Source organism: Enterobacter nematophilus, from assembly GCF_026344075.1.
Taxonomy (GTDB): domain Bacteria; phylum Pseudomonadota; class Gammaproteobacteria; order Enterobacterales; family Enterobacteriaceae; genus Enterobacter; species Enterobacter nematophilus.
Map to the genome: position 1 here is coordinate 115,344 of NZ_JAPKNE010000007.1, position 57,671 is coordinate 173,014.

Annotated in this window: 48 protein-coding genes (2 of these 48 cut by a window edge); 11 read left to right on the forward strand and 37 right to left on the reverse strand. The window is 56.1% G+C overall.

All coding sequences use genetic code 11. From position 1 onward, the window contains the following. Nucleotides 1-234: the 5' portion of a CoA-acylating methylmalonate-semialdehyde dehydrogenase gene (locus OSH03_RS17410; protein WP_266179685.1), read on the reverse strand. 1,272 nt of this gene lie to the left of the window's left edge; only the first 234 of its 1,506 coding nucleotides appear in the window; the start codon lies at nucleotides 232-234; its stop codon lies beyond the left edge, outside the window. A 292-nt stretch (nucleotides 235-526) separates the two neighbouring features. On the opposite strand from OSH03_RS17410, the gene OSH03_RS17415 reads away from it, so the two are divergent. After that, the gene (locus OSH03_RS17415) at nucleotides 527-1,357 is read left to right on the forward strand and encodes a MurR/RpiR family transcriptional regulator (protein ID WP_266179686.1); all 831 of its coding nucleotides are present in this window, start codon (nucleotides 527-529) and stop codon (nucleotides 1,355-1,357) included. Nucleotides 1,358-1,613: 256 nt separating this feature from the next. Here the strand turns inward: OSH03_RS17415 and OSH03_RS17420 are convergent, their stop codons facing one another. The 5 genes from OSH03_RS17420 to guaB all read right to left on the reverse strand — a co-directional run bounded on the left by OSH03_RS17420 (nucleotide 1,614) and on the right by guaB (nucleotide 11,134). Further along, on the reverse strand, nucleotides 1,614-4,592 hold the full coding sequence (locus tag OSH03_RS17420; protein ID WP_266179687.1) for an AAA family ATPase: 2,979 nt from the start codon (nucleotides 4,590-4,592) through the stop codon (nucleotides 1,614-1,616). After that, a complete protein-coding gene (locus OSH03_RS17425; RefSeq protein WP_266179688.1) occupies nucleotides 4,589-5,182 on the reverse strand; it encodes an ABC-three component system middle component 1 in 594 nt (197 codons plus the stop codon). The genes OSH03_RS17420 and OSH03_RS17425 overlap by 4 nt, the downstream gene beginning before the upstream one ends. Beyond that, nucleotides 5,182-7,116 carry an ABC-three component system protein gene (locus tag OSH03_RS17430; RefSeq protein WP_266179689.1) on the reverse strand — a complete coding sequence of 645 codons (1,935 nt, stop codon included), beginning with the start codon at nucleotides 7,114-7,116 and terminating at the stop codon, nucleotides 5,182-5,184. The genes OSH03_RS17425 and OSH03_RS17430 overlap by 1 nt, the downstream gene beginning before the upstream one ends. Before the next feature lie 906 nt (nucleotides 7,117-8,022). Further along, a complete protein-coding gene (gene guaA, locus OSH03_RS17435) occupies nucleotides 8,023-9,600 on the reverse strand; it encodes a glutamine-hydrolyzing GMP synthase (protein WP_003860599.1) in 1,578 nt (525 codons plus the stop codon). Nucleotides 9,601-9,667: 67 nt separating this feature from the next. After that, nucleotides 9,668-11,134 (reverse strand): IMP dehydrogenase, encoded by a 1,467-nt coding sequence (gene guaB, locus OSH03_RS17440; protein ID WP_014884799.1) that lies wholly within the window; start codon nucleotides 11,132-11,134, stop codon nucleotides 9,668-9,670. A gap of 158 nt (nucleotides 11,135-11,292) precedes the next feature. Between guaB and xseA the strand changes: the two genes are divergently transcribed. Genes xseA through OSH03_RS17455 form a run of 3 tightly spaced genes read left to right on the forward strand, consistent with a single transcriptional unit; the run spans nucleotide 11,293 to nucleotide 14,095 of the window. Further along, entirely contained in the window at nucleotides 11,293-12,666 is a 1,374-nt protein-coding gene (gene xseA / locus OSH03_RS17445; RefSeq protein ID WP_061097407.1) for an exodeoxyribonuclease VII large subunit, read from the forward strand. 58 nt (nucleotides 12,667-12,724) lie between these two features. Next, the gene (locus OSH03_RS17450; RefSeq protein ID WP_061097406.1) at nucleotides 12,725-13,744 is read left to right on the forward strand and encodes a M4 family metallopeptidase; all 1,020 of its coding nucleotides are present in this window, start codon (nucleotides 12,725-12,727) and stop codon (nucleotides 13,742-13,744) included. Further along, entirely contained in the window at nucleotides 13,745-14,095 is a 351-nt protein-coding gene (locus tag OSH03_RS17455; RefSeq protein WP_151414106.1) for a protealysin inhibitor emfourin, read from the forward strand. On the opposite strand, the gene OSH03_RS17460 is transcribed toward OSH03_RS17455, so the two are convergent. From OSH03_RS17460 to OSH03_RS17540, 17 genes are all read right to left on the reverse strand, one after another. Continuing rightward, on the reverse strand, nucleotides 14,092-14,313 hold the full coding sequence (locus OSH03_RS17460; protein WP_266179690.1) for a zinc ribbon domain-containing protein: 222 nt from the start codon (nucleotides 14,311-14,313) through the stop codon (nucleotides 14,092-14,094). The genes OSH03_RS17455 and OSH03_RS17460 overlap by 4 nt on opposite strands. A gap of 47 nt (nucleotides 14,314-14,360) precedes the next feature. Then, nucleotides 14,361-15,395 carry a Gfo/Idh/MocA family oxidoreductase gene (locus OSH03_RS17465; RefSeq protein WP_266179691.1) on the reverse strand — a complete coding sequence of 345 codons (1,035 nt, stop codon included), beginning with the start codon at nucleotides 15,393-15,395 and terminating at the stop codon, nucleotides 14,361-14,363. Nucleotides 15,396-15,453: 58 nt separating this feature from the next. Continuing rightward, nucleotides 15,454-16,998 (reverse strand): peptide MFS transporter, encoded by a 1,545-nt coding sequence (locus OSH03_RS17470; RefSeq protein ID WP_266179692.1) that lies wholly within the window; start codon nucleotides 16,996-16,998, stop codon nucleotides 15,454-15,456. Nucleotides 16,999-17,297: 299 nt separating this feature from the next. Next, nucleotides 17,298-18,776, reverse strand: coding sequence for a ribosome biogenesis GTPase Der (gene der, locus OSH03_RS17475; RefSeq protein WP_266179693.1), 1,479 nt, complete (start codon nucleotides 18,774-18,776; stop codon nucleotides 17,298-17,300). 112 nt (nucleotides 18,777-18,888) lie between these two features. Then, nucleotides 18,889-20,067: an outer membrane protein assembly factor BamB gene (bamB, locus tag OSH03_RS17480; RefSeq protein WP_048957768.1), complete on the reverse strand. Its 1,179-nt coding sequence runs from the start codon at nucleotides 20,065-20,067 to the stop codon at nucleotides 18,889-18,891. Between the two features lie 10 nt (nucleotides 20,068-20,077). Continuing rightward, the gene (locus OSH03_RS17485; RefSeq protein ID WP_061097402.1) at nucleotides 20,078-20,698 is read right to left on the reverse strand and encodes a YfgM family protein; all 621 of its coding nucleotides are present in this window, start codon (nucleotides 20,696-20,698) and stop codon (nucleotides 20,078-20,080) included. Between the two features lie 13 nt (nucleotides 20,699-20,711). Continuing rightward, entirely contained in the window at nucleotides 20,712-21,986 is a 1,275-nt protein-coding gene (gene hisS, locus OSH03_RS17490) for a histidine--tRNA ligase (protein WP_061097401.1), read from the reverse strand. Nucleotides 21,987-22,066: 80 nt separating this feature from the next. After that, complete coding sequence (gene ispG, locus OSH03_RS17495; RefSeq protein ID WP_266179694.1) at nucleotides 22,067-23,185, reverse strand: flavodoxin-dependent (E)-4-hydroxy-3-methylbut-2-enyl-diphosphate synthase; 1,119 nt, start codon at nucleotides 23,183-23,185, stop codon at nucleotides 22,067-22,069. A 26-nt stretch (nucleotides 23,186-23,211) separates the two neighbouring features. Continuing rightward, nucleotides 23,212-24,219 carry a cytoskeleton protein RodZ gene (gene rodZ / locus OSH03_RS17500; RefSeq protein ID WP_061097399.1) on the reverse strand — a complete coding sequence of 336 codons (1,008 nt, stop codon included), beginning with the start codon at nucleotides 24,217-24,219 and terminating at the stop codon, nucleotides 23,212-23,214. 292 nt (nucleotides 24,220-24,511) lie between these two features. After that, complete coding sequence (rlmN, locus tag OSH03_RS17505) at nucleotides 24,512-25,678, reverse strand: dual-specificity RNA methyltransferase RlmN (RefSeq protein WP_266179696.1); 1,167 nt, start codon at nucleotides 25,676-25,678, stop codon at nucleotides 24,512-24,514. Between the two features lie 169 nt (nucleotides 25,679-25,847). Then, a complete protein-coding gene (gene ndk, locus OSH03_RS17510) occupies nucleotides 25,848-26,279 on the reverse strand; it encodes a nucleoside-diphosphate kinase (RefSeq protein WP_003860625.1) in 432 nt (143 codons plus the stop codon). Between the two features lie 122 nt (nucleotides 26,280-26,401). Beyond that, nucleotides 26,402-27,277, reverse strand: coding sequence for a 4Fe-4S binding protein (locus OSH03_RS17515; protein ID WP_266179697.1), 876 nt, complete (start codon nucleotides 27,275-27,277; stop codon nucleotides 26,402-26,404). Then, nucleotides 27,277-28,065 carry a dimethyl sulfoxide reductase anchor subunit family protein gene (locus OSH03_RS17520; RefSeq protein ID WP_266179698.1) on the reverse strand — a complete coding sequence of 263 codons (789 nt, stop codon included), beginning with the start codon at nucleotides 28,063-28,065 and terminating at the stop codon, nucleotides 27,277-27,279. Before OSH03_RS17520 ends, OSH03_RS17515 begins: the two co-directional genes overlap by 1 nt. Beyond that, nucleotides 28,058-28,687 carry a DMSO/selenate family reductase complex B subunit gene (locus OSH03_RS17525; RefSeq protein WP_266179699.1) on the reverse strand — a complete coding sequence of 210 codons (630 nt, stop codon included), beginning with the start codon at nucleotides 28,685-28,687 and terminating at the stop codon, nucleotides 28,058-28,060. Before OSH03_RS17525 ends, OSH03_RS17520 begins: the two co-directional genes overlap by 8 nt. After that, a complete protein-coding gene (locus OSH03_RS17530) occupies nucleotides 28,684-31,062 on the reverse strand; it encodes a DMSO/selenate family reductase complex A subunit (RefSeq protein WP_266179700.1) in 2,379 nt (792 codons plus the stop codon). Before OSH03_RS17530 ends, OSH03_RS17525 begins: the two co-directional genes overlap by 4 nt. An 88-nt stretch (nucleotides 31,063-31,150) precedes the next feature. Continuing rightward, entirely contained in the window at nucleotides 31,151-33,478 is a 2,328-nt protein-coding gene (gene pbpC / locus OSH03_RS17535; RefSeq protein WP_266179701.1) for a peptidoglycan glycosyltransferase PbpC, read from the reverse strand. Between the two features lies 1 nt (nucleotide 33,479). After that, nucleotides 33,480-38,432: an alpha-2-macroglobulin family protein gene (locus tag OSH03_RS17540; RefSeq protein ID WP_266179702.1), complete on the reverse strand. Its 4,953-nt coding sequence runs from the start codon at nucleotides 38,430-38,432 to the stop codon at nucleotides 33,480-33,482. 287 nt (nucleotides 38,433-38,719) lie between these two features. Between OSH03_RS17540 and OSH03_RS17545 the strand changes: the two genes are divergently transcribed. The 4 genes from OSH03_RS17545 to OSH03_RS17560 all read left to right on the forward strand — a co-directional run bounded on the left by OSH03_RS17545 (nucleotide 38,720) and on the right by OSH03_RS17560 (nucleotide 43,350). Then, the gene (locus OSH03_RS17545; RefSeq protein ID WP_266179703.1) at nucleotides 38,720-40,264 is read left to right on the forward strand and encodes a PTS transporter subunit EIIC; all 1,545 of its coding nucleotides are present in this window, start codon (nucleotides 38,720-38,722) and stop codon (nucleotides 40,262-40,264) included. A 12-nt stretch (nucleotides 40,265-40,276) separates the two neighbouring features. Next, a complete protein-coding gene (locus OSH03_RS17550; RefSeq protein ID WP_266179704.1) occupies nucleotides 40,277-41,644 on the forward strand; it encodes a 6-phospho-alpha-glucosidase in 1,368 nt (455 codons plus the stop codon). A gap of 90 nt (nucleotides 41,645-41,734) precedes the next feature. Continuing rightward, the gene (gene sseA / locus OSH03_RS17555; protein ID WP_253542961.1) at nucleotides 41,735-42,580 is read left to right on the forward strand and encodes a 3-mercaptopyruvate sulfurtransferase; all 846 of its coding nucleotides are present in this window, start codon (nucleotides 41,735-41,737) and stop codon (nucleotides 42,578-42,580) included. Then, nucleotides 42,580-43,350 (forward strand): MurR/RpiR family transcriptional regulator, encoded by a 771-nt coding sequence (locus tag OSH03_RS17560; RefSeq protein WP_151414110.1) that lies wholly within the window; start codon nucleotides 42,580-42,582, stop codon nucleotides 43,348-43,350. The genes sseA and OSH03_RS17560 overlap by 1 nt, the downstream gene beginning before the upstream one ends. 17 nt (nucleotides 43,351-43,367) lie before the next feature. On the opposite strand, the gene sseB is transcribed toward OSH03_RS17560, so the two are convergent. The 11 genes from sseB to trmJ all read right to left on the reverse strand — a co-directional run bounded on the left by sseB (nucleotide 43,368) and on the right by trmJ (nucleotide 52,108). Next, complete coding sequence (sseB, locus tag OSH03_RS17565; RefSeq protein WP_151414111.1) at nucleotides 43,368-44,144, reverse strand: enhanced serine sensitivity protein SseB; 777 nt, start codon at nucleotides 44,142-44,144, stop codon at nucleotides 43,368-43,370. A 110-nt stretch (nucleotides 44,145-44,254) separates the two neighbouring features. Beyond that, entirely contained in the window at nucleotides 44,255-45,541 is a 1,287-nt protein-coding gene (gene pepB, locus OSH03_RS17570; protein ID WP_061097387.1) for an aminopeptidase PepB, read from the reverse strand. A gap of 53 nt (nucleotides 45,542-45,594) precedes the next feature. Next, nucleotides 45,595-45,795, reverse strand: a complete 201-nt coding sequence (gene iscX / locus OSH03_RS17575) for a Fe-S cluster assembly protein IscX (protein WP_003860650.1) — start codon at nucleotides 45,793-45,795, stop codon at nucleotides 45,595-45,597. A gap of 1 nt (nucleotide 45,796) precedes the next feature. Next, the gene (fdx, locus tag OSH03_RS17580) at nucleotides 45,797-46,132 is read right to left on the reverse strand and encodes an ISC system 2Fe-2S type ferredoxin (protein WP_003860652.1); all 336 of its coding nucleotides are present in this window, start codon (nucleotides 46,130-46,132) and stop codon (nucleotides 45,797-45,799) included. A 1-nt stretch (nucleotide 46,133) separates the two neighbouring features. Beyond that, nucleotides 46,134-47,984 (reverse strand): Fe-S protein assembly chaperone HscA, encoded by a 1,851-nt coding sequence (gene hscA, locus OSH03_RS17585; RefSeq protein ID WP_266179705.1) that lies wholly within the window; start codon nucleotides 47,982-47,984, stop codon nucleotides 46,134-46,136. A 14-nt stretch (nucleotides 47,985-47,998) separates the two neighbouring features. Then, nucleotides 47,999-48,514: a co-chaperone HscB gene (gene hscB, locus OSH03_RS17590; RefSeq protein ID WP_061097385.1), complete on the reverse strand. Its 516-nt coding sequence runs from the start codon at nucleotides 48,512-48,514 to the stop codon at nucleotides 47,999-48,001. A gap of 76 nt (nucleotides 48,515-48,590) precedes the next feature. Next, entirely contained in the window at nucleotides 48,591-48,914 is a 324-nt protein-coding gene (gene iscA / locus OSH03_RS17595) for an iron-sulfur cluster assembly protein IscA (RefSeq protein WP_003860659.1), read from the reverse strand. Between the two features lie 13 nt (nucleotides 48,915-48,927). Then, entirely contained in the window at nucleotides 48,928-49,314 is a 387-nt protein-coding gene (gene iscU, locus OSH03_RS17600; protein ID WP_003860661.1) for a Fe-S cluster assembly scaffold IscU, read from the reverse strand. Nucleotides 49,315-49,338: 24 nt separating this feature from the next. After that, complete coding sequence (gene iscS / locus OSH03_RS17605; protein WP_003860663.1) at nucleotides 49,339-50,553, reverse strand: cysteine desulfurase; 1,215 nt, start codon at nucleotides 50,551-50,553, stop codon at nucleotides 49,339-49,341. Nucleotides 50,554-50,670: 117 nt separating this feature from the next. Beyond that, on the reverse strand, nucleotides 50,671-51,162 hold the full coding sequence (gene iscR, locus OSH03_RS17610; protein ID WP_008502158.1) for a Fe-S cluster assembly transcriptional regulator IscR: 492 nt from the start codon (nucleotides 51,160-51,162) through the stop codon (nucleotides 50,671-50,673). Between the two features lie 220 nt (nucleotides 51,163-51,382). Next, nucleotides 51,383-52,108: a tRNA (cytosine(32)/uridine(32)-2'-O)-methyltransferase TrmJ gene (gene trmJ, locus OSH03_RS17615; protein WP_028014076.1), complete on the reverse strand. Its 726-nt coding sequence runs from the start codon at nucleotides 52,106-52,108 to the stop codon at nucleotides 51,383-51,385. Nucleotides 52,109-52,240: 132 nt separating this feature from the next. On the opposite strand from trmJ, the gene suhB reads away from it, so the two are divergent. Further along, nucleotides 52,241-53,044 (forward strand): inositol-1-monophosphatase, encoded by an 804-nt coding sequence (suhB, locus tag OSH03_RS17620; RefSeq protein WP_028014077.1) that lies wholly within the window; start codon nucleotides 52,241-52,243, stop codon nucleotides 53,042-53,044. A gap of 5 nt (nucleotides 53,045-53,049) precedes the next feature. Here suhB and OSH03_RS17625 read toward each other — a convergent pair whose 3' ends face one another. Together OSH03_RS17625 and OSH03_RS17630 are read right to left on the reverse strand one after the other, a co-directional pair. After that, nucleotides 53,050-54,042 (reverse strand): nickel/cobalt transporter, encoded by a 993-nt coding sequence (locus OSH03_RS17625; protein ID WP_266179706.1) that lies wholly within the window; start codon nucleotides 54,040-54,042, stop codon nucleotides 53,050-53,052. Beyond that, nucleotides 54,033-54,671 (reverse strand): DUF1007 family protein, encoded by a 639-nt coding sequence (locus tag OSH03_RS17630; RefSeq protein WP_061097383.1) that lies wholly within the window; start codon nucleotides 54,669-54,671, stop codon nucleotides 54,033-54,035. The genes OSH03_RS17625 and OSH03_RS17630 overlap by 10 nt, the downstream gene beginning before the upstream one ends. A gap of 125 nt (nucleotides 54,672-54,796) precedes the next feature. On the opposite strand from OSH03_RS17630, the gene csiE reads away from it, so the two are divergent. Further along, on the forward strand, nucleotides 54,797-56,074 hold the full coding sequence (csiE, locus tag OSH03_RS17635) for a stationary phase inducible protein CsiE (protein WP_151414114.1): 1,278 nt from the start codon (nucleotides 54,797-54,799) through the stop codon (nucleotides 56,072-56,074). Here csiE and OSH03_RS17640 read toward each other — a convergent pair whose 3' ends face one another. After that, complete coding sequence (locus OSH03_RS17640) at nucleotides 56,075-57,214, reverse strand: 3-phenylpropionate MFS transporter (protein WP_048960048.1); 1,140 nt, start codon at nucleotides 57,212-57,214, stop codon at nucleotides 56,075-56,077. It lies immediately after the preceding gene. Nucleotides 57,215-57,387: 173 nt separating this feature from the next. Here OSH03_RS17640 and OSH03_RS17645 point away from each other — a divergent pair, with 173 nt between their 5' ends. Further along, a protein-coding gene (locus OSH03_RS17645) for a DoxX family protein (protein ID WP_061097381.1) crosses the window boundary here: on the forward strand, nucleotides 57,388-57,671 show its 5' portion. 139 nt of this gene lie beyond the right edge of the window; 284 of the gene's 423 nt are visible here — the first part of the coding sequence; it begins with the start codon at nucleotides 57,388-57,390; the stop codon falls past the right edge of the window.

Below are 57,671 nucleotides of genomic sequence, written 5' to 3' on the forward strand. Positions count from 1 at the left end.
CTCTTCAAGCAGCGCCTTGAAGCGGAACATCACGCGCGCGCGCTTCAGCGGAGCCTGGCGCGCCCACGCCGGAAACGCCTGCTGCGCGGCGGCAATCGCCTGTTCGGTTTCCCGCGCCGTACTCATCACCACCTGGCGGATCTGCTCGCCGGTGGCCGGGTTGAAGATCGCCTGAACGCGCTGGCCTGAACCGGTGACACATTCGCCGTGAATAAAATTCGCTACCGTCTCCATCCTTAACCTCTCGCTGTTGATACGTGACTGTTACGTGAACGCTGTGTACTGGACACTATATATGAAACAAATATTCCATTTTAAGTTGAAATAAAATAAATGATGATTATTGTGATCAAGGATGGATTTTTATGTTAACAGCCAGCAACACTGACGCCGCGTACGCTATTAAGGGATTTCGGGCGAGGAAATGACTGAAGCTTCTGTTTCATTTTTGCTGCCAGATGGATGGCCGACATTTAAAAGACGCGGTTTTGCGTTTAGAATCATAAGACTGTATTTGGGGGATAAGATGACGACAGCAACCAGCCTGAACGAACTGCAGCAGCAAATCCGCGATCGCTACGATAGCCTGAGCAAGAGGCTGCAGCAAGTCTCCCGCTACGTGCTGGATAACACCAACAGCGTGGCCTTTGATACGGTTGCCGTCATTGCCGAGCGCGCCGACGTGCCGCCGTCGACGCTGATCCGCTTTGCCAACGCGTTTGACTTCACCGGCTTCAACGAAATGAAACAGCTGTTTCGCATGAACCTGGTGGAGGAGACCGCCAGCTACAGCGACCGCGCCCGGCTGTTCCGCGAAATGGAGAGCGAGGCCGTGCCGGAAACGCCGCTCGATATCCTGCAGGAGTTTGCCCGCTCGAACGCGCAGGCGCTACAGCAGCTGGCCGCCCGCGCCGAGCCGGAAATGCTGGAGCGCGCGGTGCAGCTGCTGGCCGCCGCCGACACCATCTACATCGCCGGACTGCGCCGCTCATTTAGCGTCGCGGCCTACCTCACCTACGCCCTCAGCCACCTGGAGTGCCGCCCTATCCTGCTCGACGGCATGGGCGGGATGCTGCGGGAGCAGATCAGCCGCATTAAGGCGCGCGACATTGTGGTGTCGATCAGCTTCTCGCCGTACGCGGAAGAGACGGTGATGGTGAGCGAAACCGCCGCCAGCGTCGGGGCGCGACAGATTGTGATTACGGACAGCCAGATCAGCCCGCTGGCGACGTTCAGCGATCTCTGCTTTGTGGTGAAAGAGGCGCAGGTTGACGCGTTCCGGTCCCAGTCGGCGACGCTGTGCCTGGTGCAGTCGCTGGTGGTGGCGCTGGCGTATCGGTTGGGGGAAGGGAAATAAGAAATAAAAAACCCCCTGCACAGGCAGAGGGTTTGGTTGCTAATTCAGCGGGATATTATTATCTCTACCATCACAACCTATGAAAAAACATTAAAAAAACAGCAGATTAATCGAATTAACTATATCCATACCACAATCACTCTCAAGCCACCTAACTTTGATTTGTAGTGCCATTAAAGTTTAGAATTGCTTACAGCAAGCAATGCATAATGAGTAAATTAAAATGCGAGGTTTAAATACCACCAATGATAAAAATCTATTCTATCCCACCTATTTGTTTAGCTGTCATGCCATCATGTGATGGTTCTAACGTCCATAGTCTCGCATCGATCCCATCATTATTCAGTTTTCGCATTAGGAAACGCGCTTGCTGAGCGTCGTGTGTAGTCAGAACTACTTGAAAGCCTAACTCTGCAATAAAATCACGTAGAACATCGAATACCGAAGATGCATGAATTAAGTCATGATGTTGAGTAGGATCATCAAGCAGCAAAGCTCTCCAAGGGGACCATGTATGTATGGTTGCCATTGAGAGCATGAAGGACAACTGTAAATCTGTCATCTGTGCTTGGCTTGCTACATCAGCAGCACCAACAAAACCGTCGCCCAAGCCAACCTGGATCGAAGCGTGGTCCTTGGCACGATTTTGATAATATTTCAAGTTGGTACCAGAAAAACGAGGCTCCTGAACGATACGTCGCAATATCGCTTGCCAATGAGGTACAACATCTGCAATTTTGTCTCGGATTTTTTCAATACCACTAGTCAAATGTGAGTGAAATTCATCTAATGCGTATTTTCGTTGGCTGCTCAAGGCATACTCATCTTGAGCATTTTTCAATGCCTCCCTCATAAGTCGAGTGTGCTCACTTTCCGAGAGTTCCCCCCTAACTGCATCAATTTCCTTCTGTGCAGCCATTAAGGCATTGGCCTCGGCTATCCGATTCAGCTCCATCTCAATATTGCTCAATTGCAGGCGTACCTCATCGGCTTTTGCCTTATCTTGCAAAATTTTTTCTTTAATATTCTCCAGCTGTTCATTAGAGGGTGACTTAAACAACCCAGCAGATTGCCATTTGGACAATAATGTTTCTAAACGTCCTTTGTCCAGTTCAAATTGCTGCGAAGTCCGGGTTATAGATGCATCAATATCAAGGAGTAACCTAGATAAAGCAGATTTTTTAGCCTGAATCTCTTCAATTTCCGTAGCGCTCAAGCGCACTTCTTCTTCAAGTGATTTCAACATCTGTTCGAATTGCTCAATTGTCATATCCTTGACAACTGACGGTTCCATTTCATTTAATGTTAAGGAAATGCTTTTAATAGCTTCATTCGTTCTCTTAACAGCTTCTTCGCATTCCGCTAAATCCCTTTTAGCTGAATTATAATGAGTAGTCAGTTGGGTCATGTCCTCGACATTAACCAGAGGCTTTTGTACAGCCCGTTTGACTTTGAGTTCGGCACTTTCTCCATCAAATTTTTTCTGTAAAAAGTCAAGACGTTCTTCAATCACCGATAGATCATAACCAACAAGAAGTTTGTCTGACTTAGCCGTTTTAATTTCTAAGTCAATGACCGCTATTGCTTCGTTTATGCGTGTTTTAGCATCCAGAGCCGTTGTAAGTTCAGAATTTTTCTCATGCAGCTTCCTTCTCGACGTTTCCAGCATCTCAGTTACCGAGCGAAGCTCCAAAGTAGCGATTTCAAGACGAGGGTCAATTACCTTTAGAGCTTCGGAAATTCTACTACGCAGCTTTTGTTCACCATGTACTTCCAAACATACCGGGCAGGAGTTAGTTCCTGCTGGCAATTTCTCAGCAACTGTTGAAACAGCGGCACGAATGGCTCCCACTGCATCTTGATAAGCAGACATAACTGATTTTGCATGATGGTAAGATGAATTAACTCTCTCAACTTCTGTTGCTAAATCACGGAGCTCTTCTTCCAATAAAGTTATCTTCGTACTAGTTACATGAAGATTGCTTTCTTCCACTTGCTTACGCAATTCTGCAGAACGCCAGTTTTCGTACGACTTCCTTGCTGCAGTAAGATCTTCATAATGTTGTGAGATGGTTATAGCTAATGATTCCAGAATACCGTGAACTTCTGATGCCGTTAGGGCAGCCGAGTAGATTTCCTGAGCTTTTTCAAAGACAACCTTTTTTTGCTCAAAAGAGCGTAAAAGTTCGTCTCTCATATGACATTGCATATTTAGCAGACCCAATTTTTCTTCGTAGGACCGCTTTCGCTCTAGCTTAGGTTTGAGCTGCGATAATTTTTCATTTAATAGCCGATGATTCTCGCCAGCAGACTCGATACTTTCACTTAATTGCTTTTGGCTATCTTGATATTCAGATTGAGTCAATTTGCTAGTCTTCAACTTCTGTTGAAGGCTTTCTAACGACTCGGAAATCTCACCATAATTAACCGGAAGCAAAACCAAGTCAGCCAAGTTGCCCAAAGTTGTCTCAATCGAAACTAAACGCTGATTGTTAACAGTTTTAGCAATGGCCCACTGCTCACGAATCGCAGCAATAGTCTTTGCTTCCACACTTACGGGGGTATTTGTAATCACTCCCAAACGTTCATTTAATAATGATAAAGAAGGTAGAGGCTTACTTAAATCAGTTTGAGCGCTATCGCGTACTCTAAGCAACGCATTCCAATCATTCAGCAATTTCTGTTTCGACTCGATAATACCATTCAACTCATTGAGTCTTCTAGCAATGGCTGGTCTTAGTCTCGTAACCGTGGAGTTAATCTGAGAAGCTTGTCGCCCCAGCGGTAACATCGCTAGTTGCCCACCCGCCTCTTCACTTCGTTGATGGCAAAACCATTCACCATCTCTCTGGTCAAGCAAGTGTGTAAGTCGGAGCAGGAAGGGAATCTCTTCTGGGGTTGTGTCACAAAAAATTTGCTTCAGATTTCCCTCACTGATAACACAGACTTTCTCCTTTGTAACTGAGACCTCGCGCTGCCAGTCGCCAAAATTAATCTTTACCGAAGCTTCATTGCCACCGTTTCTAATAAGAGGAGCCCACCTTTCCTCCACTCGCTTTACTTTAGAAGTTAGAGCAAGTTCAATGGCCTCCAGCACCGCCGTCTTACCCGAACCGTTAGGTGCAATTAATATGGTTGCCCCAGCTCCAAAATTAATCTGAACATCAGAACCAAAACGACGGATGTTATTCAGGACTATAGATTTCAGTTTAATTGATTCACGTGTATCCATCATGAATCCATCCTAGGGTCAACATTATCAATGATACCTGGTATAAGGTCTTTACCTGGTTTCTCGCTGAGGAAGGTTCTTAGCCATTGTTCTTGCAGAGGATTAGTGAGCCATGCATGATTGTTTTGAGTTGCCATAAATGCCGCAGTGACAGGGTCTACAATTTCAGTGCCAATATCACTTGCACTTAGCGATGCCAAAAATGTCCTATCAAGTAACTGTGGCATTTCATTAAGAGAGCTTGTCACATACTTGCGACAAAATTGTTCATCTGCTTCTATACGGGATCTATTATGAGCACTGAATCCCTGCGCAAGTAAAATGAGATAAAGATCGGAGGTCTCTGGCTCTGGTAAAATATCGCGAACTTGGGCTGTCCAACGAACTACTATTTTCCAATCTTCAATTTTGTCGATGGCAGCCAGTAACATCGTACGGCCACTACTCAATGGCCTTATAGTCCGTCGAACCTTAAGAGCTGTAACATCATTCAGTGGTTGCTCAGCTAGATTAGTCAAAGAATTATCAATAAAGACATCAAACCTGCCTCTCGCCCGGTCTCTAATTTGCGCTTCCATCTCACGAGTCTTCATTATTTTTCCAGCTCAGTTTTCATAATATTTTCTTCTCTAGCTAAGCCACGCAGACGAAACTCAGGCTCTAAGAGTTTTGTAACCATTTCTATTTTCCCGCTTTTTACAGCCATCCGAAATCTCCTAGAGTTTGTGACAGCCAACATCGCTCGCCGCGAAGTACCAAAGCTATCCTGAGATAATCTATCAGAAGCGATAGAGCACCGATTTACCTCACTATGAGAAGAGCTGGATCCTGCTAGTAGAATAATATTCGCAAGCTCTTTTCCTAATAAGTCTTCGACCTCCGTATCATCGTCATCCTCAATCAAGAGCCGTGCAGTTCGATTTGATGATGCGGGGCCGCCCCAATATTTAAGCGCTATGACTCGAATATCATTCCCTGATAAAAGCGACACTACATCCGTATGTCGTTTTAAAGCAATAGCAGTAATCATCAACATCATGAGTCCATCTGCAAGTATCTGTGTAGTTCGAGGGCCAACACGCATCACACCGAACATTTCGAGTTTCTCACTAGCTGGACTCAGCATCCTTACAAACAGCTCATTCGCTAGTTTCAGATCAGCATCTAACATAGGATAAAGTACCTGCCAGAGTCTATCGACCTCGATTTGCAAGTCTCCGGCTGACATACCTTGAATAGAACTGCTAATCGCAGTTTTAGTAAGCGACCATGCAATTTTATTCATTGACAAATCAAAACTATCACATTCAATTTTGGTATTTTCAATACCACGTAGCTGACGCGAATCGATGCAATAAGTTAAATCTTTAGCTTCAATCCATTGAAGCCCAGAAAAATCATCAGAGGTAACACCGAGCGTATTTGCAAATGTGCTTTTAATCGCTGTACTCCAAGATTTAACATCGCATAAACCCGCATGCCCCGGCCCACGTAAATGAAGCGCAAGGCGCATCAAACGAGGCGTCAGATGGTCCCGTGACCAAATCTGTTGATCATACTTGACACCAATTTTTAATCGTTTCTCATAGCTACTGCTATCGTTCCAAAAAATCGGAACAGTGTTAGAAGGCTCCTCTACACCATATTGGTGGCTCGTTGCACATCCAGAAACCCCCCAAGTAAAAGTGGTCTCTTCCTTTGCATACTGAGTCCATACAGGAAACTCTGACCGAAGATATTGGCGAATCAGGGAAAATATCTGTCGAGGAGTCGCAGCCCCAGCATTTGATACATTTTGTTCCAGATCAAGTAAGAGAACTTTAAATGCTTCGGGTGCCGGGGAGAAGTATGTCTCTAATAGAGACTCAGCTGATTTCTGGATCTCACTCTCGAGAGACTTAATCTCAACTTTCAAATTACGCAAAGCTCTATGAATATGAGTCCAGTCGGTAAATCCGCACCAAGTTGTCAGCCAATCATATATATGTCCTGCTGCAAGATTAGTTTGCGCGTGCGACTCTAAACCATTAGGGGTAGTAGTACTAAGCCTGCATAGATCACAAAAATCCTCAAAATGCCTAATTTCGAATTCTTTCTTGATGTTAATCTTCCGATCAGGTACCTGAATTGTGAAACTTCTGACTATACCATCGGATATAGTTGCAGACGAAAACCATTTAGCAAGAGCTAAGATTGAATTATCGAACGCACTTAAATCAGGCAATTTGGGAGGGGCAATGGGCGAGGCCTTCGCATTTACTACTTTCGCTGTTGTAGTCTTAATCGCACGCTTCGCCTTCTCACTACTAAAATCAGTCACTTGTCGCTTGACTTGCGTATGGCGAAGCGAGCCATCACTTAGCTCCTGAACAATGTCATCCCAATCAGGCACAGCACCTTGCTCACATCCAAGCCACTTTGCTCCCTGCCGCCCTTCAAGATAAGCAACCACCATGGTTGCCATCATCTGAGCACAAACCAAAAAAGCGTACCTGTCTGCTTTTAATAGTCTAAGTTTTCTCTGCATACGATCACGCTGCAATTATTGATGAAGGATTGCCTAACGATTGTTATACAGTTAATGACGTAATTCGTGAGATCTCTAAAAATGCCCATCGACATCCATCTAAACTGTGCCCAACCTAACAATCATGACAAATGGTTGATTTTATTGATAATTATAACAAATAATTTATTGTATTAAAAATTTATTCTCTTCCATAGAAAATCCTTTTTATATAAAAAAGCACCATTCTGCTCTCTCAACAAGCAACAGATTGTCGAAACCGTTTGAAACTGTCGCGGGCTTAACTCAATATTAGTAATACCATGAATCATGCCATACATAGAAATGAAATTATTGCGTTCTATGTTGAGGAATTACGAATGGGATGCTTCCTTATCCGCAAATTCAAAAAAAGTTAGGGTCGATAGCAAATGTTTTTAATGTAAGCCAATGCAGTTTGTTCAGGCTGACGACATTGTTAGTGAGGAGTAAACTGACAATTGATTCAACCCACGCAGATAGGGGTGTGGTATATAGCTGACGCTCATGGCACACAGTCGATTTTTGCAGTCATGATGCCGCAGGGAAGTATCATGAATATGCGGCGTGGTGCGGTGACACCCACGACAGCAGAGTAGCTGCGAAGCCTCGGGTTGGAGACGAATGAGCAAAGAGTGTTATGGTAAATTTCAGTGCAGGAAGAGATACTTAATTCTTTTTCAGAAAAGAAAAAAGAAGTCAAGTTAGTATTCATGGCAACAACAATGTTTAAGGTTTAGGGTGTTTATTGGCGAATACAAATCTAAATGCTTTGAATGTCGTTTTCCATTAGTTCACGCTAGTCGATGAAACATAAAAAAGCCCGCAGTTACGCGGGCTTAGAAGTATTTTGCTGTTTTTACGCCCAAGTCGTTGCCAGACGCTCAATCATTCCCACTCAATCGTAGCCGGTGGCTTACCGCTGATGTCATATACGACCCGCGATATGCCATTGACTTCATTGATTATTCTATTAGACACGCGGCCTAAGAAGTCATACGGCAGGTGCGCCCAGTGCGCCGTCATGAAGTCGATGGTTTCCACCGCACGCAGGGAGACAACCCAGTCGTACTTACGGCCATCGCCCATCACGCCGACGGAGCGAACCGGCAGGAACACGGTGAACGCTTGGCTCACCTTGTTGTACAGGTCAGCTTTGTGCAGCTCTTCGATGAAGATAGCGTCCGCGCGGCGCAGCAGGTCGCAGTACTCTTTCTTCACTTCGCCCAGCACGCGCACGCCCAGACCCGGGCCCGGGAACGGGTGACGGTAGAGCATGTCGTACGGCAGACCCAGTTCCAGACCGATCTTACGCACTTCGTCTTTGAACAGCTCGCGCAGCGGTTCAACCAGGCCCATCTTCATCTCTTTCGGCAGGCCGCCCACGTTGTGGTGAGATTTGATGACGTGCGCTTTACCGGTTGCGGAGGCCGCAGACTCGATCACGTCAGGGTAGATGGTGCCCTGCGCCAGCCACTTAACGTCTTCCAGCTTCAGCGCTTCTTCGTCGAACACTTCCACGAACACGCGGCCGATGATTTTACGCTTGGCTTCCGGATCGTTCTCGCCTTTCAGCGCGTCCAGGAAGCGCTGCTCGCCTTCCACATGAACGATGTTCAGACCGAAGTGGTCGCCGAACATGTCCATGACCTGCTTCGCTTCGTTCAGACGCAGCAGGCCGTTGTCCACGAACACGCAGGTAAGGTTTTTGCCGATGGCGCGGTGCAGCAGCATCGCGGTCACGGAGGAGTCCACGCCGCCGGAGAGGCCGAGGATCACTTTGTCATCGCCAACCTGCTGGCGGATACGCTCAACGGCGTCGTCGATGATTTTTGCCGGGGTCCACAGGGCTTCACACTGGCAGATGTCACGCACGAAGCGCTCCAGCATGCGCATCCCCTGACGGGTGTGGGTCACTTCCGGGTGGAACTGCACGCCGTAGAAGCGTTTTTCTTCGTTCGCCATGATCGCGAACGGGCAGCTTTCGGTGCTGGCAACGGTCACGAAGTCAGACGGGATAGCGGTGACTTTGTCACCGTGGCTCATCCACACGTCCAGCAGCGGTTTGCCGTCTGCGGTCAGGGAGTCTTCGATACCGCGCACCAGCGCGCTGTCGGTCACCACTTCTACCTGCGCGTAGCCGAACTCGCGCTCGTTAGAGCCTTCTACGTGGCCGCCCAGCTGCATTGCCATGGTCTGCATGCCGTAGCAGACGCCGAATACCGGCACTCCCGCTTCGAACACGTACTGCGGCGCGCGCGGGCTGTTCTCTTCGGTGGTGCTTTCCGGGCCGCCGGACAGGATGATGCCGCTTGGATTGAATTCGCGAATCTGTGCTTCCGTGACATCCCACGCCCACAGCTCACAGTAAACGCCCAGTTCACGTACGCGACGCGCCACCAGCTGAGTGTACTGAGAACCAAAATCCAGGATGAGAATGCGATGTTTATGAATATTTTCCGTCATTGACGCTAATTCCGAGGCAAGTGAAACAAAAACAGAGCGCCCGGCAGAAGCCGGGCGCGGAAACTTATCAGGAGCCCAGACGGTAGTTCGGGGACTCTTTGGTGATCGTCACGTCGTGAACGTGGCTCTCCTGGATACCCGCACCGCTGATGCGTACGAATTCCGCTTTAGTACGCAGCAGGTCAATGGTACCACAGCCGGTCAGACCCATACAGGAGCGCAGGCCGCCCATCTGCTGGTGAATAATCTCTTTCAGACGGCCTTTATAGGCAACGCGGCCTTCGATACCTTCCGGTACCAGTTTGTCAGCGGCGTTATCGGTCTGGAAGTAACGGTCAGAGGAACCTTTGGACATCGCGCCCAGGGAACCCATACCGCGGTAAGATTTGTAAGAACGACCCTGGTAGAGTTCAATTTCGCCCGGGGATTCTTCGGTACCGGCCAGCATGGAGCCTACCATTACGGCAGCGGCGCCCGCGGCGATGGCTTTAGCGATGTCGCCAGAGAAGCGGATACCGCCGTCAGCGATAACCGGAATACCGGTGCCTTCCAGCGCTTCAACCGCGTCAGAAACCGCGGTGATCTGCGGAACGCCCACGCCGGTCACGATACGGGTGGTACAGATAGAGCCAGGGCCGATACCCACTTTCACCGCGCTGCAGCCGGCGTCAGCCAGCGCGCGAGCGCCTGCGCCTGTTGCCACGTTGCCGCCGATGATCTGCAGGTCAGGGTATTTTGCACGGGTGTCGCGAATACGCTGCAGCACGCCTTCGGAGTGGCCGTGTGAGGAGTCAATCAGCAGCACGTCAACGCCCGCAGCAACCAGCGCGTCAACGCGCTCTTCGTTACCTGCACCTGCGCCAACCGCAGCGCCAACGCGCAGACGGCCATGCTCGTCTTTACAGGCGTTCGGTTTACGTTCTGCTTTCTGGAAATCTTTAACGGTGATCATGCCGCGCAGGTGGAAGTTCGCATCCACAACCAGCGCTTTCTCAACGCGTTTTTCGTGCATTTTCGCCAGCACCACGTCGCGGGTTTCGCCTTCGCGGACGGTCACCAGACGCTCTTTTGGCGTCATGTAGACGCTAACAGGCTGGTTCAGGTCAGTCACGAAGCGCACGTCACGACCGGTGATGATGCCGACCAGTTCATTGTCTTCGGTCACTACCGGATAGCCGGCAAAGCCGTTACGTTCGGTCAGGGCTTTCACTTCGTGCAGGGTGGTGGTTGGCAGAACGGTCTGTGGGTCGGACACGATGCCGGACTCATGCTTCTTCACGCGGCGAACTTCTTCCGCCTGACGCTCGATAGACATGTTTTTGTGGATAAAGCCAATGCCGCCTTCCTGTGCCAGGGCGATAGCCAGGCGCGCTTCAGTCACGGTGTCCATTGCCGCGGAGAGCATAGGAATGTTCAGACGAATGGTTTTCGTCAACTGCGTGCTGAGGTCGGCAGTATTCGGCAGAACGGTGGAATGAGCGGGAACGAGGAGGACGTCGTCAAACGTCAGTGCTTCTTTAGCGATACGTAGCATGGGCAATATCTCTGACCTGGGTGGTTAAATATTGCCGTGGCATTATACAGAGCGTAACCGATTGCATCTACACTTTTTTGAAAAAATGCTTGCGAATGCCTCTCAGCAGGTTACTATCGACTGAATAACTTGCTGATTTAGAATTTGATCCCGCTCACATGTTATCCTCTCAATCTCCCTCAATTTATACTGTCAGCCGCCTTAATCAGACGGTGCGTTTGCTGCTTGAGCAGGAAATGGGGCAGGTCTGGATCAGCGGTGAAATCTCTAACTTCACGCAGCCGTCCTCCGGACACTGGTACTTTACCTTAAAAGACGATACCGCTCAGGTGCGCTGCGCGATGTTCCGCAACAGCAACCGTCGCGTGACGTTCCGTCCGCAGCACGGCCAGCAGGTTCTGGTTCGCGCCAATATCACCCTGTATGAGCCGCGCGGCGACTATCAGATCATCGTTGAGAGCATGCAGCCCGCGGGCGAAGGTCTGCTGCAGCAGAAGTATGAGCAGCTAAAAGCAAAGCTCTCTGCCGAGGGATTGTTCGACCAGCAGTTCAAAAAACCGCTGCCCTCACCTGCCCACTGCGTTGGGGTCATCACCTCGAAAACCGGTGCCGCCCTGCACGATATTTTACACGTCCTGAAGCGTCGCGACCCTTCCCTGCCCGTCATCATCTACCCGACCGCCGTTCAGGGTGATGATGCGCCAGGGCAGATTGTTCGCGCCATTGAACTGGCAAACGCCCGTCAGGAGTGCGACGTATTAATCGTCGGGCGCGGCGGCGGATCGCTGGAAGACCTGTGGAGTTTTAACGACGAGCGCGTGGCGCGGGCAATCTTTGCAAGCGTCATCCCCGTGGTGAGCGCCGTCGGGCATGAAACGGACGTAACGATAGCCGATTTTGTTGCGGATCTGCGTGCGCCTACGCCGTCCGCGGCGGCGGAAGTGGTGAGCCGTAACCAGCTGGAGCTGCTGCGTCAGCTTCAGAACGGCCAGCAGCGGCTCGAGATGGCGATGGACTACTTCCTTGCCAACCGTACCCGCCGCTTTACCCAGCTTCATCACCGTCTTCAGCAGCAGCACCCGCAGCTGCGTCTGGCGCGTCAGCAGACCGTGCTGGAGCGCCTGCGTCAGCGCATGAACTTTGCGCTGGATAATCAGCTTAAGCGCGCGGTGTCGCGCCAGCAGCGCGTGACCCAGCGCCTGAACCAGCAGAACCCGCAGCCGAAAATCTATCGTGCGCAAACGCGCATTCAGCAGCTGGAGTATCGCCTGGCGGAGACTCTCCGGGCGCGTCTGAGCACCACCCGCGAACGTTTTGGCAACGCGGTGACCCATCTGGAAGCCGTGAGCCCCCTATCCACGCTGGCGCGCGGCTATAGCGTGACGACGGCAGCGGACGGCAAAGTGCTGAAGCAAGCAAAACAGGTGAATACCGGTGATGTTCTTACCACCCGCCTGTCTGACGGCTGGGTAGAAAGCGAAGTGAAATCAATTAAACCGGTGAAAAAGACGCGTCAGCGCAAAACCGGATAATTCTTCGCCGGTTACTTACTATACTGCTGCTATTCCCTTTTTTAATAAGGAGAGCAGCATGTCCCATCTTCGTAGCGTTATTCCCCCTTATATTCTTCGTCGTATTATCGAAAGCGGTTCCGAGCCGCAGCAGCGCTATGCCCGTCAGACCTTAACCCACGTCCAGACGCTGATGGCGCATATGCCGGGCAAACCCGCAGCGCCGCACGTGAATAAAGCCGGTCAGCTTGAGCGCGATATCTACGATGCGAAACAGACCCAGGAGCTGCCGGGTACCCAGGTGCGTTATGAGGGGCAACCCTCCAACGGCGATGTGGCGGTGGATGAAGCCTATAGCTATTTAGGCATCACCCATGATTTCTTCTGGAAAGAATATCAGCGTGATTCTCTCGATAATAAGGGACTTATTTTGACCGGCACCGTTCACTACGGCCGGGAATATCAGAACGCCTTCTGGAACGGTCAGCAGATGGTGTTTGGCGACGGTGACGGGGAGATCTTTAACCGCTTCACGATTGCCATCGACGTGGTGGCGCACGAGCTGAGCCACGGCGTAACCGAGACCGAAGCCGGGCTTATCTATTTTGAGCAGTCGGGCGCGCTGAATGAGTCCCTGTCAGACGTGTTTGGCTCTCTGGTGAAACAGTACCATCTGAAGCAAACCGCCGATAAAGCAGACTGGCTGATTGGTGAAGGGCTGCTGGCCGCGGGTATTAACGGCAAAGGGCTACGCTCCATGTCTGAACCCGGCACCGCCTACGACGATCCTCTGCTTGGGAAAGACCCGCAGCCCGCGCACATGAAAGATTTCATCAAAACGCGCGAGGATAACGGCGGCGTACACCTTAACTCCGGCATTCCCAACCGGGCGTTTTATCTGGCCGCGACGGCGATCGGCGGTTACGCCTGGGAAAAAGCCGGTTATGCCTGGTACGACACGGTTTGCGATCGCAATCTGGCGCAGGATGCGGATTTTGATGCCTTCGCAAAACTGACGATAGCCCACGGAGAGAAACGCTCCGGCAGCGACGTTGGGGCGGCGATAAAACACGCCTGGGAACAGGTGGGAGTGCTGTAAATGCAGGTTCCGGAACTGACGGATGACGCCGTGGTTGAGCTGGCCCGGGAAGGCGGCGTCGCTTTTATCCCTAAGCTGAGCGGCCAGCGTACCATCGCGCTTTCCTCGCTTAATGAGGCCCAGCGCCAGCGCCTGGTGAGCATCCTGGAGCAGGCCTTTCCACGCGGTCAGCCGCCGGGTCAGTCGTCGTCACCCGGCAGCGGGGACCAGCGCTATTTCCGCATCCAGATTATCTGGACCGGGCAAAATCAGGCGCACTACGCCGATATCATCGTGCTGGTACCTGAGCAGGAAGCGCCCGAGTCGCTGGTCGAGCTGTGGAAGAAAGGCGAAGACTGCGTGTGCGATTAACCTTCGGCCAGGACAAACTCCACGCGCTTTTTAGAAATCAAGCCGTGGCCGTTCTGGCAGAAATAGTCCACCGCCCCGCAGGCTTTTAGTACCTGGAGTGGCTGATGGCACTCCGGGCAGCGGGCTTCGAGCGCGATATCTTTATTACAGCTGTCGCAGTGCGCGACCCCGTTCAGGGGTTCAAGCTGTGCCTGGCAATCCGGGCAGGTAATGGTCATGGTGTCTCCTTCAGGGCGTTCAGGTCTGCGAAAATTTTACCACGTCTTCAGTGCGGGCCACGCAACCGTTGCTGCAAGGTCAGCAGCAGCGCCACCTCTTCAATTCTGCGGCGCGTTGTGCGGCTCACCTCCTGGGGATCGCGCTCAAACAGACTGTTTGCGCCAAGAATGTGTCCTGTAAGACAGCGTTCGTAGATCGTGCCGGGGATATGCCAGCGCTGAATATCCTTACCTTTAATTAGCTCCAGCACATCTTCCGCGCCGCGTCGGTCGTAGTTGATAATGCGCCCGTCGCGTAACCAGAGCCGCAGGCCCTTTTGCCCGCCCGCGGGCCCCGCGTATTTGTTGAGCCAGATGTCCACCGGCACGCCGCTGATGCTTCCCTGCAGGTGCGCCTCGCCTTCTGCGGTGGTCAGGTCACCTTTTGCAATATTGCGGCCCAGGCGGTCTTTGGCCGCCACCACCTGCAGCGTCATCTCGTCCTGACCGCCCAGATAGCGCACCGTTTCGCGCAGCATCGCCAGCACGTGCGTACCGATATCCAGAATCACGCCGTCCGGGTGGCGAAGCGTTCTGGTATCCGGTTCTCCGGTTGCGAAATTGAGCGCAATCGGTTCCCCTGCGGCGTTATACCCGCTCGGCTCCTGCAAAAAGCCTTCGATTCTGGCGATATCAGAAACATGGCCGACCAGCGACCGCTTCACCGTTTCGATGCGCGCCATCCAGTGGTCGAGCGCCAGCACGCGGGACGCCACACCGGGCGTTGCCAGCAGCGCGTTGAGTTTTTCGATTTGAGGAAGCGTGGCGACAATCGGTTTTTCAATCACAATCCGCGGGATCGGTGAGGCAATCGCCTGCTCAAGCACCTCAAGGTGGTGCAGCGATGCGGTGGTAATAAAAAGGGTATCCAGCGGGGTGGCTAAAAGCGCCTCAAGCGAGGCGCAGCGCGTAACGCCTTCAGGGTGCTTTGCGGGGAGAGCATCAAAGCCGAAACAACGAACGGCGCCATCGAAAAGGTTACGTAGTGCGGGCAGATACGCTGTTTCCACTACCGCACCAAGACCAACAAATCCTAACTGCATAGTTTCACCTCAGAAAATACCGTGCCGGGGCGAAACGCCTGCCCCGGCACACCGAGGTTTATGAGGCGCTAGCTGCCGGTTTAGTCTGCACATTTTCCAGCATGCGGCGCACCGGAACAATGAGGACGATCAGCACTGCGGCACAAATCAGCAGCGCGATGGAGCAGCGCGCGAAGAGATCCGGCAGCATATCCAGCTGGTCGGCCTTCACGTGACCGCCAATCAGGCCCGCCGCCAGGTTACCCAGCGCGCTGGCGCAGAACCACAGCCCCATCATCTGGCCGCGCATTCTCTCCGGCGCCAGCAGGGTCATGGTCGCCAGACCGATCGGGCTCAGGCACAGCTCGCCGAGCGTCAGCATTAAGATACTGCCCACCAGCCAGAACGGCGACACGCCCGCCCCGCCGTTGCTCAGCACGTTCTGTGCTGCCAGCATCATCAGGCCAAAGCCCCCTGCCGCACACAGAATGCCGATAACAAACTTGGTGATGCTGCTCGGGCGAATGTTCATGCTCGCCAGCTTCGGCCATGCCCAGCTGAACACCGGGGCCAGAAGGATAATGAACAGGGCGTTGATCGACTGGAACCACACCGCCGGAATTTCAAAATCACCCATCATGCGGTTAGTGTAGTCGTTGGCAAACAGGTTGAACGAGGTTGGCTTCTGCTCAAACGCGGACCAGAAGAACGCGGCGGAGACCAGCAGAATAAAGCAGACCAGCAGCCTGGCGCGCTCTTTCCGGTTCAGGCCCGCGAAAATGAACAGGTAGATAAAGTAGAGGGCAACGGACGCCGCAATTACGTAGACCAGCAAGCTGGCTACCGCGACCGGGTTAATAACAATCACGCCCTGCGCGATCAGCGTCACGAGCGTTGCCACGCCTGCCGCCAGCGCCAGCAGCCAGACGCCCACGCCGTTACGCTTCACCACCGGGCTGTTCCAGGTGGAGTCCAGGCCGACTTCGCTGTCGTAGCGCTTCATCGCCGGAACCGCAAACACGCGGAAGATAATCAGCGCTACCAGCATCCCGATGCCGCCAATACCAAAGCCCCAGTGCCAGCCGTGGGTTTTAATCAGCCAGCCGGAGATCAGCGGGGCGATGAACGAGCCCATATTGATGCCCATGTAGAACAGCGAGAAGCCGCCGTCACGACGCGCGTCGCCTTTTTTATACAGGGTGCCGACCATCACCGAGATACAGGTTTTGAACAGGCCAGAGCCGAGCACGATGAACATCAGGCCGATAAAGAACAGGTTATTGCCCATGATGGCCGACAGCGCAATCGACAGGTGGCCGAGCGCGATCAGAATCGAGCCGTACCAGACGGCTCTCTGCTGGCCGAGCCAGTTATCCGCCAGCCAGCCGCCCGGCAGCGCGGCCAGGTACATGGTGCCGGCAAAGATACCGACAATCGCCGAGGCGTTTTCGCGCGCCAGCCCCATGCCGCCGTCATAGACGGTGGCGGCCATAAACAGGATCAGCAGCGGGCGAATGCCGTAGAACGAGAAACGCTCCCACATCTCGGTAAAGAACAGCGAACCGAGCGGATACGGATGGCCGAAGAACGTTCGGCTCTCTTTTTGATTAACAGAGGATTGCATAATTCTCCCGAAAGGTATGTGTCGTGCTTGTAAACACCAGCAGGTACGCCGGCCAGTTACGTATCTGACCGATTTTTTACATGCGGCGAAAAGTTAGTTAACCATTTGATAACCAGTCGCTAGTTTTGTCTAGTACCAGCCCCTGGACTTTAAGATGAAAATTCGACGATTGTCTACTTTCTTAGATTTAAACGTGGTTGAAAATGAATAGTGATTGACATCACACAGAGAAAACCGTCGGTATGGTTGGGCAAAAAAAAGCCCGCGATAAACGCGGGCCTTAGTGAGATCGGCAATGATTATTTGCTTTTCTTAATGTGCTTAATCAAACGCTTACGCTTACGCATCTGGTTCGGCGTCAGGGTGTTGCGCTTGTTGGCGAACGGGTTTTCCCCTTCCTTGAACTGGATACGAATAGGCGTGCCCATCACGTCCAGCGATTTACGGAAGTAGTTCATCAGGTAGCGCTTGTAGGAATCCGGCAGGTCTTTCACCTGGTTGCCGTGAATCACCACGATTGGCGGGTTATAGCCACCGGCGTGGGCATATTTCAGCTTCACGCGACGACCGCGCACCAGCGGCGGCTGGTGGTCTTCCGCAGCCATATTCATGATGCGGGTCAGCATGGCGGTGCTCTGACGACGGGTGGAGCTGTCATACGCTTCACGCACGGATTCGAACAGGTTACCGACGCCGCTGCCGTGCAGCGCAGAGATAAAGTGCACGCGGGCAAAGTCGATAAAGCCCAGACGGAAGTCCAGGGTCTCTTTCACCTGCTCACGCACTTCATTGCTCAGCCCGTCCCACTTGTTGACCACGATAACCAGTGAGCGCCCACTATTGAGGATAAAGCCGAGCAGAGAGAGATCCTGATCGGAGATACCTTCGCGCGCGTCGATGACCAGCAGCACCACGTTAGCGTCTTCAATCGCCTGCAGGGTTTTGATTACGGAGAATTTTTCCACCACGTCGGTGATTTTTCCGCGCTTACGTACCCCGGCGGTGTCGATGAGGACATACTCACGCTCATCGCGCTGCATCGGTATGTAGATGCTGTCACGCGTAGTGCCCGGCATGTCGTAAACCACCACGCGCTCTTCACCCAGAATACGGTTAGTAAGTGTAGACTTACCTACGTTTGGACGACCGACGATAGCCAGCTTGATCGGCAGATCCTGCGGGTTGAAGTCATCCTCAGGCTCTTCTTCTTCTTCGCCCTCTTCACCGTCTTCGAACTGCGCCCAGTATGCGGCGTCTTCGTCCACCTCTTCCGGCGGGTTCACTTCGTCAACCCACGGCAGCAGAACGGTTTCCAGCAGGCTGGTCACACCGCGGCCATGCGATGCCGCAATCGGGTGGATATCCCCCATGCCCAGAGACCAGAAGTCCGCGATAGCCTGATCGGCATCGATGCCGTCAGTTTTGTTCGCCACCAGGAAAGTTGGCTTTTCACGTGAACGCAGGTGCTTAGCGATTGCGGAGTCCGCCGGCATAAGGCCAGCGCGCGCATCCACCATGAACAGCACGACGTCCGCTTCTTCAATCGCCAGCAAGGACTGTTCCGCCATGCGGGTTTCAACGCCGTCTTCTGTGCCATCGATACCGCCGGTATCGATACAGATGAACTCGCGTCCTTCCACCTCTGCACGACCGTACTTACGGTCACGCGTCAGCCCCGGGAAATCCGCAACCAGCGCATCACGGGTGCGTGTTAAACGGTTAAAAAGAGTGGATTTTCCAACGTTAGGGCGCCCGACAAGCGCGACCACAGGTACCATGTTTGAAGCCTCATAAAATTCAAATAAACGTCGCTTTCGCAGCGTTTTTAAAAATGTCAAAACGGCTCCTGAGTGAACAGGAGCCGTTTAGTATACTACAACCGCCGGGTAATTAACGCGTGATCGCGTACAGCGTGCCGTCTTTTGCCTGAATCAGCAGTTTGCCGTCAGCCACAACCGGGTCGGTCAGGAAGCCTGAACCGTCCACTTTCTGCTGTGCCACAAAGCGGCCATTCTCTGGATCAACCCAGTGCATATAGCCTTCGCTGTCGCCAACCACCAGGCTACCGTTATACAGCACTGGCGCGGTCAGCAGACGGTGCAGCAGATCGCTTTGCGTCCACAGCGTCACGCCACCTTCGGTACTCAGCGCCAGCAGGCGGTCGTTCTGGTCAACCATATAGATGCGGTTACCGTCCACGATGAAATCATTCACAGAGCCCAGCTCACGTTTCCACATGATCTGGCCGCTGCGCAGGTCCAGCGCGGTCAGGTTGCCGTTATAGGCCAGGGCGTAAACCACACCGTCAACGATAACCGGGGTAGTGTCTACGTCGCTCAGGCGGTCAATTTCCGTTGAGCCAGTGGCCTGAGAGATACGCTGCTGCCAGATCATCTGGCCCTGCTGCATCAGCACGGCGCTCACGCGACCGTTGTCACCGCCCACAATGGCAGCGCCAAATGCGGTCGCAGGTGCAGATTCACCGCGCAGAGAGAGCGCAGGCATATCCAGGTTAACGGTCCATTTCACCAGACCGTCCGCTTCGTTCAGAGCCTGCAGCTGGCCGTTGCTGGTATGAATCAGCACCAGGCCATCGCTCACCACCGGGCGAGACAGCGACTCGCCGGCTACGGTTGTTTGCCAGGCAATAGAGCCGTCGCTGCTGTTCAGCGCATAAACCTGCGCTTTTTCGCTGCCCACGTAGACATGCCCACCGGAAACGGTCAGGCCGCCAGACAGCAGTGCAGGTTTACGGGAGAACCAGCCGTCTTTTTCCGCCAGGTTAACGGACCAGACTTCTTTCCCGTCATCGGCGTTTACCGCTTTCACGGTGCCTTTGCGGTCAGCGGCATAGACAACGCTGTCTGCATACGCAGGATGAAGGTTGGAATAGAAATCGCCAATCCCACTTCCCACGGAAACATCCCACGCGGTGGATGGGGTAAACTGGTTTTCAACCGTCGGCAGTGGGGACATTTTCACAACGTCTTCTTCGCCACTGAACAGTGAACAACCACTCAATAACGTAACAGAAAGCAGTCCTGGCAGAAGTAATTTACGCAATTGCATCGGGTCCCTCTCAGACGGACAAATTATTTATTTTCATCTGCATCATTTCGCTCAGCGCAGGTGACGCTTTGCTCTCTACGCCAGCTTGCCACGCTTTACGCGCGCCCGCTTTGTCACCCTTGCTCAGCAGTGCTTCACCGCGCAGATCGGCAACGATGGCAGCAAAACCTTCGCCTTTGATGGTATCGAGCGTTTTCAGCGCGTCGTCAGCTTTTTTCTGCTGAACCTGAATACGTGCCAGGCGCAGATTGATCACGGCTTTCAGGTTTTCATCGCTGGCGGCAGCAAGGCCCTGAGACAGCTGAGCAGCGGCTTTATCCAGCTCGTTTTTATCAACGTACTGCTGAGCCACTTCCAGTGCAGCCAGCGCACCGTAGGTGTTTTTGTTGTCAGCGGCAAATTTCTCTGCCGCCACCAGCGTTTGTGGCTGATCGGCGCGGAGCGCGCTAACGGTATTTTCATAAGACAGCGACGCGCCGCGCGCGGAATCCGCCTGATGATTGTTCCAGTAACGCCAGCCAACCAGCGCACCCACACCTAAAATTACCCCAACAACCAGCGCTTTGCCGTTTTCAGCAAAGAAGCGTTTAATCGCGTCGACCTGATCGTGTTCGTTCTCGTACATTTCCACGCCGTCTTTCTCCTTAGCCCAATAGAGTGCGCAAGTGCGCCGCAACGCCGTCCTGCGTTACCGTTGTCTGCTCACCAGAGCGCAGGTCTTTTACTACCACTTCGCCGTTAGCCACTTCGGACTCGCCCAGCACCAGTGCAATACTTGCGCCCCACTTATCGGCACGAGCAAACTGTTTTTTGAAGTTGCCGCCGCCATGGTTGGTCATCAGCTTAACGCCCGGCAGCGCATCGCGCACGCGTTCGGCAAGCTGCATCGCCGCAGACTGCGTTTCCGCGCCTGAAGCCACCAGGTATATATCGACAACGGAATCTGCTTTAAATTCCGGATTAACTGCCTGAACCAGCAAAACAAGTCGCTCAAGACCCATCGCGAAGCCAACCGCAGGCGCCGCACGGCCACCCAGTTGCTCAACCAGACCGTCATAACGGCCGCCGGCACACACGGTACCCTGCGAACCGAGGCTGGTGGTTACCCACTCAAACACGGTACGGTTGTAGTAGTCCAGACCGCGCACCAGACGCTGGTTCACGGTGTAGGCAATGCCCGCCGCTTCGAGCAGCTTGCACAGGCCGGTAAAGTGTTCGCGAGACTCGTCGTCCAGGTAGTCACCCAGCGCAGGGGCATCGTTCAGCAGCGCCTGGACATCAGGGTTTTTGGAATCCAGCACCCGCAGTGGGTTACTGTACATGCGACGCTTGCAGTCTTCGTCCAGCTTCTCTTTATGCTGCTCAAGGAACGCCACCAGCGCATCGCGGTAGTTTGCGCGCGCTTCCAGAGAACCGATTGAGTTCAGCTCCAGGGAGACATGTTCGGCGATACCGAGGGCACGCCACCAGCGGGCGGTCAGCATAATCAGTTCGGCGTCGATGTCCGGGCCCTGCAGGCCAAAGACTTCCACACCCAGCTGGTTGAACTGACGGTAACGACCTTTCTGCGGACGTTCGTGGCGGAACATCGGGCCGATATACCACAGGCGCTGCTCCTGATTATACAGAAGACCATGTTCGATGCCGGCGCGTACGCAGCCCGCCGTACCTTCCGGACGCAGGGTCAGGCTGTCGCCGTTGCGGTCCTCAAAGGTGTACATCTCTTTTTCAACCACGTCGGTTACTTCACCGATCGCGCGTTTGAATAACGGGGTCTGCTCTACAATCGGCAAACGGATTTCGCTGTAACCGTAGCTGCCGAGCACCTGCTTCAGCGTGCCTTCAATGCGCTGCCAGATGGCGGTTTCGCCAGGCAGGTAATCGTTCATGCCGCGGATGGCTTGAATGTTTTTTGCCACGTTTATTCTCTTTCTATATACAAAAAAAACCCAAAGAATGGGTTCAATCATACATGGGAAGCGGCACGCTTCCCATCACGTTATTTTTCAACCTGCTGAACGCTAATGCGCTGCGTCTCGTCCATCATCGCGGCTTTGGCGCGGATGCGGGCTTCAAGCTGATCGATCATGTCGCTATTATCCAGACGATCTTTACGAACGCCATCTTCATAGAGACCACTTTTCTTGTTACCGCCGGTTACGCCCAGGGTTGACACCAGCGCTTCACCCGGACCGTTCACCACGCAGCCGATGATGGAAACGTCCATCGGGGTGAGGATGTCTTCCAGACGCTGCTCCAGGGCATTCACCGTGCCGATCACGTCAAATTCCTGACGTGAGCAGGTTGGACAGGCAATGAAATTGATCCCACGCGAACGAATGCGCAGTGATTTCAGGATATCGAAACCGACCTTGATCTCTTCGACCGGATCGGCAGCCAGCGAGACGCGCAGGGTATCGCCGATCCCTTCAGAGAGCAGCAGTCCCAGGCCGATCGCAGATTTAACAGAGCCGCTGCGCAGGCCGCCCGCTTCGGTGATCCCGAGGTGCAGAGGCTGATCGATCTCTTTTGCCAGCAGGCGGTAAGATTCCACCGCGAGGAAGACGTCGGACGCTTTTACGCTGACTTTAAACTGATCGAAGTTAAGGCGATCGAGATGATCGACGTGACGCATCGCGGATTCGAGCAGCGCCTGCGGCGTAGGCTCGCCGTATTTTTCCTGGAGATCTTTTTCCAGGGAGCCGGCGTTGACGCCGATACGGATAGGGATATTTTTGTCGCGGGCGCAGTCCACCACCATGCGGATACGCTCTTCATTACCGATGTTGCCCGGGTTGATACGCAGGCAATCGACGCCGTATTCAGCGACTTTCAGCGCGATACGGTAGTCGAAGTGGATATCTGCAACCAGCGGAACGCTGACCTGCTGTTTGATCAGCCTGAACGCCTCAGCGGCATCCATGGTGGGCACGGAGACGCGAACAATGTCCGCGCCTACACGCTCTAATGCTTTGATTTGGTTGACCGTCGCTTCCACGTCCGTGGTGCGCGTATTGGTCATCGACTGGACGGCGATAGGTGCCCCATCGCCGACTGGCACATTCCCAACGTAAATCCGTTTCGATTTTCTACGTTGAATCGGAGCCTGGTTATGCATGAAAAATCTCCCGCGTTGCCCGTCTGTTACTGTGCTGCTGATTGTTCGGCATTAACGGTAAGACGTGCAACCTGGTTAGTTCTGATAAAGCGGCTCAGGTCGACAGGTTTTCCTTGATACTGGATCTGTACCGCTGCCGGAGCGCCAATTTTAAGCTTATAAGGAGCCTGACCGACCAGATTTAAATTGCCATCTTTACGCTGCAGGCCACTGAAGAGTTTTTTACCTGTCGCGTCAGTCACTTCCAGCCAGCAGTCAGCCGTGAAGTTCATCACCAGCGCGTTTGGATCGGCGGCTGGTGCGGCGGTTGCCGCCGGGTCGGTCGGCAGGGACGCCGCGGCGTTGTCCGCAGGCTGAGTCGCTGCAGGGGCGTTCGTTGCGGTATCGACATTTGCCTGAGAAGGCGCGACGACCGCGTTTTGATCCTGAGCCTGCGGCGCAGCGGTGTTAGCCGTTGCGGCCGGAGCCTGTGCTGCATCAGTTGCCGGAGCCGTCGTTTGCGGCTCGCTTGAGGCCGCCGCACCCTCGGTGTTCAGCGGGACGCTCTGGGCGCCACCGTTGCTCGCCTGATTGAGTTCGGCGGAGGATTGATCGGCCATGGTGGTGATCTCTTCCTGCTGCGCCTTGTGGTTTTGCCACCACCACGCGCCGGTCAGACCGACAACAACAAACAGCACCAGCCAGGTAAAGCTCATCAGCCAGCCATCGCGCTTTTTACGACGTTTCCCCAGGGAGAAAGTTTGCATCGGGGCAACTTTTGCTGCACGAACCGGTGCCTGCTTCTCCATCATTGGCAGTAATTCGTTTTCGGGGATGTGCACCAGTTTTGCGTAAGAGCGGATATACCCGCGCAGAAATGTTGAAGCCAGATCGGCAGGCGCCTTATCTTCTTCAATATCGCGAACCGTGGAAACCTTCAGGCACAAGCGTTCTGCGACAGCTTGCTGGCTGAGTCCGAGTTGTTCACGGGCGTTGCGAAGACGAACGCCAGTGGAGAGTGCTTCATGTTGGTCGTGAGTGGCTTCAGTATTCATTCGCTACAACTACTGGTACGTGAAAAAAAGGGTTCAGGTGCCGGTGAGTCACAATGCCACCCGCACCGCGAAACTTCAGGTCAGTTAACCTTGAACAGACAGTATAAGACTGTCAGCCCGGAGATGACAGTACAGCCCTGCCCGAACGGCTAAACTGTTGTTACGTCGTTACATACTGCCCGAAAGTCGGATGAAACGCACCGTAATTATTGATCAGTCATCACGAATCTGACTGATTATTCAGAAAGATTAAGCATCACGGCGCAGATAATGCGCCGTGAGTGCATAATAATCAAACAGCTTTGACCGCAATCGTCTCGCCCTGCATGCGTTTACGCAGGGTACGTTTGGTACGGTCAATGACGTCGCCCGCCAGCTGCCCGCACGCGGCATCGATATCATCACCACGGGTTTTACGCACGATGGTGGTGAAACCATACTCCATCAGCACCTTGGAGAAACGGTCGATACGGCTGTTCGAGCTGCGGCCATACGGCGCGCCCGGGAACGGGTTCCATGGGATCAGGTTGATTTTGCATGGCGTATCCTTCAGCAGCTCAGCCAGCTGATGCGCGTGCTCGGTACCGTCGTTAACGTGGTCAAGCATCACGTACTCGATGGTAACGCGGCCCTGGTTTGCATTGGATTTCTCCAGGTAGCGACGCACGGCAGCGAGGAAGGTTTCGATATTGTACTTTTTGTTAATCGGTACAATTTCGTCACGAATTTCATCGTTTGGCGCGTGCAGGGAGATAGCCAGCGCAACGTCAATCATGTCGCCGAGCTTGTCCAGCGCAGGCACAACGCCTGAGGTAGACAGCGTCACGCGGCGCTTGGAGAGGCCAAAACCGAAGTCGTCCAGCATGATTTCCATCGCCGGCACCACGTTGGTCAGGTTCAGCAGCGGTTCGCCCATCCCCATCATTACCACGTTGGTGATCGGACGCGTGCCGGTCACTTTTGCCGCACCCACGATCTTCGCGGCACGCCAGACCTGGCCGATAATTTCAGACACGCGCAGGTTACGGTTAAAACCCTGCTGAGCCGTAGAGCAGAATTTACACTCCAGCGCACAGCCCACCTGAGAAGAGACGCACAGCGTGGCGCGATCGTCTTCCGGAATGTAGACGGTTTCAACGCGCTGATCGCCTACGGCAATCGCCCATTTGATGGTGCCGTCTGCCGAGCGCTGCTCTTCCACCACTTCCGGCGCGCGGATTTCAGCCACATCCTTGAGCTTGTTGCGCAGCACTTTGTTGATGTCGGTCATCTCATCAAAGTTGTCGCTGCAGTAGTGGTACATCCACTTCATTACCTGATCGGCACGAAACGGCTTCTCACCCATATCTTTAAAGAACTCGCGCATCTGCTGACGGTTCAGGTCCAGCAGGTTAATTTTTCCATTTTTATTGAGAACCGCAGGAATGGCGACTTCGGAGGTATTCACTAGTTCAGACATAATTTTTTCCGGCCTCGTTGTTACACGTTGTGGCCCATGGAGGGTTGAATAGAAACGCCCCGGAAAGCGGTCTGCTCGTCCGGGGCGTTGCATTGTACAAAGTCTGGCGCAGGGATGCCACGTCTGGACGTGGCATTTACGAAAATAATGTGTAAACGAAACCGTTAAATTAACGGGTACGTGGACACACTTCGCCTTCCGCGAAGAAGAAAGCGATTTCGCGCGCAGCAGATTCAACAGAGTCGGAACCGTGGGTGCCGTTCTCGGTGAAGCTGTCCGCGTAGTCAGCGCGCAGGGTACCCGCCAGCGCGTTGTCCGGGTTGGTTGCACCCAGCAGATCGCGGTGACGCTGAACCGCGTTTTCGCCTTCCAGCACGGACACTACGATTGGACCGGAGGTCATGAACTCAACCAGGCCATCAAAGAATGGACGACCTTCGTGCTCAGCGTAGAAACCACGAGCCTGCTCAACGGTCAGGTGCAGCATTTTGGTGCCAACGATCTTAAACCCTGCTGATTCAAAGCGAGCGAAGATGCTGCCAATAACGTTTTTTGCCACCGCGTTTGGTTTGATGATGGAAAAAGTACGTTCAATAGCCATGATAACCTCTGTAAAATGTTCTGTTGTTTTGCATACCTGAGTATGGTGTGGCGCGGATTATAAAGAGCAATAGCGCCATTGCCTATGGTTCTGCATAACATTTTTTTAAAATGAGACGAAGATTAGCAACAGGCCGGATTTCGCATACCGTGTTGATGGCGTAAACAGAGCGGGCACTGCTTTTCATCAGGCGTAAATGACCAGAACTGGCGTTGGCACGTCAGGCAAACTGCTTTATAGGCGGGGGTGACCACGTTTTTTGCCGGTCCATCCGTTTCTGAGACGTTTATCGCCTCGTGCTGACATACTGCTTCACAGCCACCGCAGCCGGTACAGCGCCCGGTATCCACCACCAGCGCGGCGTTTTCAAACCGAATCGCGTTTTCCGTGCAGCTTCGCCAGCACGCGCCGCACAGCACGCACTTATCGACGTCGAGAGCAATATCCGACTCGCTAAACGTCGAGAATGCCCTGCGCAGCTCGCGCGGCCCCGGGGAAACGCGGCAGGCTTTCACATCCTCGCGGGGAACGTGCATAAGCGCACGACGAGCGATATTCACCTCGTTGCTCGGTATGAGCTTAAACCCCCACTCCGCTTCACCACGGCAACGAAGCGCAAGGTTAAGCCGGGCAAGCGCCAGCAGCCAGTCAGGGTACTGCTCTGCTTCGATACTGATAAAACGAACCCGGCGTTGCGCGTGCCACAGCAGCAGCTCATTCACCCCAGGTGCACGTTCAGTAAAAGGCCCAACAAGGGTGTCCCTGTGTACAAAACGCTTTCTCGGCGCAATGCCGGTAATGGCCCCGGAGGGGCAGACGAACAGGCAGTCACCGCATTCAATACAGCGATTTTCATCCACCGAGACGCCGTTTTCCGTAAAAGAAAAAGCCTGCGCTGGACAAACGTCCGCGCAGGCGCAGCAGGAAGCGTGGCGAAAACGGCGACGGACGCACGCATGCGTCACGTCCATCGCCGGGGCAAACGTCAATCCGCCCATCAGCCAATACTGAAGAAAACGAAGCGCAGCATCAGCTCACCCACAATCAGCAAGGCGCTGCCCAGCAGCACTGGACCTCGCGCCGCTTTCAGGCCGCCCGCAGCAAAGCACAGCATACCCGCAACGGAAACGCACCAGCTCAGCAGATGTACCGCGCGCAGCTGTTCGAGCATCCGTAGCGGAGCGTGGGGGAACGTCACCACGGTGTTGTCTACGGCTGCGATGTCTGCCAGCCAGACGGGCTGCATCACCAGACGCACAAGCACCACCAGCGTGATAATGACCACCGCCGCACGCAGAGTAGTTTTGGATTGCATCCCAACCGCCATGCAGGCTGAACCAATAATCCCCACCGAACCGATAAACAGCACCAGCGTGTTAAGGTGCTGCCAGGTCACTACGGACGCGTGCATGTAGATCTGCGCCATGCAGAACACATCCACCAGCCCGACGAGACCCGCCGCGGCCAACAGCATCTTCCAGCCTGGCTTTTTGGCAAACATCAGCAGCGCTGCAAGGCCAAGCGACGCCAGGTAAAGGCTGGCAAAGATAATCTCGCGGCTCAGCCACGAGCTGGACACGTGGCGTAGCGCGTTCATGGCGTTGAGCGGATAGCCCATATGCAGCGCTGAGGCGAGCAGCCCCAGGCTTGCAAGCACAAACGCCCCGGCGGCAGGCAGCAGCGGGCTACGCTGGGTAGCATGCGCGCCCCCGAACGCCAGCCAGAGCGTCACGCCAACCGATCCCTGCAGGAACAGCGTAAAAATCAGCAGCGGTAACTCATGCATGACGTTTCCCCTCTTTCTCTGCGCCCTGATGCGCTTTGATCACCAGGTTCGGTTTTGTAATCGAGGGATCCGGCAAGCCCTTCACATCGCAGACCGTACCGTATTTCGCCCGAAGTTCATCAATCGGCCCAAATTTGATCGCCTCGAGCGGGCAGGTTGCCACGCAGACGGGCTGCTCGCCCTTCGCCTGCAGATCCACGCAAAAATCGCATTTGGACATTTGTCCGGTCTGCTCGTTGAGCTGTGGCGCGCCGTAAGGGCAAGACCACGCGCAGTAGCCGCAGCCAACGCACTTGTCCGTATCGACGCGCACGATGCCGTCGCCCGGACGCTTGTGCATCGCGGTGGTCGGACAGTTTTTGGTGCAGATCGGGTCCGCGCAGTGGTTACAGGAAATAGAGAGCGTGTAGGCAAAAACGTTGTTGCTAACGCCGCCCTGCCCGGTTGGGATGAAATTCCCGCCGTTAACTTCGTATACGCGTCGGAAACGACGTCCGACCTCAAGGTTGTTTTTATCTTTGCACGCCACCTGGCATGCCTTGCAGCCCGAACAGCGGGAAGAGTCGATATAGAAACCCAGCTGTTTATCGCTCACCGGCGCGTAGTGTTTAAACTGACTCATGCTTTAGCTACCTCCACCAGCATGGTTTGATGGGAGTTCCCTTTCGCAAGCGCGGTAATTCGGGCAGAGCTGAGCACGTTCGCGCAGCCGCCTTTATCGACGCCCTGTTCGTCCGGCTGCCACCAGGCGCCCGCCTGCATGGCAACAACGCCCGGAATGATGCGCGGTGTGACCTCCGCCGGAATTTCACAAACGCCGCGCGCGTTATGGATACGCACGGTATTCCCCTGCGAAATGCCGCGCTTTTGCGCGTCCTGCGGGTTAATCCACAGCTTTTGCTGCTGGGCCTCAATTAACCACGGGTTGGCGTACTGGGTTGAGTTAGCGCGGTTTTTCCCTTTCCATGTAATCAGCTGGAGCGGGAAGGTTTTCGCCAGTTCGTCTTCCGGCCCTTCATGGGCGGGCACGTAGTGCGACAGCGCCGGGATCTCCGGGTGTTGCATGTCGTACAGGCGCTTCGAGAAGATCTCAATTTTCCCGGACGGCGTCGGGAACGGATGATTTTGCGGATCGCGGATGTTGTCTTCAAAGGCGACGAACGGCGCGCTTTTGAAAAGATGCTGACGCGTCTTCTGTAGCGTCGCGAAGTCCGGCAGGTTTTCCTCCGGCATCGCCAGCCGCGTCTGCTCCCAGATGTGCTCAATCCACGCTTTTTCGTCACGACCCTCGCTGAACGCAGGCTCAATGCCGAGCTTAGCGGCGACCTCACGCAGCCAGTCGTAATCCGAACGGCGCTCGAATTCAGGTTCAATCAGCTTTTCCGACAGGATCAGATAGCTCGCCGTGCCCCAGGTTTCGCCAATATTCCAGCGTTCCATAAAGCTGGTTTCCGGCAGGAGAAGATCGGCGTATCTGGCGCTCGGCGTCATAAACAGATCGCTTGCGACAATAAACTCGATTTTCGACTCGTCTTCCAGTACGCGCGTCGCCTGATGCAGATCCGGGTTCTGGTTAGCCAGATAATTGCCCGCGAGCGAAAACAGGATGCGGATATTGCTGTCCAGCTTCTCTGCATCCTTCAGGCCGACTTCCGCCGTTACCTTTGAAGCATCATCGGCGGCCTGCACCCAGTTCATCACCGATATTTTGGCTTTTACCGGGTTATCCGGCATCTCCGGCCCGGCCGCAAATTTACGGTTTGAACAGCCGCCATAGCCTGCCGCCCAGCCGCCCTTCACCCCAACGTTACCCGTCAGCGTTGCCAGTAACGTCGAGCCGCGCGCGGTGCGCTCGCCGCAGTTATGGCGCTGCGGTCCCCAGCCCTGGATCAGCGCGGCGGGTTTGGTGGTTGCGTAGTCCCGCGCCAGCTGACGAATGGTCTGCGCAGGAACGTGGGTGATCGTCTCTGCCCACTCCGGCGTTTTCGCTACGCCATCTTTTGCGCCGGTCAGGTAAGCCATCAGGGATTCATTGGCCGGAACGCCTTCCGGCATGGATGCTTCGTCAAAGCCCAGGGTATAGCGCTGGAGGAAGTCACGATCGTGCAGGTTCTCCGTGACGATCACGTACATCATGGCGTCCATCAGGGCGTTGTCCGTTGTTGGAAGCAGCGGGATCCACTGATCGGCAAGAGAGGAAACCGTATCTGAATAGCGCGGATCGACAACGATAAAGCGGGTGCCGTTTTGCTTCATCCTCTGGAAGAAGTGGTTGCTGTGGCCAAAGATGGTCTCCGTCGGGTTATGCCCCCAGAGAATGACCAGTTTGGTATCCAGCAGCGTGTCCAGAGAGCTGCCGCTGGCGGCTGTGCCATAGGTATACGGCGTGGCTGCCGCCGTGTTGCCCATACTGACCGAGTGATAGCTTTCCAGGTAGCCGCCGGTTAAGTTGAGCAGACGACGAACCATTTTATCGCCGGAAAACGTTCCGCCGGATACCGCAGTACCTACATGCACATAGCGTGAGGCTGCGCCGTATTTTTGCGTAATCGTTTTTAATTGATTCGCAATAAGCGTGGTGGCTTCATCCCAGGTAATACGCTCGAATTTTCCTTCGCCACGTTTACCCACGCGTTTCATTGGATATTTAAGCCGATCGGGATGATAGACAAATTTCCGATAAGCGCGGCCTCGAACGCAGGCGCGCATAACCGGCATTTGAGGATCCAGTTCATTATCCGGGCGCGTGGAAATTCTCGTGACCACACCCTCACTGACGTGAGCGCGAATATCGCATTTACCGCCGCAGTCAAACGTGCTGCAGGTTTGCACCACTTTTTCTTCAGGCGTCGCGCCTGCTGTTGCCGTATCCTGCGCCCGAGCATTGCCGTTTGTCGTAACAAAAGGAAGGGCGGCCAGCGCCGACCCAGCCTGAATAAAATGACGCCGGGATATTGAGGGAATAAGTCCTTCGCCCGGACTTTTATTTTTTTTCATTGCTCATTCCTTAAAATAAAAACGCATTCTCGTTTTTTTTCAGGAACGAATATTGATAATTATCAAGCTAACTCTTCGGGGGTAATACTTAACGGTCTAATTCAAAGTTCACCGTCGCCGTTTGGCCTGTTTCATCCATCACAAGCAATTGATATTCACCGGGTGAATATAACTTTAATGAATAATTATTATTCCGGCCTTCTAACGGTTCTCCATTTAAAAACCACCAGCGCCCACCTTCTCCTCCTGTCGTAATAACAGATAGGGTCACATTCCCTTCTCCAGGGAGTCGCTTAATAACGGCGCCTTCTCTGATACCCGAAATCATAAGCGGTGCCGCGTTGTTATTATCCAGAGGCGGGCAGACCGTCGATCTCGGAGGAAGACGCGCAGCTCTTTTTTCCGCAGCAGGCAGCCACGGCTCCAGCGGCAGCGGCCAGACGTCGAGAACTTTTTCTGTGGCATCAGGGCAATCTGCCGCCACACGCTTGCCCGTTTTATCCAGCCAGACCGGGAAACGAATGCCGCGAATGCCTTCCTGTTCCGGCAGCAGCAGCGTGGGCGGTTCACTCCCTTCCAGCAGCCAGGTCGAAAGACGGCGCCGACAGTTTTCACTGCCTTCCGGCAGCGACTGACCGCCCGGCCAGCAGATCACGCCCCGCCCGACGCTTTCCGGGCGCGGATCGCGCGGCAGGCGGGCTTCGTCTATCGTCGAGCGTGACTGAAGCAGGTTATTCACCTGGTTTAATAGCGGAACCGCGCTGGCGAAACCAAACTGCCCCGCTACCGGCGTGCCGTCAGGTCGCCCTGTCCAGATACCTATTACGTAACGGGCATTCAAACCGATGGCCCAGGCATCGCGATAGCCGTAGCTGGTGCCCGTTTTCCACGCCAGGGGGGCGATTTGCGGCAGCGCGCTGTCCGGCAGCGGCTGCGCCTCGTTCGCCAGAATACGGCGAATAATCCACGCCGAACCTGGCGATAACAGCGGGCGTTCAGTCAGCGGGTCGCTCGGCTGTAAGCGCAGCCGGCCCGCCTTGCCATGCCTTGCAAAGGCGCTGTACGCGGCGGCGATATCCGCCAGCCTCGCGCCTGCGCCACCCAGGATCAGCGACAGATTCGGCTGCGCTCCGGCAGGCAGGATCAGCGGCAGCCCGGCATTGCTCAGCATCCCGGCAAACCGTTTGGGACCATAGGCTTCCAGCACCTGTACCGCTGGCAGGTTGAGCGAACGCACCAGCGCTTCACTCATGCTGACCGGCCCGTGGAACCCGCTGTCAAAATTTCCCGGGCGATAATCACCGGTTTTTCTGGGCACGTCCTGAAGCAGCGAGGCGGGATGGATTAGACCATCGTCCAGCGCCATGCCGTAGATAAAGGGCTTTAATACCGATCCCGGGGATCGGATCGCGTTGACCATATCCACGTGGCTAAAACGGCTGTCATCGTTGATATCCACCGAGCCAACCCAGCCTCGCACCTTCATGTCGGTATGATCGACCACGATCATCGCCAGCGAGCTGCGCGCAGGCAGGCGGGATTTCCAGTTCATCGCCAGCTCTTCCAGCTGCCGTTGCAGTCCGGCATCCAGCGTGGTGACAATTTTCGTATCGCGGCTTTTGCCAAGCATCATGCGTGCAAAGAGCGGCGCCAGCTGCGGCATCTGCCGGGGAGCCAGCCATACCGGCTCTTCACGGGACTCTTTCACCTGCTTTGCTGACCAGACGCCCTGAATCATCATGCGGTCGAGCACTTTGTTGCGTGCCGCTTCGGCCCGCTCGGGCCAGCGGTCCGGGCGCAGACGGCTGGGTGCCTGCGGCAGTACCGCCAGCAGCGCCGCGTCGGAGTAGCTCAGCTGCGAAGGGGGTTTTCCAAGATAGGTCCAGCTTGCCGCCCCCACGCCCTGCAGCGTGCCGCCAAACGGAGCGCGGTTGAGATAGAGCGTAAGAATGTCACGCTTAGAAAGATGCCACTCCAGCTGCATCGCCCGCCAGAGCTGGCGAATTTTGCCGCCAAAGGTGCGCGGATGCGGATCCAGCAGGCGCGCCACCTGCATGGTAAGCGTGCTTCCTCCCGAAACCACTCTTCCGGAGCTGAGATCCTGCCAGGCTGCGCGAAGAACAGAGAGCGGGTTTACGCCAGGATGATCCCAGAACCAGCGATCTTCATACTGGATCAGAGCCTCAAGATAACGGGGAGAAACCTCTTCAATCGTAACCGGGTAGCGCCAGATGCCTTCGCTATCGGCAAAACGCCAGAGCGGCGCGCCCTTTTCGTCTACCACAACTCGCGCGGGGTTAACCTCTTTCAGAGGCAGCGGCCACAGGCGGTCGGCGGCGACAATCAGCCCCCCTAAAACGAGAAGCGCTCCCGCCAGCCAGAGCCAGCGGGAGCGTATCAGACGTGCCATTCGCATGTTACGGAACAACAATCAGCGGGCCGCTGGCCGCACCCGTTGCCCGCCACTGCGGAACGTACATAGACTCCACCATCGGAACCGGCACCTGATAGGTTCCCGGCGTCACGGCGCGGGCCAGATAGACCAGCGTGACCGGCTGACCTTCGTTTACCGGCACGGCTGCCACAAAGCGGTCGTCGCGGAACTCCATATGCTGAATGTCCGCCTGCTGCATCTGGCTGAGCAGGTTCTGCACTTCGCTACCGCTGTCCTGCAGGCTGGCGCTGCTGCTCGCCAGGTTCTGGTTTTCCAGCTCCAGACCTGCCGGGAGAAGATCCACTACCAGCGCATCCGGCACGTTCTGGCTGGCTTTCACTTCAAGCCAGACCAGCACCAGCTCACCGCTCTTCAGCGAAGAGAGTGATTTGCTGCTGCCGTCTGTTGCCAGGATATGACGCTCAACCTGCAGCACGCTGGAGCTCGGCTGAGGCGCATATTCCGGATAGCCGGTGCTGTCCAGACGTACCCACAGCGGTGCCGTGCCGGTATTGGTGACCTGCAGCGCACCAAGCTGGTCGCTGTTTACGTTTTGTACCTGCGCCTTATCGCCGCCTGATGCGGTATCAGACAGGGAGGTTTTCGCCTGCCATGCACCGGACAAGGTTTGCAGAGAACGTCCGGCCAGGAACAGCGCGTTGCTTTCCTGAGTAGACAGCCAGCGCTGGCTGAAAGCCTGTTCAGACAACGCGTTCAGCAGCGTATTTTGCGCATCCGGCAGCAGCTTGTACTCCTCCAGCAGGGAGAGCATCAGGGCATTATCGCGCAACTGACTGCCGTAATCGGCCATCCAGTTTTTGCTGTCGTTGCGCGGCGTTTTAAGTGCCAGATCCAGCGCCTGCTGGCTGCGCGGCGCGTCGCCCATCAGTTTAAGCGCCATACCCAGCTGCATCAGCGGCAGCCCGGAGGCGGCCTGAGCGTGACGCTCCCAGATTTCACGCAGCGCACCGAGCGGCGCTTTTTGCTGACGCGCCAGCACCAGCGAGGCATACGCCTGTACGGCAAATTTGCTGGCCTGGGTGTCGTCGCTGTAGCGGATAGACATCATGCCCGGATCCTGCAGGTAGCGCAGCAGACGGTTGTTGGCGTTGTTCACCGCATCGGCAGGTACGCTATAACCCTGCTCGCCCGCGCGCACCAGGAAGTCAGTCACATAGGCGGTCAGCCAGTACTCTTCAGGGCCGTTTTTATCCCACAAGGCAAAACCGCCATCATCACGCTGCATCTGCAGCAGGCGAGAGATCCCGATATCAATGGCAGCACGACGCTTGTCATCGGTATCTCCTTTGATGCCAAGCGCGGCCAGCTGCGCCGCGTTGGTATAGAGGGACGGGAACAGGCCGCTGGTGGTTTGTTCCAGGCAGCCATACGGATACGCTTGCAGCTCGCGGATGTAGCGTGCCAGGTTGAGCGGTGGTTTGCCGCTCAGCAGCAGTTGCCCCTGCAGGGTGGCAGGAGAGAAACCGTTACTATGCTGCGCCGGTGCGGTCCAGGACTCGCCGGGGTTCAGCATGGCACCGGTATTGACCGTCTGCGCCGGGAACGCCGGACGAATGCCGATTTTCCAGCTCTTCTGCTGCGGGGCAAAGGTTTCGCCCGGAAGCTCCAGGCCGGTAACCTGCGCCGTCACCTCACCGTCGCCATACCCCTCCAGCGCGCGCACCGGAATGAACAGGGTGCTGCGCGCGCCCGGAGGCAACTGAACCGGCTGCGGCTGTGCGCCTTCCAGTGACAGTTTGCCTGTCGCGCTCAGGGCGACGTTCAGCGTTTGCGGTTTGTCGGTCAGGTTAGTGAGATCCAGCGTCAGCCGTGAGGTATCTCCACTAGCCAGGAAGCGCGGCGTATTAAGCTCGGTAATAACCGGCGCGGCCACCACAACCTTACTTTCGCTGCTGCCGAAATCATCTTCCGTCCACGCCTGTGCCATCAGACGCAGTTCGCCGTTGAAATCACCAATCGGCAGCGTAACGGTGCCTTCTCCGTTGGCATCCAGCGTAACCGGCTGAGCCTGCTGGGCAATAATGGTGACGTGGTTCACCGGCGGTTTGCCGCCGCGCTTGAGTTCATCGCCATCACCACCGAAGCGCAGCGCGGCCATACGGCCCTGCCCTTCAATGACCTGGCCGTAGATATCGTAGATATCCGCGCCGTAGCGCTTCTGGCCAAAGAAAGCCTGCCACGGATCCGGCGTGACGTAATCGGTAATATTCAGCACGCCGCTGTCCACCGCCGAGACCAGCACGTTCACTTTCTGCGGAACCGCCCCCTCTTTCACGCTGGCCTTCACCTTCACGGAGAGAGTCTGGTTTGGACGCATTTTCTGCGGATTATCCAGCGCAATGTTCAGACGGCGATTTTCGTCGCCCATCGGCAGATGCAGCAGGCCGACCGCGCGCTTCGGCGTGGCGGATCTGGATTTATCGCCAGGACGCACCACCAGCGTGCTGAGGTAGAGATCGTGCCGTTTCCAGGCTTTATCCACCGGAATGGAGAGATCCAGACCGTTTGCCGGTACGTCGATCTCTTTCCACCACAGCGGCCCTTCGCTGGATTCAATCATGGCATAGCCCTTGCCTGCGGCTGGCGCTGCAATGTGCAGCTGGATGGTATCGCCTGGCTGATAGGCCGGCTTATCCAGTTTCAGCGTCACGCGGTCAGGGCGTGCGGCTCCCGTGCCGTCACTGTTATCCTGCCAGCTGTAGCCTGCCCAGAAGCGCACGCTGCTGACCATTTCATCAGGCGCTTTCACTTCCAGACGGTATGAGCCCCACTCCACCGGGAAGGTGACTTTGCCGGTTTCATCGGCTTTGAGGCTAAGCTCCTGCTCGCCCTCAACCAGATCTTTTTGATCGAACTGAGACTGCCAGCCTTCGCTCTCAGACCAGTTCCAGAAGTAGTCGCGGCGCTCGCGGATCAGACGAACCTGCAAGCCGGACACCGCTTTTTTCGCCCCGCTGGCATCGGCATAGACGATGTCAAAGCTGGCGTTGCCGTTCTCATCGACAATCGGCTGGTTGACGGTGGTATCGGTACGGTAGTCGTAAACCGCTTTACTGGCGAACTGCGGGCGGATACCCGGCAGCTCCGCCGCGGGCCAGATGGCCTGCTCAGCGCGGCGCGTCACGGGACGACCGCCCGACTCCAGCAGGCTGGCCTGCAGAATCAGCTGCAGCGGCGAGTGTACCTCTTTCCACTGGCTTTCGGTGGTCACCTGCCCGCGCCCCTGCTCGTCCAGCGTAAGCTGTACTTCATCCAGGCTGCGGCTCAGGTTTTCCTCAGCAATATCACCGAACTGGAAGCCCGGCAGCGCAGCAACCGCCTCGCGCAGCGGACGCAGGAAAAGCTGGCCCTGCAGCGAGTTGCCGTTGGCCGGCGCGCCATAGAGATAATAGCCCACGACGTTAAAGTCCACGTTATCCTGCGGGGAAACCGGCGCTTTTTGTCCCGTCAGGTTCAGCGCCATACGCTCAGGCATGAAGTCTTCGACGTGGAAGTCCCACAGGCGCTGCAGGTTATCGCCCGTGTTGGCGCGAATATGCCACATGCCGGTCTGCGCGCCGCTATCCAGCGGATAATTGAAGCGGTAGAGGCCGTTCTCAGGCTGAACAACGATCGTGCGTGCCACCTGGCCGTCCGGGCGCAGCACGTCAAGCTTCACGGGCTGGTCGGGAAGCGGTTTTCCGTCGCTGTCGCGCAGTAAGCCGTTGAGGATCACCGTTTCACCCGGACGATAGAGATCGCGCGGGCCAAACATAAAGAATTGCTTGCTGAAGCCCGGGTTACCGGCAATATCGAACTCCGCCAGATCCAGCGCCGGAAGCTTGAGGTCAAGCAGGGTGGTCTGGCCGTCTTTGCTGGCCAGAATCAGCGCGGCTTCTTTATCGGTTTCAAGCTTCGCATGACCGTCGGCGTCGCTGTTCGCCTCGGCAAGCGTCTGCCCTTTGTCATTCAACAGCGTGACGGTGACGCCGGACTGCGCCGCACCGTTTTCCAGACTCTGGGTGAAAATGTCCAGCCGGTTATGATAGCGGTGAGCGGACAAACCGATATCGCTCAGGGTAAAGAGCGTTGCGGCATTGCTGTAGTTGTAGTGCCCGGCCTGGTTCATGACGGCGATATAAACGCCGGACTGCTGAAGCGGCTTGATATCCTTGAGCGGCAGGAGCAATTTTTCACGCGTGTTGCGCGCCGGATTGAGGTCAAAACGGCCGGTATAGACCAGCTCCGCCATCTTCAGCAGATTGTCGGATTCCCAGTTGGTCAGGGCGTTACGGTACTCCCACTGGCTGACAAACGAGGCCAGCGATTCCGGCTTCACGCGGTAGAAATTGACGTCCACATTGTTGACGTTAAGCGCCATCACCGGCAGACCTTCCACCACCTTGCCCGGCAGCAGCGAGCCGCGGCTGGCAAAACCGACCGTTGGTTCTATATCTCGCGTGGTCAGGGCTTTTTCATAATCAATGCCAAAGGTCGCTTTGTTCAGCGCCACCAGGCCACGATCTACGGTGATGACCAGGTTTCGGTTAGGCTCCAGATGACGCAGGCGAAGCTCTTTCAGGTTAGGCGCAAGTTCCCACGCCCCGTCAACTTTGCCGCTTTTCTTATCCACGACATGCACCGTTTTGGCGAAATCCTGATTTGGATCCAGCGGCACAGAGAAGGTCAACACCAGCGTGGCGGCACCGTCGAGCTGAATTTCAGAGGCATCAAGCAGGGTCAGCGCTTTTCCCTGACTCTGGGCGGCCATTTTAGCCAGCTTTTCAGCGTCGGGCTTTTCTGCGGCTTTCGGTGTTGATGCAGTAGACGCTGCTGGCGCAGCAGCCTGAGGCTTATCGTCGCTGTTATCACAGCCGACAAGCGTAAACGTGGTGAGCAGCGCGAGAGAGATCGCGGCTAAGCGAAACGGTTTCATCCTGTGTCCCTGGCCTGAGGGGGCCTGTTGGTCGTCGTCCGGATAAGTATTATCCGCAAGTTTCGTTAATACCAAAAGTCCAATTTTAGAATCTGGAAAGCGCCTCGCAGAATGGTATTCCCCCGTTATACCGGGATGGAACAGCGATCACAGCGCATAACGTCACATGTTACCTTTTACGTCATTTGTTTTTAAAACAATAAGATAGCTGGATATGTCCGCTCTGAGCCTGCTAGTTTTATGACCATGACGCACCCCGAGTGCGCGGTTCAATAAGAGAGAAAGCCATGAAACGAGCCGTGAACGCCCTACAAAATTTCGGAAAATCATTGTACGGACCGGTACTTATCTTACCGATTGTCGGTCTGTTTATCGCCTTTGGAAATGTGCTGGGCAACGGCAACCTGGCCGAATACTTGCCGTTCCTTGGCCATCCGCTTATCCAGAGTATCGGCCAGCTGATCGCCAAATCTGCCGTGTCGGTACTGGTCAACCTGGCGCTGGTGTTTGCCGTCGGGATCCCGATTGGCCTGGCGACGCGCGATAAAGGCTACGCGGCGCTGATTGGGTTGGTGACCTTCGTGGTGTTTATCAATGCCATGAACGTGACGCTACAGCTGCAGGGCGAACTGGCCCCTGCTGAGCAGATGAAAGCCGCCGGGCAAAGCATGGTGCTGGGCGTTCAGGTGCTGGAGATGGGCGTTTTCGCCGGGATCCTGACCGGGGCGCTCTCCGGTTATCTGTACAACAAATATTCCGGCGTACAGTTTAACGGCGCGATGGCGATTTACTCCGGCCACTGCTTTGTGGCGATTGTCATGTTGCCCGTCTCTATGCTGCTCGGCGTGGTAATGAGCGAACTCTGGCCGTTTGCCCAGCACGGCATTAGCGCGCTGGCGCTGGCCATTAAAGGTTCCGGCCCGTTCGGCGTAGCCATTTACGGTTTCCTTGAGCGCATTCTTGTGCCGACCGGCCTGCATCATCTGGTTTATACGCCGTTCCTCTATACCGAACTGGGCGGCACGCAGGAGGTGTGCGGCGCAACCTATCAGGGCGCGCGCAATATCTACTTCGCCGAGATGGCCTGCCCGGACGTGAAGCAGCTCAGCAGTACGGTAGTGTGGGACGCGCGCGGCATCAGCAAGATGTTCGGCCTGCCCGCCGCCGCGCTGGCGATGTACATGACCGCGAAGCCGGAGCGTAAAGCCGTTGCGAAAGCCATTCTGATCCCGGCGGCGCTGACCTCGCTGCTGGTCGGCGTGACCGAGCCGATTGAGTTCTCCTTCCTGTTCGTCGCCCCGCAGCTGTTCGTGGTGCATGCGGTACTGACCGGTATCGGCATGATGCTGTTCTCGCTGCTGGGCGTTCACGCCATCGGCGCCAACGGGATAATCGATTTCATTCTCTACAACCTGCCGCTCGGCACCGAGAAATCCAACTGGCCGATGTACATCGTGGTTGGGCTGATCATGTTTGCCCTCTACTTCGTGGTGTTCCGCTTCCTGATCCTGCGCTTCAACATGAAAACCCCGGGCCGTGAGGATGAAGATCGGGAGACACGCCTCTACAGCAAGCAGGAGTACCAGGCGAAAGGCAATAACGACGGGCTGGGCGAGTCCATCGTGGTGGGCCTGGGCGGCCGGGAAAATATTGAGGTTGTGGATAACTGCTACACCCGCTTACGCGTCACGGTGAAGGATGTCGCCATCATCGACGAGCCGCGCCTGAAGGCGACCGGCGCGAAAGGGGTTATCAAACAAGGTAATAACGTTCAGGTGGTCTACGGGCTGCACGTCAAAAAAATGCGAGAAGCCGTTGAGACGTTTCTCTGAAAGGAGCTAAAGATGTTTACACCCCCATTCATTCTGTCGATTGCCGGCGGCGGCAGCACCTACACGCCGGGTATAGTGAAAAGCCTGATGGTGCGCCTGCAGGATTTCCCGCTGGCCGAAATCCGCCTCTATGACATTGACGAGGCGCGTCAGAACACCATTGCGCCGGTGGTTGAGAAAGTGATTCGCGACCACAGCCAGAGCATCAAATTTACCGTCACCAGCGATCCGGAAGTGGCGTTCAGCGGCGCGCATTTCGTCTTCGCCCAGATGCGCGTCGGCCAGTACAAAATGCGCGAGCAGGATGAGAAGATCCCGCTGCGTCACGGCGTGGTCGGCCAGGAGACCTGCGGCCCCGGCGGGCTGGCCTACGGGCTGCGCACGATCCTGCCGATGGTGGAGCTTATCGATCTGGTGGATCGCTACGCGCATGCAAAAGCCTGGATCGTGAACTACTCCAACCCGGCGGCGATCGTCGCGGAGGGCGTGCGCCGCCTGCGCCCGAATGCCCGGGTGCTGAACATTTGCGATATGCCCGTCGCCGCGATGCGCAATATGGGGGCCATTCTGGGCGTGGATCGCCGCAGGCTGGAGGTGGACTACTTTGGCCTGAACCACTTCGGCTGGTTTACCCGCGTGCTGGTGGACGGCGAGGACAAGCTGCCGGAGCTGCGCAAGCATATCGCGAAGTTTGGCCTGCTGACGGAAGATGCGGCCAAAACCGATCCGCAGCACTCCGATCCATCGTGGGTTAAAACCTGGCGCAACATCAAGCCGATTATGGATAACTTCCCGGAGTACCTGCCGAACCCGTATTTGCAGTACTACCTGATGCCGAACCAGATTGTGGAGCATCAGAACCCGGACTATACCCGCGCCAATGAAGTGATGAACGGGCGTGAGAAAAAACTTTTTGCCGCTGCTGAAGAGTACAAGCGCACCGGGATTTTACCGGATGCCTTCCACGTGGGCGTTCACGGCGAGTTTATCGTCGATGTCGCCTGCTCGCTGGCCTTTAACCTGCGCCAACGACATCTGGTGATGGTGGAAAACCGCGGGGCGATAACCAATCTGCCGTACGATGCGGTGGTGGAAGTGCCCGCCTATATCACCTCCGAAGGGCCGGAGCCTGTGCGCGTGGGGCAGGTGCCGCTGTTCCATCAGACTCTGCTGCAACAGCAGCTGGCGTCTGAACAGCTGCTGGTAGAGGCGACCATCGAGGGCAGCTATGAGAAAGCGCTTCAGGCGTTCACCCTCAACCGCACCGTGCCGACCATGGAGCACGCGAAAGCGATTCTGGATGAGATGATTGAAGCCAACCGCGACTACTGGCCTGCGCTGCAAAAAGCCTGGCAGGATGGCGAACCGGTGAAAAAATAGGGGCTTGCTCGCGAGTTGAACGAGGTTTGCTTGTCGGTGTCAGAAAAAACACCGACAATCCTTTTTTACGGAAAAGAATGGAGGCAACCCATGTCCACCTCATATTTTGTCGCCGCCGACTGGCTGATTGAGCACGGCGACGATCCGGAAGTCCAGATCATTGACGCGCGTATGGCCCCGCCGGGCCAGGAACATCGAGACGTTCCAGGTGAATACCGCGAAGGGCATCTGCCTGGCGCGGTATTTTTTGATATCGAAGCCCTCTCCGATCATACCTCCCCCCTGCCGCACATGCTGCCGCGCCCGGAAGCGTTTTCCGTGGCGATGCGCGAGCTGGGCGTCAGCAAAGACAAACATCTTGTTGTTTACGATGAAGGTAACCTCTTCTCCGCGCCGCGCGCGTGGTGGATGCTGAAACAGTTTGGCGTGGAAAAAGTTTCGATTCTGGCGGGCGGTCTGGCGGGCTGGAAGCGCGACGAGCTGCCGCTCCAGCAGGGCGACGTGACGCTGCCGGAAGGCGAGTTCGACGCGACGTTCGACGCTAACGTGGTGAAACGCCTGACCGACGTGCTGGTCGCGAGCCATGAAAAAACGGCGCAAATCGTCGATGCCCGCCCCGCCCCGCGCTTTAATGCCGAAGCGGACGAGCCGCGTCCGGGACTGAAGCGCGGACATATCCCGGGGGCGCTGAACGTGCCGTGGGGCGACCTGGTGTTTGAGGGCGAGCTGAAAACCACCGACGAGCTGCGCGCCATTTTTGATCGTGCGGGCGTGGATTTACATCGTCCGATTATTGCCAGCTGCGGTTCCGGCGTAACCGCCTGCGTAGTGATTCTGGCGCTCGCCACGCTCGGCGCGAACGACGTCACGCTCTACGACGGCGCCTGGAGCGAATGGGGTGCGCGAGACGATCTGCCGGTTGAACCAACGAAATAATGGATAACCGCCTGGCCACGCTGTTAACGCGCGGGGCGTCGCTGACCCGCGCGGAGTATCGCGTCCTCGCCCACCTCACGGAGCATCCGCTGCTGGTGGGCAACATCACGGTGCGTGAGCTGGCGCAGGCGACGTTTGTTTCGACCGCCACCATTATGCGGCTGTGTCAGAAGCTGGGGTTCAGCGGCTTTAGCGAATTTATCTGGCACTGCAAGCAGCTGCTCTCCGACACGCCGCATATTGCCGCCGAGGCGCAATCCCTTCCTGAACTCCCGGCGCTGTTTAATCAGTTTATCGCCAACTATCAGCACACCTTCCAGTGGGTCACGCAGGAGAAGCGCCAGCAGTTTGCCGGGCTGCTGCGCCAGAAAGAGAGCTTTTTTCTCTACGGGGCCGGATTTTCCTATCTGTTTGCCGAGTACCTGACCAAGAAGCTGCAGGTGTTGGGCAAAACGGCGTTCATCTCCGGGCCGGGGGACAGCCGGAATATTTTCCTCAGCAACGCCGCCCGCTATCAGGTGTTTATCGCCGTTTCGCGAAGCGGCGAAACGGAGCAGGTGCTGGATAAAGCGCGGATTGCCAAAAACGTCGGCATGACGATCGTCGCCTTTACCCGCGCGTCGGCCAATACGCTGGCGGGGATGGCGGACGTGCATTTTGCTCTCTATGACGAAGCGGTGCACTTCGCCGCCGAAGCCGCGGGCGTGACGTCGTTTGAGTCGAATCTGGTGCTGCTGATGGATCTACTGCTGCTGGAAGCAACGGGGTGATATTCACCCCGCCGTAATCAGATGATGCGGTTAGTCTTGAGATCGCGCAGGAAGCCGCCCCAGCGACGCTCGTAGAACGGGGGGATGTGTTCGGTGATAAAGTGGCTGATGCCCTTTTCACCTTTCGTCACCTGACAGATATCGATCGGCTCATCGCCAGGCAGCGTGTCGGTGGCCACGCTTCCCGCCGCCTGAATGATGTCGTCGATATCGCCGTCGGCCTCAATCCCAATCAGCAGAACAGGCTTTTCGTCAGCGCTCTCTTTGATCGAGCAGAGGAACGCGCGTCTAACCGGTTTCAGGGTTTTGAACAGCGTGGTCAGCGAATCGATCATCTGCGCAGGCGGCTCGGCCACCTCAGACAGCAGCAGCGTTTCTCCCCCTTCCAGCACCTCCTGGGTGCTGAGCGGGTTACCCTCTTCACCGATCAGGTGGCTGATTTCACGCGGGGTGAACTCTTTCCCGGTTGGCAGCTTAGCGTTAAGGAACAGCGTCTGGCCCAGCGTCATTTCAAACAGGGTACGCACCGGCATCACCACGAACGCCTGTTCATCTTCTACCGCTTCCTGCAGCGCTTCCAGCGAGGTGAAGAACGGGATCACCGAGGTGCCGTCGTCTTTCTCCCAGTGCAGCAGATCCAGCGCGCTGTCTTCGACAACCTGCTCACCTTCCGCCGCGGTGCCCGGCACCCAGACGGTGGATTCCAGCAGCGTGCGGAAAAATGCCGGACGGTGGGCGGGCTCGGTCGCCGCCTGCTCCAGCAGGGTTTCTAATTCGTTTTTGGTTTCGGACATAGTTATTCCAGATGGTGCTTTTCCCCTCACCCTAACCCTCTCCCCAAAGGGGAGAGGGAATTTGAACACCCTCTCCCCTTTGGGGAGAGGGCTGGGGTGAGGGGCAACGATTACTCAGCCGTCAGCAGGTTCGCCACGGTACGCACGCCCAGACCGGTCGCGCCCGCGGACCACTGCTCAACTGCCGCTTTACGGTAGGTTGCGGAGCAGTCGATGTGCAGCCAGCCTTCGTGATAATTCTCAACGAAGTGCGACAGGAAGCCTGCTGCGGTGCTTGCCCCCGCCGGGTACGCCGCGCTCGCGGTGTTGTTCAGTTCGGCAAAGTTAGACGGCAGCTGGCTGCGGTGGAACTCGGCCAGAGGCAGACGCCAGAACGGTTCGTTTTCCGCAGCGGCGCTTGCCAGCAGGCGAGCGGCCAGCTTGTCGTCGAAGCTGAACAGCGCGTGGTAGTCGTTGCCCAGGGCGGTTTTCGCCGCGCCGGTCAGGGTCGCCATGTCGATAATCAGCTCTGGCTTCTGCGCGGAGGCGTCGATCAGGCCATCGGCCAGCACCAGACGGCCTTCGGCGTCGGTGTTCATCACCTCAACGTTTTTACCGTTGCGGTAGCGAATGATGTCGCCCAGCTTGAAGGCGTTGCCGCTCACCATGTTGTCCGCGCAGCACAGGTAGAGCTTCACGCGCTTGTTCAGACCGCGGGTGATGGCGAACGCCAGCGCGCCGGTGATGGTAGCCGCGCCGCCCATGTCGGACTTCATGGAGTCCATGAACGCGCTCTGCTTCAGGCTGTAGCCGCCGGTGTCAAAGGTGATGCCTTTACCCACCAGGCAGGCAAACACCGGAGCTTCTTTATCGCCGGTTGGGTTGTAATCCAGCGCCAGCAGGACCGGAGGACGCTCAGAACCGCGGCCCACGGTGTGGATGCCCATGTAGTTCTGCTCGCGCAGATCTTCACCTTTGGTGATACGGTAAGACATCTTGTCGCCCGCCACGCCGCACAGCAGGTCAACCGCGCGCTGCGCCAGCTGCTCAGGGCCTAACTCTTCCGCCGGGGCGTTGATGGTGTCGCGCACCCAGTCGATAATTTGCAGGCGGCTTTCCAGCTCTTTTTGACCGGCTTCGTCGAGGTTCGCCCACTCAATTTTGCGGGTGCCCTTCGGGCCTTTGTAGCCCGCCCAGAATGCCCAGCTGCGGTCGGTGTCCCAGCCTTCGCCTTCCAGGGACACATGCTTAATGCCCAGTCCATCAATTTTACGCGCCGCGCGCTGGATCAGACCTAAATCATCTTTGCCCGTCAGGTGCAGGGTAATACCGTCGTTGTTGATGCTGTACGTGGCTTTCTCGCCCCAGCGCGCGTCGGCTGGCTGCGTAGAGAGCGTAATCTTCATCGCTTCGGTCATTTTATTTATCCTTATTAGCAAACGGGCCGCCTGAAGGCAGCCCGTTAAGTGATTTACTCTGCTTCATCTAACCAGACTAACAGAATCGCCTCCAGAATTTTTTCATTGGATGCGTTTGGATCGTCGTCGAAATCCTCTAAATCGCAGATCCACTGGTGCATGTCGGTGAATCGTACGGTCTTCGGATCGAGATCCGGGTTCGCGTCGTAGAGCGCTTCGCCGATTTCGCGGCTGTCTGTCCACTTCAGTCCCATATTAATGCTCGCGTGCGTGGTTGATGGTATAGCGTGGGAATTCCACGACCAGATCTTCATCGGTCACCGCGGCCTGGCAGCTCAGGCGGCTGTCTGGCTCCAGACCCCATGCTTTATCCAGCATGTCGTCTTCGTCTTCGGTGCTCTCGGCGAGAGAGTCAAAACCTTCACGCACGATGCAGTGGCAGGTGGTGCAGGCACAGGATTTTTCACAGGCGTGTTCCACTTCGATACCTGCACGCAGGGCAACATCGAGAATGGTTTCACCGGTCTTCGCTTCCAGAACAGCGCCATCCGGACAGAGGTCCGCATGAGGCAAAATAACAATCTTTGGCATATTAAACCTCGTCCACGGACTGGCCTTTCAGCGCGACGCGGACAGATTTGTCCATGCGGCGAGCAGCGAAGTCCTGGGTTTGTTTATCAACGTTTTTAATGGCTTCTTCTATTGCGTCAGCGTCATTGCCTTCAGCGACCTCGCTTAAGTGCGCGGCAGCCTCGTCAATTACCTGACGCTCAGCGGCGCTTAACAGCGCGGCATCGGCAGCAAGCGCGCCGTTCAGGCTTTCCAGCACGCGGGCGGCTTCAACTTTTTGTTCAGCCAGCATACGCGCCTTCACATCCTGCTCGGCGTAGCTCATTGAGTCCTGAATCATGGAGGCGATTTCGCCATCGGTCAGGCCGTAGGACGGCTTCACCTGGATGGACGATTCCACGCCGGTGGATTTTTCCATCGCCGTGACGCTCAGCAGGCCGTCCGCATCCACCTGGAAAGTCACGCGAATATGCGCCCCGCCCGCAGGTAGCGCCGGAATGCCGCGCAGCGCAAAGCGCGCCAGAGAGCGGCAGTCCTGCACCAGCTCGCGTTCGCCCTGCATCACGTGGATGGACATCGCGGTCTGGCCGTCCTTAAAGGTAGTGAACTCCTGCGCGCGCGCCACCGGAATGGTGGTGTTACGCGGGATCACTTTCTCCACCAGGCCGCCCATGGTTTCTAAACCCAGCGACAGCGGGATGACGTCCAGCAGCAGCATTTCGCTGTCCGGCTTGTTGCCGACCAGAATATCGGCCTGGATCGCGGCGCCCACGGCGACCACTTTGTCCGGGTCGATGGAGGTCAGCGGCGTGCGGCCAAAGAATTCGCCCACGCGCTCGCGCACCAGCGGCACGCGGGTCGAACCGCCCACCATGACCACTTCCAGCACCTCGCTGGCCTCGACGCCCGCATCTTTCAATGCGCGACGGCAGGCCAGCAGGGTACGTTTCACCAGCGGGGCAATCAGATCGCTGAGCTGGTCGCGGGTGATGTCACCCTGCCAGCCTGCGACATTAACGGTAACCGCCTGCGCATCGCTCAGGGCGATTTTGGCGTCAATCGCCGCATCCAGCAGTTCACGCTGTACGCGGGTATCGCTGCGATCGCTGATGCCCGCCTGCTCGCGAATGTAATCCGCCAGCAGATGGTCGAAGTCATCGCCGCCCAGCGCGGAATCCCCGCCGGTCGCCAGGACTTCAAACACCCCGCGGCTTAAGCGCAGGATCGAGATATCAAAGGTGCCGCCGCCGAGGTCGTAAACCGCGATTACCCCTTCCTGACCGGAGTCGAGGCCGTAGGCAATCGCCGCCGCCGTCGGTTCGTTCAGCAGGCGCAGCACGTGCAGGCCCGCCAGACGCGCGGCGTCTTTGGTGCCCTGACGCTGTGCATCGTCAAAATAGGCCGGAACGGTGATCACCACGCCGTCCAGATCGCCGCCGAGCGTCGCTTTAGCACGCTCCGCCAGCGCTTTGAGGATGTCAGCGGAAACGCGAATCGGGTTCAGCAGGCCGGCCGCGGTCGCGATCATCGGCAGGCCGTTTTCACTGGCCTGCAGCTGATACGGCAGATGCGGATAGCGGGCCTGAATATCGGCCAGCGAGCGGCCCATCATGCGCTTGACGGAGCTGATGGTGTTGGCCGGATCGCGCGCGGCGTTGGCGCGGGCGTCATAGCCGACCGCGTACCCCTGCTGCTGGTAGTGAACCACGGAAGGCAGCAGATGGCGGCCCTGCTCGTCGGCCAGCGTTTCCGCCTGGCCGCTGCGCACGGTCGCCACGAGGGAATTGGTGGTGCCCAGATCGATACCCACCGCCAGTCGACGCTGGTGCGGTGCGGCACTTAAGCCAGGCTCACTAATTTGTAATAAGGCCATAATTGCTTCCGAAATTAAAAATCGAGCAGCTTTTCTTCGAGTTGTTCAGCGCTGCTTCGCAGTTTATCGAGAAAACGGAGTTTGCGCACAGTATCTGCCGCCACGTCCCAGGTCTCGTTGTTCAGTTGCTCCACCATCTGCTGATGGCGGGTATCGAACATGCCCTTCACGCGCTTGATGAAGCTTTCCAGACGCGCTTCGTCTTTGGCCTGTTCAATCTCGTCCAGCTCTTCGCGAAGCGTAAGCTGCTCCATCAGAAACGCCGTGTCGCGCACGGTGTGCTGCTCGCTCGCGAGATCAAAGCCGTGGAGCGAGAGCAGGTATTCTGCTCGCGCCAGCGGATGGCGCAGCGTCTGCCAGGCCTGATTGATGGTGGCAGAGTGGGAAACCGCAGCCAGCTGTTCTGCCTGCGTCCCGCTGGCGAATTTATCCGGATGATACTGACGCTGCAGATCCTGAAAGCGGACCGTCAGAGCCTGCAAATCGATCGGGTATTGAGCGGGTAGTCCGAAGAGAGTGAAGTAATCCATAACAATCTCAGGGGTAGCCTGTTAGAACAAACCCCACACACAGAGATCCTGCGGTGGGGTTTCGGATGACGCGCGGTTAAACGTGGAAGCTTTCGCCGCAACCACACTCGTCTTTGACGTTCGGGTTCGTGAATTTGAACCCTTCATTCAGGCCTTCTTTTACGAAGTCCAGCTGAGTGCCGTTGAGGAATTGCAGGCTTTTGCCATCGACCACCACCTTCACGCCCTTGTCTTCAAACACGGTGTCGTCAGACGCCGGCTCGTCAACAAACTCCAGTACGTAAGCCATACCAGAACAGCCGGAGGTACGTACGCCCAGTCGCAGGCCAAAGCCTTTACCACGGTTCGCCAGAAAAGAGCTTACTCGCGCGGCAGCGCTGTCGCTAAGGGTAATCGACATACTCAAACCTCAATTATTTTGCTTCACGTTTGCTTTTATAATCCGCAATGGCGGCTTTGATCGCGTCTTCTGCCAGAATTGAACAGTGAATTTTCACCGGCGGCAGTTCGAGTTCTTCAGCAATATCCGTGTTTTTGATTGCCTGTGCTTCGTCCAGAGACTTGCCCTTCACCCATTCGGTGACCAGGGAGCTGGACGCAATTGCAGAACCGCAGCCGTAGGTCTTGAAGCGCGCGTCTTCAATGATACCTTCATTGTTGACTTTAATCTGCAACTTCATCACGTCGCCACACGCCGGTGCGCCAACCATGCCGCTACCGACAGATTCGTCGCTGTTGTCAAAAGAGCCAACGTTGCGCGGGTTCTCGTAATGATCGATAACTTTTTCGCTGTATGCCATGATTGAATTCTCCTTATGTACCGATTAGTGATGTGACCATTCAATGCTGTTCAGATCCACGCCCTGCTTAAACATTTCCCACAGTGGAGAAAGATCGCGCAGACGGCCTATGGAGTTACGAACCAGCTTGATGGTGTAGTCAATCTCTTCTTCGGTAGTGAAACGACCTAAAGAGAAACGGATAGAGCTGTGTGCCAGCTCGTCGGTCATGCCCAGCGCGCGCAGCACGTAGGATGGCTCCAGGCTTGCAGACGTACAGGCAGAACCGGAAGAAACGGCCAGGTCTTTCAGCGCCATGATCAGCGATTCGCCTTCAACATAGTTGAAGCTGACGTTGAGGATGTTCGGCGCGCCCTGCTCGAGATCGCCGTTCAGATATACTTCTTCCATATCTTTCACGCCGTCCCACAGACGGTTACGCAGCGTGCGCAGGCGCGCCATCTCGGTTTCCATCTCTTCTTTTGCAATGCGGTACGCTTCGCCCATGCCCACGATCTGATGAACAGGCAGCGTACCGGAACGCATGCCGCGCTCGTGACCGCCGCCGTGCATCTGTGCTTCGATGCGGATACGCGGTTTACGACGAACGTACAGCGCGCCGATCCCTTTCGGGCCATAGATTTTGTGGCCGGAGAAGGACATCAGGTCGACTTTCAGCTGGCTCAGGTCGATAGGCAGTTTGCCCACGCTCTGGGTCGCATCCACGTGGTAGATGATACCGCGCGCGCGGCACATTTCGCCGATGGTCGCGATGTCCTGAACGACGCCGATTTCGTTGTTAACGTGCATGATGGAGACCAGAATGGTGTCATCACGCATGGCTGCTTCGAGCTCTTTCAGGTCAATAATACCGTTGCTCTGTGGCGCCAGGTAAGTCACTTCAAACCCTTCACGCTCCAGCTGACGGCAGGTGTCCAGCACGGCTTTGTGTTCGGTTTTGCTGGTGATGATGTGCTTGCCTTTTTTCTGATAAAAGTTGGCTGCACCTTTGATCGCCAGGTTGTCGGATTCGGTCGCACCGGAGGTGAAAACAATCTCACGCGGGTCGGCACCCACCAGGTCAGCAATCTGATTACGGGCGATATCCACCGCCTCTTCAGCATGCCAGCCAAAACGGTGTGAACGGGAAGCTGGGTTACCAAAGTTTCCGTCCAGGGTCAGACACTGCATCATTTTCTCGGCAACACGCGGGTCCACCGGCGTGGTTGCGGAGTAGTCGAGATAAATCGGTAATTTCATTGCTCTATAAACTCCGTACATCGCTTCAATGCAAGGAATCAGGCAACCGGCTGGATGTACGACCGAGTACGCGGGGTGTTATCACCCCGGCCTGATTCTGAAATACTTATCGTTTTATTACGCGCGTAATTTGACGTCGATAGCGTCCTGCGCGCGGGTGCTACGTTGTGAATCATGGCTGTGCTGACGGCCTGATACGTCCAGAACTTCCTGGTTATTGACCAGCTCACCGAGGGTGATGTTGTTCAGGAAGCCGGTCAGACGGTCGCTCAAATCGCGCCACAGCGCGTGGGTCAGGCACTTATCGCCGCCCTGGCAGCCGCCTTTACCCTGGCAACGGGTCGCGTCAACGGATTCGTCAACGGCGCTAATCACTTCGCCAACCGCAATACTGCCCGCGTCTTTCCCCAGCAGATAACCGCCGCCCGGGCCACGAACGCTGGAAACCAGTCCATTTTTACGCAGTCTGGAGAACAGCTGTTCCAGGTAAGAGAGGGAGATCCCTTGTCGTTCAGAAATATCAGCCAACGGAACCGGGCCCGCTTCGGAGTTGAGCGCAACGTCCAGCATCGCGGTCACGGCATAACGCCCTTTAGATGTCAGTCTCATGTCTTACTTAACCTCAAACTCGCCCCTGCCCGGGGTTTTTTATTGTAAAATGGGGGTATTGCATAGCAGGGCCAAGTCTGACATTCCTGACTAAAATGGTCAACTATTTACTTGACTGTTTTAGTCAGGTATTTAACCTTCCGTGCCGTTTTGCCTGGGTGCGGCCTGATGCCCTCACCCCGTCCCTCTCCCACAGGGAGAGGGAGAAAACAAAGCGGCACTACTCTTTATTCTTCTGCTCAATCGACGCAAGAATTCCGCGCAGGATATTCAGCTCCTGGCTTTCCGGGCGCGCGCGGGTGAACATGCGGCGCAGCTTGTTCATTACCTGGCCCGGGTGACCTTCACGGATGAAGCCGGTCGCGAGCAGCGTCTGCTCCAGGTGACCGTAGAAACGCTCCAGGTCGTCCACCAGCGGATAGGCCGTCTCTTCTTTCGGTTCTGCCTGCTTCTCCTGCGTCGCCAGCCACGCCATACGCACTTCGTAGGCGATAACCTGCACTGCCATCGCCAGGTTCAGCGAGCTGTATTCCGGGTTGGCGGCAATCGCCACGTGGTAGTGGCACTTCTGCAGTTCGTCGTTGGTCAGGCCAACGCGCTCGCGGCCAAACACCAGCGCAACTGGCGCCTGCTCTGCTTCTGAGACGCTTTTCAGGCCGCATTCACGCGGGTCCAGCATCGGCCACGGCAGCGTGCGTGAGCGCGCGCTGGTGCCCACAACAAGGCTGCAGCCGGCCAGCGCTTCGTCGAGGGTATCGACGATCTGCGCGTTGCCAATCACGTCGCTGGCCCCGGCCGCCAGAGCGATGGCCTGGGAATCGGGCTTCACCAGCGGGTTAACCAGCCACAGGTTCGTTAAGCCCATGGTTTTCATAGCGCGGGCAACGGAGCCCATGTTGCCGGTGTGCGATGTTTCGACCAGCACGATTCGAATGTTTTGCAGCATAATTTTTAGATGTCTGGATTCAGTGTCTGAAGAATATTCGGGCATATTATCATAAACGGGAGACATAATCCGATCCCGCTGCTATACTCTGCGCCGATTTTCCTGTTCTTTAACATCCAGTGAGAGAGACCGATGCATCCGATGCTGACCATCGCCGTGCGCGCAGCGCGCAAGGCGGGTAACGTAATTGCCAAACACTACGAAACGCCAGACTCCGTAGAAACCAGCCAGAAAGGCAGCAATGATTTCGTGACTAACGTCGATAAAGCCGCAGAAGCGATTATTATCGAAACGATCCGTAAATCTTACCCGCAGCACACCATCATCACCGAAGAAAGCGGTGAACATGAAGGTACCGATCAGGATGTTCAATGGGTTATCGATCCACTGGATGGCACCACCAACTTCGTCAAACGCCTGCCACACTTCTCTGTGTCAATCGCAGTACGCATCAAAGGCCGTACTGAAGTCGCCGTTGTTTACGATCCAATGCGTAACGAACTGTTCACTGCTACCCGTGGCCAGGGCGCACAGCTGAACGGCTACCGTCTGCGCTGCAGCAATGCACGCGACCTGGACGGCACCATCCTGGCGACCGGCTTCCCGTTCAAGGCGAAGCAGCACGCAACCACCTATATGAATATTCTGGGCAAGCTGTTCACCGAATGCGCGGACTTCCGTCGCACCGGCTCCGCTGCGCTGGATCTGGCCTACGTTGCCACCGGCCGCGTTGACGGTTACTTCGAACTGTCACTGAAGCCGTGGGACTTTGCTGCGGGCGAGCTGATCGCGCGTGAAGCCGGCGCGATTGTTTGCGACTTCACCGGCGGCCACAACTACATGACCACCGGCAACATCGTTGCGGGTAACCCACGCGTTGTTAAAGCCATGCTGGCCAACATGCGTGACGAGCTGAGCGATGCGCTGAAGCGTTAATCCCCTCACCCCAGCCCTCTCCCCAAAGGGGAGAGGGTGTTAAACGGCACCGTACTCATCCACATCGTCACCGCCGCCACCAGCAGAATCACTCCCCCCGCCAGCGCGAGCGTTGTCCATCCTACCTGCCGCCACAGTACCGGCGTTTTATTGCCGCTGAGTTTTACCGCCAGCTGACGGAAGCTGTGTACCAGCAGGGCTAAAGATGAAATGGTGAGGGACGTTCCCGCCGCCATCGCCAGCGCCGAGAGCATTCCCCAGCCGAACACGCCAATCACCTTACTGAACAGCAGCACCATAATAGCCCCCGAGCACGGGCGCATGCCCATCGAGAGAACGATCATCAGCCGCGCGCGCCAGTCGTCACCGCTCTGTAATTGTTCCTGCGTCGGCAGATGCTGATGCCCGCAGCCGCAGTGTTCATCATGCACGTGGTGCGGCGTAAAGGTTTTGAATTTGGGCTTTTGCAGCAGCGCGCGCAGCTTTTTCAGCGCCCGCCAGCAGAGGATCAGCCCCAGCACGCCGACCAGCGCATAGCTCCCCTTCTCCAGCCAGAAGCTGCTCAGGTGCAGCTGGCGCGCGGGAAGCTGTAATAGCGATAGCACAACCACGACGAGCGCAATTGCCACGCCCCCCTGAAGCAGCGAAGAGGCCAGCGTCAGGCCAATGCTCGATTTCAGCTTCGACGGGTGGGTCGCAAGCCAGGTGGTGATAACGATTTTACCGTGCCCCGGACCCAGCGCGTGCAGCACGCCGTAGATAAAGCTGAACGCCAGCAGGGAACCGCCCGCTTTGGTCGGGTTCTCCGCCACCGCCTTCAGCAGCCCGCTCATCTGCTGGTTGACCTCACGCTGCCAGATGATGCTTTTCATCATCACCTGCGGCCAGGCCTGCCACAGCCAGAGCGAACCGCCGAAGGCTAACAGTAAAAAGAGCGCCAGCGGCCAGAGGTGCAGCCAGCGGCGCGGTTTTCGTACCGAAGAGGAGATCACTGACATTGTAACGTCACCTTCTGCGCAAACTGTTTACCCAACTCCATGTCCTCCGGTGGCGCATCTTCTTTATCGAGGGAGACCGCAAAATTCAGCGTCTCTTCGCTGGGCTTTGGAGTGTGGACCGCAATTTTGCAGGTTTTTTGCAACGACGCAGGAAGCTGAACGTCGCGCTCTTCGGCATAGCTCATGTCGACGTAGTACGTTGGATCAAAGGTGGAAAACGTATAGGTTTGTCCTGCCAGCGGCTGCGGGTGCGCCAGCGGCAGCACGAACGTCAGCACCGCCTGATGCCCGTCGCGGGACATGCCGTATTCTGTCGGGCGATTGAGGAACTTCACCTTTTGTCCGTTATGCCAGAACTCGGTGAAGTAGTGCTGCCCGAGCACGTTGGCCATCACTTCCGCCGCCAGCTTTTTCCAGATTTCGTCGCCGGGCTTCGCGTTGCCCGCATCGTAAAGCAGATCCGCCGAGGTGATTTCATCCATCGTCCAGCGCATTTTCAGGCCGCTCAGCTGCGTGCCGTCGGTGACCAGCTCGGTTTTCAGGCTGATAAAACTGTGAGGATGTGCGCTGGCGGTGAAGGTGATAACCGCCAAAAATACCGCCATCGCATTTTGTTTAACTGTCTGCATCAATTCCTCACGTCAAAAATTCTGTGATGTTCCCCAGCAATCCTGAGTGAAAGGCCTGCCGGCGCGCTTTTCAGCGCCCATCCTTTAGCTATTCTTATCAAACATTCACACTGGATACCCGACAGATGATGACGACGCTTGAAATTCCATCTGTGCTTTCCAGTTCGCAGCGCCGCTGCCAGGTGCTTTTAATGCTTTACCTGCCCGATGCTGCCGTCACCGCACAGAGCATAATCGCTGCCAACGGCGTGGACGACGTCATGGCACGGCAAGATATAGCCGAGACGCGCGATGAAATCCAGCGCTATCACCGGCTGGATATCGTCACGCACCACGACGGCAGCTACCGAATTGAAGGCACTGCCCTGAATCAGCGTTTATGTCTGCTGCACTGGCTGCGCAGGGCGCTCCGCCTTTGCCCGCAGTTTGTCTCGCACCAGTTTACCCCGGCCTTAAAAACCGCGCTTAAACAGCACGGCATCGCGCGGCCGCTTTACGACGATGCGAACCTGCGGGCGCTGATCGGCTTCTGCTCGCGCAAGCTGCAGCGTCAGTTTGAATGCCGGGACGTCCAGTTCTTACAGCTCTATTTACAATACTGCCTCATCCAGCACCACTTAGGGAATACGCCGCAGTTTTCCCACGCCCAGCGCAGCTGGACCCAGTCGCGGGGAGAGTATTTTACGGCACAGGAAATTGTCCGTCACTGGAAGCGGCGCGTGCCGCAGGGCGCGCACGTGGACGAGCAGCTGTTTCTGGCGCTGCTGTTTATGATGCTCCGCACGCCCGATCCGGTGCTCGATAAGCACCAGCAGGATCAGCGTTTGCGCCGCGCCATTGTGCGCATGGTGGCCCGTTTTCGCTCCCAGACCGGGATGAACTTCAGCGACGAGCAGGGGCTGACCGATCAGCTGTATATCCATCTGGCTCAGGCGCTGGACCGCTCGCTGTTTGAGATTGGCATCGACAATAGCCTGCCCGAGGAAATTCACCGTCTCTATCCCCGGCTGCTGCGCACCACGAAAGAGGCACTCTTTGAGCTGGAGGCGGAGTTTGGCCTGCGTTTTTCCGATGAAGAGATGGCGCTGGTAGCGGTTATTTTCGGTGCCTGGCTGATGCAGGAGACCGATCTGCATGAAAAACAGGTGGTGCTGCTGACCGGGGAGGATAAATCCTGTGAGGAGGTGATTGAACAGCAGCTGCGCGAACTAACCCTGCTGCCGCTCAACATTCGCTATCTGACGCTGCAGGCGTTCCAGAAAGAGGGGGCACCGCGCGAAGCCGCGCTGGTTGTCACCCCCTATCCTACCGCGCTGCCGCTGTTCTCGCCGCCGCTGATCCACGCGGTTGAATCACTGAACGCGCAGCAGCGGGAACATATTCGCGCCATGCTGGAATCGTAGCTACGCCCGCGCGGCCACTTTAGGTCGAACAAACATCGCCGGAAGCGCCACCAGCGCCATGACCCAGAACACGCCGTGTCCCAGATGCTGGTAGAGGAAGCCCGCAAAGACCGTCATCACCGCAATGCTGCCGCCCATCGCCACCGCCGAGTAGACCGCCTGCAGACGTATCACGTCCCCGCCCTCGCGCGCCGCGATATAGCGCATCGCCGCCAGGTGGCACACGGTGAAGGTACCGCAGTGAAGAATCTGCGCAACAATCAGCCACGGCAGTTCGGTCGTCCAGCCCATAATGCCCCAGCGCGCCACGCCGCAGACGGCGGAAAGCAGCAGCAGGTCGCGCGCGCCGAAGCGGCGAAAGAGCTTTTTACTAAGCGCAAAGATGATCACTTCCGCAACCACGCCGAGCGACCACAGGTAACCGACCGCAGAGGCAGAGTAGCCCGCCCCCTGCCAGTAGATTGCGCTGAATCCATAATAGGCCGCATGCGCCCCCTGAAGCAGGCAGACGCACGCCAGAAAACGCCAGCTCTGGGCCACCAGGCTCCGCCAGGCGGGCCAGCCCGCGCTCTCCTGATGGCGACTCTCCCCTTGCGGCATCACCGACGGGCGCAGCAGCATTCCCAGCAGCATCGAGGCTATCCCGATACTGAGCAGAGCCAGAATCGCGCGGTAGTCGTAAAGGCTGACCAGTTTCCCCACCAGCGCCGAGCCGATCACGAAGGCAATCGAGCCCCACAGGCGCACGCGGCCATAGTCCATGGTGATCTGCTTTTGCCAGGTGTTTGCCAGGGCATCCGTCAGGGGTACCAGCGGCGAGAAGAACAGGTTAAAACCGACCATCACCACCATCAGCCAGGCAAACTGGTGGCTGACCCAGAAGCAGGCCGCAAAGACCAGCGTCAGCAGCGCCAGAATACGCACCGCTTTAATCAATAGAGAGGGATCGCTGACGCGGGGTGCAATCAACAGGCTACCCAGGAAACGAGCCACCAGCCCCGCGCCCAGCAGGATGCCGATGGTTTCTGGCGTCAAACCAATTCCCTTGAGCCAGACGCTCCAGAAAGGCAGAAAAATACCGTAGCTAAAGAAGTAGGTGAAGTAGCTGAGCGCCAGCCAGCGCGTGGAATGCAAGACCATGAATCCCTCCCGAAATGGAGGCCATAGTCTGGCGAGAATATAAAAATTAAGCAAGTAGATAGCCTGCTATAAATTAACGAAAAATTAACATGTTGCGCAGTCGTCTGGCTTATGGCGGGGAATGAAAATGTGTATTACGTTTAAATTACTCCACTTGCAGAGGTATTTCTGCCATGAACTCACTGCGTTATCTTGATTTTGGTCAGTCGCGTCATCTGCTGCTGCTGATTGGCCGCATCGCGCTTGTCGTACTGTTTATTATCTTTGGTTACCCGAAACTAACGGGATTTAGCGGCACCGTACAATATATGACCTCGCTGGGCACGCCGATGCCCATGCTGGCGGCCATTATTGCGGTGGTGATGGAAGTGCCTGCCGCCATCCTGATCGTACTGGGCTTTTTTACCCGCCCTCTCGCGGTTCTCTTTGTTTTCTACACGCTGGGCACGGCGATTAT

Bases quoted from the DNA above. Each gene is read 5' to 3' on its own strand.
- OSH03_RS17415 (WP_266179686.1), top strand. From the start codon at position 527: ATGACGACAGCAACCAGCCTGAACGAACTGCAGCAGCAAATCCGCGAT.
- OSH03_RS17420 (WP_266179687.1), bottom strand. From the start codon at position 4,592: ATGATGGATACACGTGAATCAATTAAACTGAAATCTATAGTCCTGAAT.
- OSH03_RS17425 (WP_266179688.1), bottom strand. From the start codon at position 5,182: ATGAAGACTCGTGAGATGGAAGCGCAAATTAGAGACCGGGCGAGAGGC.
- OSH03_RS17430 (WP_266179689.1), bottom strand. From the start codon at position 7,116: ATGCAGAGAAAACTTAGACTATTAAAAGCAGACAGGTACGCTTTTTTG.
- guaA (WP_003860599.1), bottom strand. From the start codon at position 9,600: ATGACGGAAAATATTCATAAACATCGCATTCTCATCCTGGATTTTGGT.
- guaB (WP_014884799.1), bottom strand. From the start codon at position 11,134: ATGCTACGTATCGCTAAAGAAGCACTGACGTTTGACGACGTCCTCCTC.
- xseA (WP_061097407.1), top strand. From the start codon at position 11,293: ATGTTATCCTCTCAATCTCCCTCAATTTATACTGTCAGCCGCCTTAAT.
- OSH03_RS17450 (WP_061097406.1), top strand. From the start codon at position 12,725: ATGTCCCATCTTCGTAGCGTTATTCCCCCTTATATTCTTCGTCGTATT.
- OSH03_RS17455 (WP_151414106.1), top strand. From the start codon at position 13,745: ATGCAGGTTCCGGAACTGACGGATGACGCCGTGGTTGAGCTGGCCCGG.
- OSH03_RS17460 (WP_266179690.1), bottom strand. From the start codon at position 14,313: ATGACCATTACCTGCCCGGATTGCCAGGCACAGCTTGAACCCCTGAAC.
- OSH03_RS17465 (WP_266179691.1), bottom strand. From the start codon at position 15,395: ATGCAGTTAGGATTTGTTGGTCTTGGTGCGGTAGTGGAAACAGCGTAT.
- OSH03_RS17470 (WP_266179692.1), bottom strand. From the start codon at position 16,998: ATGCAATCCTCTGTTAATCAAAAAGAGAGCCGAACGTTCTTCGGCCAT.
- der (WP_266179693.1), bottom strand. From the start codon at position 18,776: ATGGTACCTGTGGTCGCGCTTGTCGGGCGCCCTAACGTTGGAAAATCC.
- bamB (WP_048957768.1), bottom strand. From the start codon at position 20,067: ATGCAATTGCGTAAATTACTTCTGCCAGGACTGCTTTCTGTTACGTTA.
- ispG (WP_266179694.1), bottom strand. From the start codon at position 23,185: ATGCATAACCAGGCTCCGATTCAACGTAGAAAATCGAAACGGATTTAC.
- rodZ (WP_061097399.1), bottom strand. From the start codon at position 24,219: ATGAATACTGAAGCCACTCACGACCAACATGAAGCACTCTCCACTGGC.
- rlmN (WP_266179696.1), bottom strand. From the start codon at position 25,678: ATGTCTGAACTAGTGAATACCTCCGAAGTCGCCATTCCTGCGGTTCTC.
- ndk (WP_003860625.1), bottom strand. From the start codon at position 26,279: ATGGCTATTGAACGTACTTTTTCCATCATCAAACCAAACGCGGTGGCA.
- OSH03_RS17515 (WP_266179697.1), bottom strand. From the start codon at position 27,277: ATGGGCGGATTGACGTTTGCCCCGGCGATGGACGTGACGCATGCGTGC.
- OSH03_RS17520 (WP_266179698.1), bottom strand. From the start codon at position 28,065: ATGCATGAGTTACCGCTGCTGATTTTTACGCTGTTCCTGCAGGGATCG.
- OSH03_RS17525 (WP_266179699.1), bottom strand. From the start codon at position 28,687: ATGAGTCAGTTTAAACACTACGCGCCGGTGAGCGATAAACAGCTGGGT.
- OSH03_RS17530 (WP_266179700.1), bottom strand. From the start codon at position 31,062: ATGAAAAAAAATAAAAGTCCGGGCGAAGGACTTATTCCCTCAATATCC.
- pbpC (WP_266179701.1), bottom strand. From the start codon at position 33,478: ATGCGAATGGCACGTCTGATACGCTCCCGCTGGCTCTGGCTGGCGGGA.
- OSH03_RS17540 (WP_266179702.1), bottom strand. From the start codon at position 38,432: ATGAAACCGTTTCGCTTAGCCGCGATCTCTCTCGCGCTGCTCACCACG.
- OSH03_RS17545 (WP_266179703.1), top strand. From the start codon at position 38,720: ATGAAACGAGCCGTGAACGCCCTACAAAATTTCGGAAAATCATTGTAC.
- OSH03_RS17550 (WP_266179704.1), top strand. From the start codon at position 40,277: ATGTTTACACCCCCATTCATTCTGTCGATTGCCGGCGGCGGCAGCACC.
- sseA (WP_253542961.1), top strand. From the start codon at position 41,735: ATGTCCACCTCATATTTTGTCGCCGCCGACTGGCTGATTGAGCACGGC.
- OSH03_RS17560 (WP_151414110.1), top strand. From the start codon at position 42,580: ATGGATAACCGCCTGGCCACGCTGTTAACGCGCGGGGCGTCGCTGACC.
- sseB (WP_151414111.1), bottom strand. From the start codon at position 44,144: ATGTCCGAAACCAAAAACGAATTAGAAACCCTGCTGGAGCAGGCGGCG.
- pepB (WP_061097387.1), bottom strand. From the start codon at position 45,541: ATGACCGAAGCGATGAAGATTACGCTCTCTACGCAGCCAGCCGACGCG.
- iscX (WP_003860650.1), bottom strand. From the start codon at position 45,795: ATGGGACTGAAGTGGACAGACAGCCGCGAAATCGGCGAAGCGCTCTAC.
- fdx (WP_003860652.1), bottom strand. From the start codon at position 46,132: ATGCCAAAGATTGTTATTTTGCCTCATGCGGACCTCTGTCCGGATGGC.
- hscA (WP_266179705.1), bottom strand. From the start codon at position 47,984: ATGGCCTTATTACAAATTAGTGAGCCTGGCTTAAGTGCCGCACCGCAC.
- hscB (WP_061097385.1), bottom strand. From the start codon at position 48,514: ATGGATTACTTCACTCTCTTCGGACTACCCGCTCAATACCCGATCGAT.
- iscA (WP_003860659.1), bottom strand. From the start codon at position 48,914: ATGTCGATTACCCTTAGCGACAGCGCTGCCGCGCGAGTAAGCTCTTTT.
- iscU (WP_003860661.1), bottom strand. From the start codon at position 49,314: ATGGCATACAGCGAAAAAGTTATCGATCATTACGAGAACCCGCGCAAC.
- iscS (WP_003860663.1), bottom strand. From the start codon at position 50,553: ATGAAATTACCGATTTATCTCGACTACTCCGCAACCACGCCGGTGGAC.
- iscR (WP_008502158.1), bottom strand. From the start codon at position 51,162: ATGAGACTGACATCTAAAGGGCGTTATGCCGTGACCGCGATGCTGGAC.
- trmJ (WP_028014076.1), bottom strand. From the start codon at position 52,108: ATGCTGCAAAACATTCGAATCGTGCTGGTCGAAACATCGCACACCGGC.
- suhB (WP_028014077.1), top strand. From the start codon at position 52,241: ATGCATCCGATGCTGACCATCGCCGTGCGCGCAGCGCGCAAGGCGGGT.
- OSH03_RS17625 (WP_266179706.1), bottom strand. From the start codon at position 54,042: ATGTCAGTGATCTCCTCTTCGGTACGAAAACCGCGCCGCTGGCTGCAC.
- OSH03_RS17630 (WP_061097383.1), bottom strand. From the start codon at position 54,671: ATGCAGACAGTTAAACAAAATGCGATGGCGGTATTTTTGGCGGTTATC.
- csiE (WP_151414114.1), top strand. From the start codon at position 54,797: ATGATGACGACGCTTGAAATTCCATCTGTGCTTTCCAGTTCGCAGCGC.
- OSH03_RS17640 (WP_048960048.1), bottom strand. From the start codon at position 57,214: ATGGTCTTGCATTCCACGCGCTGGCTGGCGCTCAGCTACTTCACCTAC.